This is a genomic window from uncultured Azohydromonas sp. (assembly GCF_937926365.1).
Lineage (GTDB): Bacteria > Pseudomonadota > Gammaproteobacteria > Burkholderiales > Burkholderiaceae_C > Azohydromonas.
Map to the genome: position 1 here is coordinate 1 of NZ_CALAOH010000178.1, position 43,405 is coordinate 43,405.

The 43,405-nt window shown below is 71.3% G+C and carries 40 protein-coding genes; 14 read left to right on the forward strand and 26 right to left on the reverse strand.

The window, feature by feature from the left end; genetic code table 11:
* The 3 genes from Q0741_RS19020 to Q0741_RS19030 all read right to left on the reverse strand — a co-directional run.
* A partial coding sequence (locus tag Q0741_RS19020; protein ID WP_298234803.1) for a hypothetical protein occupies positions 1–186 on the reverse strand: 186 nt, incomplete at its 3' end.
* A 320-nt stretch (positions 187–506) separates the two neighbouring features.
* On the reverse strand, positions 507–803 hold the full coding sequence (locus Q0741_RS19025; protein ID WP_298234765.1) for a hypothetical protein: 297 nt from the start codon (positions 801–803) through the stop codon (positions 507–509).
* A 100-nt stretch (positions 804–903) separates the two neighbouring features.
* Positions 904–3,150: an ATP-binding protein gene (locus Q0741_RS19030; RefSeq protein WP_298234766.1), complete on the reverse strand. Its 2,247-nt coding sequence runs from the start codon at positions 3,148–3,150 to the stop codon at positions 904–906.
* Between the two features lie 246 nt (positions 3,151–3,396).
* Between Q0741_RS19030 and Q0741_RS19035 the strand changes: the two genes are divergently transcribed.
* Complete coding sequence (locus tag Q0741_RS19035) at positions 3,397–3,801, forward strand: VOC family protein (RefSeq protein ID WP_298234767.1); 405 nt, start codon at positions 3,397–3,399, stop codon at positions 3,799–3,801.
* Between the two features lie 31 nt (positions 3,802–3,832).
* On the opposite strand, the gene Q0741_RS19040 is transcribed toward Q0741_RS19035, so the two are convergent.
* On the reverse strand, positions 3,833–4,834 hold the full coding sequence (locus Q0741_RS19040) for a PHB depolymerase family esterase (RefSeq protein WP_298234768.1): 1,002 nt from the start codon (positions 4,832–4,834) through the stop codon (positions 3,833–3,835).
* 185 nt (positions 4,835–5,019) lie between these two features.
* On the opposite strand from Q0741_RS19040, the gene Q0741_RS19045 reads away from it, so the two are divergent.
* Positions 5,020–5,622, forward strand: a complete 603-nt coding sequence (locus tag Q0741_RS19045) for a DedA family protein (RefSeq protein ID WP_298234769.1) — start codon at positions 5,020–5,022, stop codon at positions 5,620–5,622.
* Positions 5,623–5,943: 321 nt separating this feature from the next.
* On the opposite strand, the gene Q0741_RS19050 is transcribed toward Q0741_RS19045, so the two are convergent.
* On the reverse strand, positions 5,944–6,975 hold the full coding sequence (locus tag Q0741_RS19050) for an SDR family oxidoreductase (RefSeq protein ID WP_298234770.1): 1,032 nt from the start codon (positions 6,973–6,975) through the stop codon (positions 5,944–5,946).
* A 118-nt stretch (positions 6,976–7,093) separates the two neighbouring features.
* Positions 7,094–7,969: a c-type cytochrome gene (locus tag Q0741_RS19055; RefSeq protein WP_298234771.1), complete on the reverse strand. Its 876-nt coding sequence runs from the start codon at positions 7,967–7,969 to the stop codon at positions 7,094–7,096.
* 88 nt (positions 7,970–8,057) lie between these two features.
* Here Q0741_RS19055 and Q0741_RS19060 point away from each other — a divergent pair, with 88 nt between their 5' ends.
* The 4 genes from Q0741_RS19060 to Q0741_RS19075 are packed head-to-tail and all read left to right on the forward strand — an operon-like array spanning position 8,058 to position 12,314.
* Positions 8,058–8,459: a c-type cytochrome gene (locus Q0741_RS19060; RefSeq protein ID WP_298234772.1), complete on the forward strand. Its 402-nt coding sequence runs from the start codon at positions 8,058–8,060 to the stop codon at positions 8,457–8,459.
* Positions 8,456–9,424 carry a c-type cytochrome gene (locus Q0741_RS19065; protein WP_298234773.1) on the forward strand — a complete coding sequence of 323 codons (969 nt, stop codon included), beginning with the start codon at positions 8,456–8,458 and terminating at the stop codon, positions 9,422–9,424. The genes Q0741_RS19060 and Q0741_RS19065 overlap by 4 nt, the downstream gene beginning before the upstream one ends.
* 23 nt (positions 9,425–9,447) lie before the next feature.
* On the forward strand, positions 9,448–11,955 hold the full coding sequence (locus Q0741_RS19070) for a cbb3-type cytochrome c oxidase subunit I (RefSeq protein WP_298234802.1): 2,508 nt from the start codon (positions 9,448–9,450) through the stop codon (positions 11,953–11,955).
* Entirely contained in the window at positions 11,955–12,314 is a 360-nt protein-coding gene (locus Q0741_RS19075; RefSeq protein WP_298234774.1) for a hypothetical protein, read from the forward strand. The genes Q0741_RS19070 and Q0741_RS19075 overlap by 1 nt, the downstream gene beginning before the upstream one ends.
* 28 nt (positions 12,315–12,342) lie before the next feature.
* Here Q0741_RS19075 and Q0741_RS19080 read toward each other — a convergent pair whose 3' ends face one another.
* From Q0741_RS19080 to Q0741_RS19100, 5 genes are all read right to left on the reverse strand, one after another.
* Complete coding sequence (locus tag Q0741_RS19080) at positions 12,343–15,462, reverse strand: efflux RND transporter permease subunit (protein ID WP_298234775.1); 3,120 nt, start codon at positions 15,460–15,462, stop codon at positions 12,343–12,345.
* Between the two features lie 13 nt (positions 15,463–15,475).
* The gene (locus Q0741_RS19085; protein WP_298234776.1) at positions 15,476–16,591 is read right to left on the reverse strand and encodes an HlyD family efflux transporter periplasmic adaptor subunit; all 1,116 of its coding nucleotides are present in this window, start codon (positions 16,589–16,591) and stop codon (positions 15,476–15,478) included.
* Positions 16,588–17,142 carry a hypothetical protein gene (locus tag Q0741_RS19090; RefSeq protein WP_298234777.1) on the reverse strand — a complete coding sequence of 185 codons (555 nt, stop codon included), beginning with the start codon at positions 17,140–17,142 and terminating at the stop codon, positions 16,588–16,590. Before Q0741_RS19090 ends, Q0741_RS19085 begins: the two co-directional genes overlap by 4 nt.
* Before the next feature lie 11 nt (positions 17,143–17,153).
* Positions 17,154–18,395: a TolC family protein gene (locus tag Q0741_RS19095; protein ID WP_298234778.1), complete on the reverse strand. Its 1,242-nt coding sequence runs from the start codon at positions 18,393–18,395 to the stop codon at positions 17,154–17,156.
* Between the two features lie 110 nt (positions 18,396–18,505).
* A complete protein-coding gene (locus Q0741_RS19100; RefSeq protein WP_298234779.1) occupies positions 18,506–18,895 on the reverse strand; it encodes a cobalt-zinc-cadmium resistance protein in 390 nt (129 codons plus the stop codon).
* Positions 18,896–19,060: 165 nt separating this feature from the next.
* On the opposite strand from Q0741_RS19100, the gene Q0741_RS19105 reads away from it, so the two are divergent.
* On the forward strand, positions 19,061–20,689 hold the full coding sequence (locus Q0741_RS19105) for an alpha-amylase family protein (protein WP_298234780.1): 1,629 nt from the start codon (positions 19,061–19,063) through the stop codon (positions 20,687–20,689).
* 25 nt (positions 20,690–20,714) lie between these two features.
* On the opposite strand, the gene Q0741_RS28915 is transcribed toward Q0741_RS19105, so the two are convergent.
* From Q0741_RS28915 to Q0741_RS19120, 4 genes are all read right to left on the reverse strand, one after another.
* Positions 20,715–20,903: a hypothetical protein gene (locus Q0741_RS28915; protein ID WP_367184146.1), complete on the reverse strand. Its 189-nt coding sequence runs from the start codon at positions 20,901–20,903 to the stop codon at positions 20,715–20,717.
* 18 nt (positions 20,904–20,921) lie between these two features.
* The gene (locus tag Q0741_RS19110; RefSeq protein WP_298234781.1) at positions 20,922–22,202 is read right to left on the reverse strand and encodes a M28 family metallopeptidase; all 1,281 of its coding nucleotides are present in this window, start codon (positions 22,200–22,202) and stop codon (positions 20,922–20,924) included.
* Between the two features lie 107 nt (positions 22,203–22,309).
* A complete protein-coding gene (locus Q0741_RS19115; protein ID WP_298234782.1) occupies positions 22,310–22,612 on the reverse strand; it encodes a hypothetical protein in 303 nt (100 codons plus the stop codon).
* Between the two features lie 5 nt (positions 22,613–22,617).
* Positions 22,618–23,850 (reverse strand): M43 family zinc metalloprotease, encoded by a 1,233-nt coding sequence (locus Q0741_RS19120; RefSeq protein ID WP_298234783.1) that lies wholly within the window; start codon positions 23,848–23,850, stop codon positions 22,618–22,620.
* A gap of 11 nt (positions 23,851–23,861) precedes the next feature.
* Between Q0741_RS19120 and Q0741_RS19125 the strand changes: the two genes are divergently transcribed.
* Both Q0741_RS19125 and Q0741_RS19130 read left to right on the forward strand, forming a co-directional pair.
* Positions 23,862–24,155: a hypothetical protein gene (locus tag Q0741_RS19125; protein ID WP_298234784.1), complete on the forward strand. Its 294-nt coding sequence runs from the start codon at positions 23,862–23,864 to the stop codon at positions 24,153–24,155.
* Between the two features lie 280 nt (positions 24,156–24,435).
* Positions 24,436–26,064 (forward strand): Na+/H+ antiporter, encoded by a 1,629-nt coding sequence (locus Q0741_RS19130; protein WP_298234785.1) that lies wholly within the window; start codon positions 24,436–24,438, stop codon positions 26,062–26,064.
* A 36-nt stretch (positions 26,065–26,100) separates the two neighbouring features.
* On the opposite strand, the gene Q0741_RS19135 is transcribed toward Q0741_RS19130, so the two are convergent.
* Both Q0741_RS19135 and Q0741_RS19140 read right to left on the reverse strand, forming a co-directional pair.
* Positions 26,101–26,736, reverse strand: coding sequence for an NADPH-dependent FMN reductase (locus Q0741_RS19135; RefSeq protein WP_298234786.1), 636 nt, complete (start codon positions 26,734–26,736; stop codon positions 26,101–26,103).
* Between the two features lie 38 nt (positions 26,737–26,774).
* Positions 26,775–26,939, reverse strand: a complete 165-nt coding sequence (locus Q0741_RS19140) for a hypothetical protein (RefSeq protein WP_298234787.1) — start codon at positions 26,937–26,939, stop codon at positions 26,775–26,777.
* Positions 26,940–27,378: 439 nt separating this feature from the next.
* Here Q0741_RS19140 and gcvA point away from each other — a divergent pair, with 439 nt between their 5' ends.
* Positions 27,379–28,272 (forward strand): transcriptional regulator GcvA, encoded by an 894-nt coding sequence (gene gcvA, locus Q0741_RS19145; RefSeq protein ID WP_298234788.1) that lies wholly within the window; start codon positions 27,379–27,381, stop codon positions 28,270–28,272.
* Here the strand turns inward: gcvA and Q0741_RS19150 are convergent.
* From Q0741_RS19150 to Q0741_RS19180, 7 genes are all read right to left on the reverse strand, one after another.
* Entirely contained in the window at positions 28,259–29,488 is a 1,230-nt protein-coding gene (locus Q0741_RS19150; protein WP_298234789.1) for a CoA transferase, read from the reverse strand. The two genes, gcvA and Q0741_RS19150, sit on opposite strands and share 14 nt — an antisense overlap.
* A gap of 43 nt (positions 29,489–29,531) precedes the next feature.
* Positions 29,532–30,524, reverse strand: a complete 993-nt coding sequence (locus tag Q0741_RS19155; protein WP_298234790.1) for a tripartite tricarboxylate transporter substrate binding protein — start codon at positions 30,522–30,524, stop codon at positions 29,532–29,534.
* 26 nt (positions 30,525–30,550) lie between these two features.
* Entirely contained in the window at positions 30,551–31,354 is an 804-nt protein-coding gene (locus tag Q0741_RS19160; protein WP_298234791.1) for an enoyl-CoA hydratase/isomerase family protein, read from the reverse strand.
* Between the two features lie 11 nt (positions 31,355–31,365).
* The gene (locus Q0741_RS19165; RefSeq protein ID WP_298234792.1) at positions 31,366–32,130 is read right to left on the reverse strand and encodes an SDR family NAD(P)-dependent oxidoreductase; all 765 of its coding nucleotides are present in this window, start codon (positions 32,128–32,130) and stop codon (positions 31,366–31,368) included.
* 2 nt (positions 32,131–32,132) lie between these two features.
* Positions 32,133–33,278, reverse strand: a complete 1,146-nt coding sequence (locus Q0741_RS19170) for a thiolase family protein (RefSeq protein WP_298234793.1) — start codon at positions 33,276–33,278, stop codon at positions 32,133–32,135.
* Between the two features lie 29 nt (positions 33,279–33,307).
* A complete protein-coding gene (locus tag Q0741_RS19175; RefSeq protein ID WP_298234794.1) occupies positions 33,308–33,661 on the reverse strand; it encodes an OB-fold domain-containing protein in 354 nt (117 codons plus the stop codon).
* Between the two features lie 138 nt (positions 33,662–33,799).
* Positions 33,800–34,705 (reverse strand): LysR family transcriptional regulator, encoded by a 906-nt coding sequence (locus Q0741_RS19180; RefSeq protein WP_298234795.1) that lies wholly within the window; start codon positions 34,703–34,705, stop codon positions 33,800–33,802.
* A gap of 123 nt (positions 34,706–34,828) precedes the next feature.
* Here Q0741_RS19180 and Q0741_RS19185 point away from each other — a divergent pair, with 123 nt between their 5' ends.
* Positions 34,829–35,683, forward strand: a complete 855-nt coding sequence (locus tag Q0741_RS19185; RefSeq protein WP_298234796.1) for an oxidoreductase — start codon at positions 34,829–34,831, stop codon at positions 35,681–35,683.
* A gap of 47 nt (positions 35,684–35,730) precedes the next feature.
* Here Q0741_RS19185 and Q0741_RS19190 read toward each other — a convergent pair whose 3' ends face one another.
* Positions 35,731–37,458, reverse strand: coding sequence for a hybrid sensor histidine kinase/response regulator (locus Q0741_RS19190; protein ID WP_298234797.1), 1,728 nt, complete (start codon positions 37,456–37,458; stop codon positions 35,731–35,733).
* Positions 37,459–37,860: 402 nt separating this feature from the next.
* Here Q0741_RS19190 and Q0741_RS19195 point away from each other — a divergent pair, with 402 nt between their 5' ends.
* The 3 genes from Q0741_RS19195 (at position 37,861) to Q0741_RS19205 (ending at position 39,945) form a co-directional block, all read left to right on the forward strand.
* Positions 37,861–38,397, forward strand: coding sequence for a phasin family protein (locus Q0741_RS19195; RefSeq protein ID WP_298234798.1), 537 nt, complete (start codon positions 37,861–37,863; stop codon positions 38,395–38,397).
* 303 nt (positions 38,398–38,700) lie between these two features.
* Positions 38,701–39,159 (forward strand): host attachment protein, encoded by a 459-nt coding sequence (locus tag Q0741_RS19200; RefSeq protein WP_298234799.1) that lies wholly within the window; start codon positions 38,701–38,703, stop codon positions 39,157–39,159.
* Positions 39,160–39,519: 360 nt separating this feature from the next.
* Entirely contained in the window at positions 39,520–39,945 is a 426-nt protein-coding gene (locus Q0741_RS19205; protein ID WP_298234800.1) for a CBS domain-containing protein, read from the forward strand.
* Positions 39,946–40,032: 87 nt separating this feature from the next.
* Here the strand turns inward: Q0741_RS19205 and Q0741_RS19210 are convergent, their stop codons facing one another.
* The gene (locus Q0741_RS19210) at positions 40,033–43,209 is read right to left on the reverse strand and encodes an EAL domain-containing protein (protein ID WP_298234801.1); all 3,177 of its coding nucleotides are present in this window, start codon (positions 43,207–43,209) and stop codon (positions 40,033–40,035) included.
* Positions 43,210–43,405: the final 196 nt, after the last annotated feature.

Below are 43,405 nucleotides of genomic sequence, written 5' to 3' on the forward strand. Positions count from 1 at the left end.
CTGCAGCGCCATCTGGCGCCGCGCATCGCGCAGGTTGTGCGCCGTGGCCACGGTGCATTGCTCGGCCGCTATCAGCGCCGCCATCATGCGGGCGGAATCTTGTTCATCGTCAACGATCAGGACGTGGTTCAACGGTGACCTCCCGGTGTTGTTGTGGACCGCGGCTTCACTCGATTGCAGGCTCACCTGCGTCCAACGGTCTCTTGCCGGACCGGCCTGCCGCCGCGCTGGCAAGCATTTTGCGTCACGGCCCCTGCCTGTCGCCGTGAGCCTCCCAGCTCACGGCACGCCACGAAACCTCAAGGGAGCCGTTCATGAGCACTGCCACGTGCGAAGAAGCCTGGGACCGTTCGAGAAAACGGGCCGAGAGAATCGTCGTCTGGACCTGCATGAGCATGGTGGCGGTGAACCTGCTGCTGGTCATCCTGCTGTGACGCGAAGCCGCGCGTGCGCCACTCGTGGACGCGTGACGCACGGCGAAAAATCGCAATCGCCGTGGGCGCGCTTCAGGGCCCTCTGCGATACACACGCATGACCAGGGCCTCGTCATTGTTGGAGTGGCCATCGCCGACGGGCACCCAGCCGGCATTCACGAGCAGCTCCATCACCTTGACGGCATCCACGAGCCGCGTCGTCCTGACGACGTGCGACACGACGCCCGGCTGGTTCTCCAGCCCGATACAGATGTAGCCTGCATCGGGCGTGACGGGAAGCCGACTCTTCTGCAAGTTCTTCAGTTGACTGCATAACTCGGCAAAGCTCCGCGAGGGCGATCGCTGGAGCGGCGCAGGGCTGTACTGCATGGTTCCGGTCTGTCCTGTATTTGATGCCGCAACCACCGCAAGCTTTGTGCCGGGAAAGGCGAGTCCGTGGCGCCGTCCCGCTGGCGCCGGACTGGCAGCCTCAGGGCGTCGGGTCTGGTGGCTGGCGCGTTGGCTCCGAGGGCTGCAGCAGTGGAACACGCAGCTCGAAGCGCACCTCGCCATCGGCAGCCTCGTAGCGCAACTGCCCGCCGTGGCCGCGCACGATCTGGTCCGCGATGAAAAGCCCCAGTCCCATGCCTGACGGATTGCGCATGTTGCGCACCGACTCGCGCTTGAAGGGATCGAACAGGCTGGCGGCGATCTCCGGCGCGATGGGCTCGCCGGGATTGGTCACGGCGACCACCGCGGCGTCGCCTTCCTGGCGCGCGGCGATGACGATGGGACCACTGCGGCCATGGTGGCGCGCGTTGCTGAGCAGGTTGGAGATGACCTGGGAGAAGCGGCCGGTGTCCACCTCCACCGGCAAGCGCGCCGGCAAGCGGCGCTCGACGACCGTGTCGGGATAGGCCACCACGATTTCCTCGACCAGTTCATTCACCAACGGGACCAGGTCCACCTGGCCGAAGCTCATGCCCAGGCCCAGCCCGCTCTGCAGCCGCGAGATGTCCAGCACGTCGCTGATGAGCCGCTGCATGCGGTTGGTGGAATTGCGCAGCACAGAACTCATGCGCTCGTTCGCGCCCACCCGGTCGATGACCTGCGCGGCCATGCTGATCGACTGCAGCGGGTTGCGCAGGTCGTGCCCCAGCACCGCCCAGAGCTGCGAGCGGGCTCGGTCCATCATCACCACGCGGTCGGCATGGGCCCGGGTGAGGTGGTCCAGCAGCTGGCGGGCGATCTCCAGCTGCGTGTCGTCCCACGGCACGGCCGTGCCGTGCACCGTCTCGCACCACTCCGAGAACGAGCCCCGGGGCGTCAGGCGCGGCCCCAGCGGGCCGTGCGCGATCACCTTGTCCGGCCTGCCACCCCAGCGGATGGTCTGCACCTGTTCCAGGCGCAGGCCGACGAGCCAGCCCTGGTCGGCACGGTCATATCCCAGGGCCAGCACACCGCAGTACGGGGGCGAGGTGCCGTCCGGCGACGAGGGCAGCTCCTCGGCCCGGGTGATGTGCACCAGGTTGCGATCCCGCCGCGCCAGCTCGGCCACCAGGGCCTCTGCCCACCGCAGGTCCACACGGCCGTGGGCGTGCAGCCGCCCGCCGCCCGCGATGATCAACGCATCGCATCCCAGGTTCTTCGCAATGACGCCCGCCTCCGCGGCCAGCACGTCCCTCACCGAGTCGCCCTCGGCGATGCGGGTGGTGAGCTCGGTACGCAGCCAGGCAGCACGCGCCACCAGCGCTTCCCGGGCCCTGGCATCGAGCGTCTGCACCGTGGAGGCCAACAGCTGGGCCAGCACGTCGCACGCGAGCCGCACGGCATAGGGCACCTGCAGCGGCCTCATGTGGTGGCAGGCGATCATTCCCCACAGGCGGCCGCCCACGACGATCGACACGCTCATGGATGCCTGCACGCCCATGTTGCGCAGGTACTCCACGTGGACGGGTGAGACGCTGCGCAGCACGCTGTGGCTCAGATCCAGGGGCCCGGAGGCTGAACCGCCGTCCAAGATCGGCACGGGCCGATAGTTCACGTCGGCAATCAGCCGCAGCGTGTTGAGCACGTACAGCCGGCGCGCCTGGGCCGGGATGTCGCTGGCCGGGTAGCGCCGGCCAAGGTAGGGCTCCAGGTCCTCGCGGCGCGCCTCGGCAACCACGTCACCGCTGTCGTCATGGCGGAAGCGGTAGCCCATGACCCGGTCGAAGCCCGTCATGGCGCGGATCTGCAGCACCGCCTCGTCCAGCAGCCGCTCGACGCTGGGCTGCCGCTTGAGGTGGCTCATGGACCGGTAGGCCTTCTGGGCGAAGGCAGCGCGTTCCTCGGCGCTCTGCTTCCTCAGCTCGAACTCGCACAGCACACACTGGTTATGTGCATGCACCACGACGTCGAAGCACTGGCCGTTGCGCTCCATCGACACCGAGCGCAGCCCCACCTCGTCGTCCACGGCGCTGGCTTCCAGCACCTCGCGCACGAGCTCGTGCACGGCCTCCTGCGCGTCCAGGTCGGTCGGCCGCAGGCGCTCGCCAAAGGCCGGCAACGGCCCCAGCAGCTCGGCCGCGTTGGCGCTGGCGTGGCTGAGCCGGCCCAGCCGGTCCAGCGCCAGCAGCGCCCCGTGGGGCTGGATGGCGCCCGGGATGTGAATGGGCTCGCGGTCGCAGTTGTCCAGCGACACCACAGCGCCGCTTGCCGTGTGCTCGGGAACGGGTTGGCGCGAGGAATGGGGCATCTACTGCCAAGCCTTCTTCGGTGTAGGGTCGCAGGGCGCTGAACGACTGCGGAAGCAGCTTCGATGCCTGGCGACGCAAAGGGATATTGGCGACGTGCTACGGCCCAAGCTGGACAAACCGCTCCGGCACCGGAGCAGTTTGCCAAACAAGCCGGCGGCCTCGCCACCGGGGCTTGGTCACAGGCTCAACCACCATGGGAGCCTCGGACATCTTCCGGGCCGAATGAAGCTTCCGGAAGAAGGGTCATGCAGATCCTGATCAACATCGACGTGGACGACCTGGAGCGGGCCGAGGCCTTCTACCTCGCCGCCTTCGGGCTGAGGCTTGGGCGCCGGTTGGGCCCGGACGTGGTGGAGCTGCTCGGTGCGCCGTCGCCCCTGTACCTGCTGCGCAAGGCGCCCGGCACGGCCCCCTCGCCCCACACGGCGCAGCGGCGCGACTACCGGCGCCACTGGAGCCCCGTGCACCTGGACTTCGCCGTGGACGACATCGAGGCCGCCGTGCGGCGCGTGCTCGCCGCCGGCGCGACGCCGGAGCAGCCCGTCTCCGATTTCGCCTGGGGCCGCCTCGCCACCTTCGCCGACCCTTTCGGACACGGCTTCTGCCTGGTGCAGTTCACCGGCCGGGGCTACGACGCCATCGCCACCTGAAGCGGCAGCGCCGCGCCGCCCCCGACGGGCCTCAGCCGGCCTCGAACTGCGAGCGCACGAAGCGCCAGACCAGCCGCGAGGCATCGGGGCCCACCGGGTCGCTGAAGCGCTGGCGTGCGTCGCCGCCACTCCAGGCGTGGCCCAGCCCCTGTACCTCGCACAGGGTCGCCACGGTACGGCGGCCGCACTTGTAGTCGGTGACCTGCATGGCGTGGCGCTGGCCGCGCCGCACCTCGCGCGGCTTGCACAGCCGCGCGCCGGCAGCCTGCGCCCACAGCTCGGCCGCCGCCGCGGCGTTGCGCGAGGACACCACCGCGTCGGCGCTGCCGTGCAGCACCAGCAGCGGCGGCAGCGGCTCCGCGGCCAGCAGCATCGGCCCCACGGGCACGGGACCGGCGCGGCCCAGGCCCAGCATCGCGCGCACGGCCGTGCCCGAGGAGCGCGCCACGCCCGGCGGTACGCCGGAATGCATGGCGACGGCGCGGAACAGCCCCGGCTGCCGCACGCCCAGCAGCGCCGCCATGCTGGCGCCGGCCGACAGGCCCGCCACGGCCAGCCGTCCGCGGTCCGCGCCGTACAGCAACGCCGCCTGCTCGATGGCGGCCACCAGCGTGGCGGCCTCGGCCAGCGCCTGGCCGCTGCGGGTGTCGTACCAGTTCCAGCAGCCCTGCGGATGGGCGCGGCGGTCCTGCTCGGGATAGAGCACCAGGAAGCCCTCGCGCGCGGCGATGCGGTTCATGCCCGTGCTCAGCGCGAACTCCCGGGCGTCCTGGCCGCAGCCGTGCAGCATCACCAGCATGGGCAGGCGCTGGCGCGGTCGCGCCGCGGCGGGACGGAACAAGCGCCAAGCCCGGAGCCCGGCCGGCCCCAGCGTCATGCCCGGCAGCCAGTCGCCCTGCCCCGGCGGCGGCGCGTTCGCCGCGGCCACGGCCTTGGCCCACTGCCGCGTGGCCTGCTCGCCGGCCTTCGCCAGCGTGCGCACCTGCTTGCGCGCACTGCGCTGCCAGATCGAGACGAGTTTTGAAGAAGGCATTCCGTTCCAGACCGGCGCGTCCAGCGCCATGAGTTCGCAGGCCCGCAGGCTAAGCGCTGCCACCCCGGCGGCGTTGCGAGTTGTTGCCGCAACAGGCCCGCAGCGCACGTGCCTTGCCCTGGGCTGTTCGAGGCGGCCGGCGTGCGTGGCGCGGCGCCCCGGCAACTGCAACGCGGAGGCGGGTCATGGCGGAATGGGTCATCGGTTTCATCAGGGACCACGGCTACCTGGGCATCGCGGCCCTGATGCTGGCCGAGAACCTGTTTCCGCCCCTGCCCTCCGAGCTGATCATGCCCTTCGCCGGCTACCTGGCCGCCACGGGCGACCGCCATCCGCTGCTGGTGCTGCTGGCCGGCGTCGTGGGCTCGGTGGTGGGCGCCTATCCCTGGTATGCCGCGGGACGCCTGCTGGGCTGTGCCCGGCTCAAGCGCCTGGCGGAAAAGCATGGCCGCTGGCTGACGGTGTCGCCCGACGACATCGACCGGGCCGAAGCCTGGTTCAAGCGCCGCGGGCCCATCGTGCTCGTGCTCGGCCGGCTGGTCCCGGCGCTGCGCACCGTCGTGGCGCTGCCCGCCGGGCTCACGGCCATGCCGTTGCTCACCTTCACCGCCTTCACGGCGCTGGGCTCCGGCCTGTGGTGCGCGCTGCTCACGGGCGCGGGCTACCTGCTCGAAGACCAGTACGAGCGCATCTCGTCCTGGATGAACCCGCTGTCCACGGGCATCTTCGTCCTGTGCATCGTCGTTTACGTGACGCGCGTGGTGCGGCAGGGGCACCAGCACGGTTGATGCGGCTTGGAGTCTTGGCCGTGGGCTGGTCGGGTTCGATAAATATTTCGACATCCCCGCGCAGGCGGGGACCCAGGTGGCCCCCAAGCCGCCGCAAGTAGATCGGTTGGAACACCGGAGCTTGGCCCTTGGTTCGCAGCGCCCAGGCTGCGGGCTGACGTGGGGCCGCCTGGATTCCCGCCTTCGCGGGAATGACGAAGTAGAAAGCGGACCGAATCAGCTTGCGGCCAGCGTCCAGCAACTTTTCCCGGACAGCAGTGCGTCTTCGCAGGCATGACGGACTTCTATGGCGCAGACCCGGGACGAAGTGTCCAGGCGCGCTCAGTAGCGCCTGCGCCGCAGCCCCAGCGACCACACCGCCACCAGCCCCAGCGCCGCAGCGGCCAGCGGGGCGCGGTGCGTGGTCATCCACGCCTGCGCGCTGCGGTCCGTGGCCTGGGCATCGAAGCGGCCGTGCGCGCCGTGGTCGCCGGGCACCGGCTGCCACAGGTTGTCGCGCCGCCCCGCTGGCAGGGGCTCGTCACTCTGCTGCCCCTCGACGGCGCGAGCGCCCAGCAGCCGGTCCAGGAAGCCGGGCACCACCTTCGTGCCGAGGATGGCCTGCACCGCGGGCCAGCCCACCCACAGCTCGCGCCGCCTGTGCGTCGCGGCCCAGTACACCGCGCGCGCCGCGATCTCGGGCTGGAAGATCTTGCCCATCGGCCGCGGGCTGCGCGGCATGGTGGTGCGGCCCCAGTCGAACTGCGGCGTGTTGAAGGCCGAGAGCTGCACCATGGTCACGTGCACCCGGCTGCGGTCATGCGCCAACTCGCAGCGCAGCGAGTCGGTGAAGCCGCGCAGCGCCGCCTTGGCGCCGCAGTACGGCGCCTGTAGCGGGATAGAGCGGTAGGCCAGCGCCGACCCCACTTGCACGATGGTGCCGGCGTCGCGCGGCTTCATGCGCCGCAGCGCGGCCCGCGTGCCCCAGACCGCGCCGAGGTAAGTGACGTCCGTGGCACGGCGGAAATCGTCCCCGGACACCTCCAGCAGCGGCGCGAAGATGGTCGCCATCGCGTTGTTGACCCAGACGTCGATGGGGCCCCACTCGCCCTCCACGCGATCGGCCGCGGCCTCCACCTGCCCCTCGTCGCTCACGTCGGTCGGGATGCACAGCGCCTCGCCGCCCAGCCGCTCGACCTCGGCGCGGGCCGCCTGCAGCCCGTCCTCGCCGCGCGCCAGCAGCGCCACGCGCCAGCCGTTGCGGCCGAACTCCTGCGCGATGGCCCGGCCGATGCCGGCCGACGCGCCGGTGACGACCACGACGCGGCGGCGGGAGGGAGAGTCGGTGCGGTCCATGTGGCGTACATCAGCCATGGCGTGAGCCTTCCGGGCAGAGCCCAAAGCAGTCAGGAGCGACGAAAGAGTCAGGGCGCTGCGTCTGCATGCGCGCCCTCGGCAAGAACCAAGCCCGGAACACCCCGGCCGCCAGCGCTCACCGCCCCCGCAGCAGATACCCCGCCATCAGCCGCGCGTGCTCCTCGGTGACCCCCATGTCCGGCATCGCGGTGTGCGGGTCGATGCGCTGGGGCTCGCGAATCCAGCGCACCAGGTTGTCGGCGGTGGCGGGCAGCCCGCCGACCAGGACTTCGCGCCGTGCCAGCCCTTCCAGCGGCGGTCCCACGTGCGTGTCCGGGCCCACGATGCCGGGTATGCGGTGGCAGGCCACGCAGGCGTATTGCGTGAGCGCCAGCTTCGCTTGGTCCTGCGCGTCGCGCGACTGCAGCGGACGCAGGTCGGCGGTGGGCGCGGAGCGGCAATCGGGGCGGCCGTCGCATCGGGCCGCGGCGGCGCACTGCAGCGGCTGCGACCGTTCCATGGCCTGCGCGTAGCCGGCGGGCGAGAGCTCGGCCATGTGGTCCACGAAGGCCACCACCGCCCACAGCTCCTCGTCCGTGAGCCGCAGCTCCCACGCCGGCATGCCGCTCATCTTGATGCCGTGCCGGGTGATCCAGTAGACGTCCTGCGGGCGCCAGCGCCGCGCCGCGTCCGCCAGCGGGCCGGGCAGTGGCTGCAGGCTCAGGCCGATGGGCTCCTGCGCCACGCCCGGGCCGCCGTGGCACTGCACGCAGTGGCTGCGGTAGCACGCGGCGCCCAGCGCCAGCCGCGCCGGCTCGCGCAGCGGCGGCACCTCCACCTTGTCGGCACGCACGCGCACCGAGTAGCGCATGGCCGTTTCCAGCAGCGCGTACACCGGCCCGGTGTGGGAGGTGGTGGCCGAGGTGTCGTACAGGCCCAGGCGCACGAACGCGGCCAGGCCGGCCAGCGCCAGCAGCCCTGCGGCCAGCAACAGCAGCAAGCTTTTCTTCATCAGTGCCAGGACGCTCCGGTGCCGATGCCGCAGCCTCCTGCAAGCCGCGCGCCTTGAGCGGGCACGATTCTTGGTCCCGCCTCGCGCGATGCCTTCCATCACCCGCCACCCGCGCCGCGCCATCACCGCCCTGGCGGTGCTGCTGTGCCTGGGCGCCGCCGGCTGCGGACGCACGGAGGCGGAGATGCCGCGCTTCGCCCGCGTCGAAGGCGGCGACGCCCGGCGCGGGCAGATGCTGCTGGCGCGCTACCAGTGCGGCAGCTGCCACGTGATCCCGGAGGTGCCCTCGGCGGCCGGGCGCAGCGCGCCGACGCTGGCGGGGTTCGGACAGCGCAGCTACATCGCGGGCCAGGTGCCGAACCTGCCGCACAACCTGGTGCGCTGGCTGCAGGACCCGCAGGCCCTGGTGCCCGGCACGCGCATGCCCGACATGGGCGCGAGCGAGGCCGACGCGCGCGACATGGCGGCCTACCTGCTGACGCTGCGATGAGCGCCCCGCCGGCCCCCTCCAGCCCCTCCGTGCTGTCCCCGGCCGGCATGGAGGCCGCGGCGCTGAGCGAGCTGAGCTGGGTGCTGTTCATCGGCGCGGCGGTCATCTTCGTGGGCGTCATGGTCCTGCTGGGCTGGACGCTGCGGCGCGGGCCACGGCGCGCGGTGCCGAACGCGTGGTGGGTGGTGGGCGGCGGCCTCGTGTTCCCGGTCACGGTCCTGAGCGCGCTGCTGCTCTACAGCACCGCGCGCACGGCGGGGCTGGAGCGCACGCTGGCGCAGCCGCCGCTGGTGGTGACGGTCACGGGCCGGCTGTGGTGGTGGGAGGTGCGTTACCGCGATCCGGCCGGCGGCCCGGACGTGGTGCTGGCCAACGAGCTGCGCCTGCCCGTAGGCCGGGCCACGCAACTCGGCCTCACGGCCGACGAGCTGATCCACAGCCTTTGGGTGCCCGAGCTGGGCGGCAAGCGCGACCTGGTACCGGGGCGGGTGAACCACCTCGTGGTCACGCCGCGGCGCGCCGGCGTGTTCCGCGGCCAGTGCGCCGAGTACTGCGGCCTGCAGCACGCGAAGATGGCCCTGCACGTCGTGGCGCTGCCGCAAGCCGAGTTCGAGTCCTGGCTCGCGCGCCAGGCGCGCCCGGCCAGCACCACCCCGCCGGCGCAGCCGGCAGCCGCCGAGGCCACGCTGGCCGCACGGGGCCGCGCAGCCTTCGTCGCGCAGGGCTGCGCCGCCTGCCACAGCGTGCGCGGGCACGCCGAGGGCGCGCCGCGCGGGCCGGACCTCACGCACGTGGGCGGCCGGCTGTACCTGGGCGCCGGCGCGCTGCCCAACGAGGCCGGCGCCTTCAAGCGCTGGCTGGTGGGCGTCCAGGACATCAAGCCCGGCGCGCGCATGCCCGATTACGCCCACCTCGACGCCGCCACGCTGGACGCGCTGGCGGCCTACCTGGAGCAGCTGCGGTGACACCCGAAGGCGACGAGGCCGCCATGCGCCAGCTGCCCAGCAGCCTGCCGCGCCCGCCCGACGAGCTGCCGGCGCTGGAGCGCGTGTGGGAGCTGCCGCGCGGCCGGCGCTCGGTGACGGCGGTCAACAACACCTACATCGGCAAGCTCTACATCGCCACCGCGCTGCTGTTCCTGCTGCTGGCGGGCGTGCTGGCGCTGCTGATGCGCGCGCAACTGGCGGTGCCGGGCAACACGCTGCTCGCGCCGGGCACCTACAACCAGGTCTTCACCATGCACGGCTCGGTGATGATGTTCCTCTTCGCCGTGCCCATCGTCGAAGCCGTCGCGGTGTACCTGCTGCCCAACATGCTGGGCGCGCGCGACCTGCCCTTCCCGCGCCTGTCGGCTTACGCGTACTGGGCCTATGCCTTCGGCGGGCTGGCCTTCTTCTGCACGCTGTTCCTCGGCCTGGCGCCCGATGGCGGCTGGTTCATGTACCCGCCGCTCACCAGCCGGGTCGAATCGCCGGGGCTGAACGCCGATTTCTGGCTGCTGGGCATCGGCTTCATCGAGATCTCGGCCATTGCCGGTGCCGTCGAGCTGATCGTGGGCATCCTGCTGACGCGCGCGCCGGGCATGACGCTGGTGCGCATGCCGGTGTACGCCTGGGCGATGCTGATCGTGGGCCTGATGATCGTGTTCGCCTTCCCGGCCGTGATCGCCTGCACCGCGCTGCTGGAGATGGAGCGCGCTTTCGACTGGCCCTTCTTCGACGCCGGGCGCGGCGGCGACCCGCTGCTGTGGCAGCACCTGTTCTGGTTCTTCGGGCACCCGGACGTCTACATCATCTTCCTGCCCGCGGCGGGCATGGTCTCGGTGATGCTGCCCGCGCTGGCGGGCACGCCGCTGGTGGGGCATCGCGCCGTGATCGCGGCGCTGCTGGCCACGGGCTTCTTCAGCTTCGCGCTGTGGGCGCACCACATGTTCACCGCCGGGCTGGGCTCGCTGAGCCTGAGCTTCGTCTCGGCGGCGAGCATGGCGGTGGCCATCCCGGCGGGCATCCAGGTCTTCGCCTGGCTGGGCACGCTGTGGCGCGGACGCGTGCGCTGGAACACGCCCACGCTCTTCCTGCTGGGCTTCCTGGTCACCTTCACGATGGGCGGGCTCACCGGCGTGATGGTGGCGGCGCTGCCCTTCGACTGGCAGGCGCATGACAGCTACTTCATCGTCGCGCACCTGCACTACGTGCTCATCGGCGGCATGGTGATGCCGGTGCTGGCGGCGCTGTACTACTGGATGCCGTTGCTGGGCGGGAATCAACTCAGCGAGCGGCTGGGGCGCTGGGTGTTCGCGCTGGTGTTCGGTGGTTTCCATCTCACCTTCTTCCCCATGCACCTGGCCGGGCTGCTGGGCATGCCGCGGCGCGTCTACACCTACGAGACCGGGCTGGGCTGGGATGGGCCCAACCTGCTGTCCACCGCCGGCACGCTGGTGCTGACGCTGGGTTTCCTGTTGCTGCTGCTGGACGTGGTGCGCACGCTGCGCCAGCCGCGGCGCGCGCAGCAGAACCCGTGGAACGCGCCCACGCTGGAGTGGGTGCCCTCGGCCAACTACGGCATGCGCAGCATCCCGCAGGTGGAGAGCAGCCACCCGCTGTGGCAGCGGCCCAGCCTGGCCGAGGAGGCTCAAGCCGGGCGCCACTGGCTGCCGGGCACGGCCACCGGACGGCGCGAGACGCTTTTCACCACGCCGCTGCGTGCCGATCCGCACCACCTGATCGTGCTGCCCGGGCCGAGCTGGCTGCCGGTGCTGGGCGCGCTGGGCACGGCGGCCTTCTTCCTGCTGCTGACGGTGAAGTGGTTCGTTCCGGCAACGGCGGGCGGCCTGCTGGCTGTGGGCTGCGTGCTGGCCTGGCTGTGGCAGACCGACTGCCTGCCTGCCGACCGCGACGCGCAGGTGGCCGACGGCGTGCGGCTGCCCGTGGGCGACCGGCTCGGCTGGTCGCATTCCTGGTGGGCCACGGTGGTGGTGCTGGTGGTGGATTTCATGGTGCTGGCCTCCATGGCCTTCGCCCACGTGCACCTGGCGATGCTCGCGCCCGAGTGCCCGCCGCCCGGCGCGGCGCTGCCCTCGCTGGGCCGGGTGGCGCTGGCGGCCGGCGGCTTCGTGCTCGGCGGCGCGCTGTTCGCCTGGACCGGGCACGGGCTGGGTGCGCGCGCACCCGGGCGCTGGCGGCTGCTGCCGCTGCTGGCCGCCACCGGGGCGACGGTCGGCGCCTTCGCGCTGCTGCTGGGGGCCTTCGTGGACACGGGGCTGGCGCCCACGGCCCACGGCTGGGGCGCCACCATCGCCGGGCTGCTGAGCTACCTGGGCTTTCACGTGGTGCTGCTGCTCGTGGCGGCGGCCTACCTGGCGGCGCGCCTGTGGCATGGGCTGCTCACGCCGCGCCAGCGCGCCACTTGGGACAACACCGCGCTGCTGTGGTGGGGCGCCTGCGCGCAGGGCGTGATCACGGCGCTGCTGCCGCATGCCGTCGCGGCCCTGATGTGATGAAGAGCGTCGGCCGCCGCTTCCCCTTCTTCGCCGGCACCTGGGCCGGCAGCGCGCCGCTGCTGCTGTGGGCGCTGCATTTCGCCTTTTGCTACGGGGCCGTGGCGGTGGGCTGCACGGCGATCCTGCACGGCGGCGCGTGGCTCACGGCGGAGCAACTGCGGTTGCTGATGGGCGGCGCCACGGTGCTGGCGCTGGCGCTGGGCGCGCTGCTGCTGTGGCGTGCCTTCGCCGCCGGCCGGCAGGTGGGCGGCCGCCTGCTGCCGCGGGTGCGGCTGCTCGGCGCGCTGCTGGCACTGGTGGGCATGGCCTGGACCGGGCTGCCGCTGGCGATGCTGCCGGCGTGCGGGGCGGGGTGAGGGCAGCGTCGCCCCAGGCTGTGCAAGCTCAAAGCGCCTCGCCCCCTTCCTCCCGCGTCAGCCGCTCCGCATCCTCCCGCCCGAACAGCCAGAACATCGCCGGCGTCAGGAAGGTGTCGAGCAGGGTCGAGCTGACGAGGCCGGCGAAGATCACCACCGCCACCGGGTGCAGCACCTCCGTGCCCGGCTGCTCGGCTTCGAACAGCAGCGGCGCCAGCGCGAAGGCCGTCACCAGCGCCGTCATCAGCACCGGCGCCAGCCGCTCCAGCGAACCGCGCACGATCATCGCGTGGCTGAAGCTCTCGCCCTCCAGCCGCATCAGGTTCAGGTAGTGGCTGACCTTCAGGATGCCGTTGCGCACCGAGATGCCCGCCAGCGTGATGAAGCCCACCAGCGCCGCCACCGACAGCGGCTGCCCCGCCAGCCACAGCCCGAACACCGCGCCCACCAGCGCCAGCGGGATGTTGGCCATCACCAGGAGCGACAGCCGCGCGGAACGGTAGCGGCTGAAGAGCACGGCAAACATCAGCGCCAGCGACACCAGCGACAACAACCCCACCAGCCGCGACGCCTCCTCCTGCGCCTGGAACTGGCCGCCCAGCGTCACGAAATAGCCTTCCGGCAACCGGGTGTCGGCCAGCACGCGGCGCATGTCGGCCACGATCTCCGACAGCGGCCGCCCCTGCGCGTTGGCCGACAGCACGATGCGCCGCCGCCCGTCGTCGCGGCTGATCTGGTTGGGGCCGTCGCCGTCCTCGATGGACGCGATCCGCGACAGCGGCACGCGCCCCGTGGGCGTCTCGATCAGGATGTCCTGCACCCCCCGCGCCGAGCGCGCCTCCTCCGGCAGCTTCACCACCAGCGCGAAGCGCCGGCCGCCCTCGACGATCTGCGTGACCTTCTCGCCCTCCACCAGGCTCTGCAGCACGCTGAGCACCTGCGGCGCCGGCACGCCGTAGCGGGCCGCCGCGGCGTAGTCCACGCGCACCTTGATCTGCGGCGCCAGCACCTGCTTCTCCACCTCCAGGTCGGCCACGCCGGGAATGGCGGCCAGCCGGGCGCGCAGCGTGTCGGCCTGGGCGCGCAGGGTGTCCAGGTCCTCGCCGTAGAGCTTGATGGCGATCTGCGAGCGCACGCCCGAGAGCATGTGGTCGATGCGGTGCGAGATGGGCTGGCCGATGGAGACGGCCGCGGGCAGGTTCACCAGGCGCGCGCGGATGTCGGCCGCAATGTCTCCCATCGGGCGCGTGAGCTCGTGCGTGGGCTTGAGCCCCACGTCCAGCTCGCTCACGTGCACGCCCTCCGCGTGCTCGTCCAGCTCCGCCCGGCCGCTGCGCCGCCCGACGTGCGTGACCTCGGGCACCTTCATCACCAGCGCCTCGGCCTGCCGCGCCAGGGCCGCCGACTCCGACAGCGTCACGCCGGGGTTGAGCCGCAGCCCCACCAGCAGCGTGCCCTCGTTGAAGGGCGGCAGGAAGGTCGTGGGGAAGAAGGGAACCGCCACCAGCGCCGCCAGCACCGCCGCGCCACCGGCGGCCAGCGCCGCCTTCGGCCGCAGCAGCACCCGCTGCAGCGCGGCGGCATAGCGCCGCTTGAGCCCCGCCAGCAGCCGCGTGTCGCCGTGCGCCAGCGACTTCATGCGCGGCAGCAGGTAGAAGGACAGCACCGGCGTCACCGTCACCGAGACCACGAGGCTGGCCAGCGTCGAGGCGATGAAGGCGATGCCCAGCGGGATGAACAGCCGTCCCTCCATGCCCGGCAGCGCGAACAGCGGCACGAACACCAGCACGATGATCACGGTGGCGTAAAGGATCGCCGAGCGCACCTCCATCGTGGCGCGCGCCACCAGCTCGATCGGGTGCAGGTGGTGGCCGGGATGCCGGGCCCGGTCCTCCTTGAGCCGGCGCAGCACGTTCTCCACGCCCACCACCGCGTCATCGACCAGCCCGCCGATGGCGATGGCCAGGCCGCCCAGCGTCATCGTGTTGATGGACAGCCCGAACCAGCGGAAGACCAGCGCCGTGACGAAGATCGACACGGGGATCGCGGTCAGCGCGATGACGGTGGGCCGCAGCGTGCCGAGGAAGAAGTACAGGATCAGCGCCACGAACACCGACGCGGCGATGAGCTTGGCCTGCAGGTTGTTGATGGACGCCTCGATGAAGCTGGCCTGGCGGAAGGTCACCCGGGGCGCGTCCATGCCCGCGGGCAGCGAGGCCTTCAGGCCGTCGAGGGCGCTCTCCACCGCGCGCGTGACGCCGATGGTGTCGGCCGTGGGCTGCTTCTGGATGCCCAGGATCACGGCCGGCCGGCCTTCGAAGCCGGCATCGCCGCGCTTGGGCGCGGGTGTGAAGCCCACCTGGGCGACCTGGCGCAGCAGGATGGGCTGCCCGTCCCGCGCCGTGAGCGCAAGGTTGCGCAGGTCCTCCAGCAGCGAGCTGCGGCCCAGGTGGCGGATGAGGTATTCGCGCCCGTTGAGCTCCAGGAAGCCGCCCGAGGTGTTGGACGAATAGCCCTTGAGCGCGGTTTCGAGCTGCTCGTGCGTGATGCCGAGCTCGGCCATGCGCCGCGTATCCGGCTGCACCTGGAACTGCCGCACCTCGCCGCCGATGGGGATGACCTGCGCCACGCCGGGAATGGCCATCAGGCGCGGGCGCAGCACCCAGTCGGCGTACTCGCGCACGGCCATCGGCGAGATGCGGGCCGTGTCCACCGGCACGGCGACCTGCAGGATCTCGCCCATGATCGAGCTGATGAGCCCCATGCGCGGCACGACGCCCTCGGCCAGCCCTTCCTCCAGCGCCGCCAGGCGCTCGGACACCATCTGCCGCGCGCGGTAGATCTCGGTGCCCCAGTCGAAGGTGACGTAAACGAAGGACAGGCCCGCGGAGGAGACCGAGCGCACCGTCTCCACGCCGGGCAGCCCGTTCATCGCCGTCTCCAGCGGGAAGGTGATGAGCTGCTCCACCTCCTCGGCGGCCATGCCGCCGGCCTCGGTCATGACGGTGACCGTGGGCTTGTCGAGGTCCGGGAAGACGTCCACCGGCGTGCGCGACAGCGTCCACGCGCCGTAGGCCATGAGCACGAGGCTGGCAATGAGCACCAGCAGCCGGTTGGACAGGCTGCCGGCCAGTAGCCACTTGAACATGCGGGGTGCTCCTTCAGCGGACCTGGTTGACCAGGGCCGCGCCCGAGGTGACCACGCGCTCGCCGGGCCGCAGGCCCGAGGTGACGGCGGCGTGCACGCCATCCAGCGGCTCGACCGTGACCACGCGCGGCTCGAAGCGCTCCGGCGCCGTCTTGACCCAGACGATGGTCTGGTTCGACGGGCTCTTCATCAGCGCGGCCAGCGGCACGGCGACGCCCTGGACCTTGGCCCGCGTCCGCACGAAGACCTGCACCGGCTGGCCCACGGCCAGCCTCGACAGCGCCGGCCCCTGGGCCGCGAAGCTCAGCGGCAGGGCCTGCTCGCGCAGCACCCGCGCGGCGCCCAGGAAGCGCAGCGGCACGCGCTCGCCGCCCACGGCCAGCGTGGCGCCGGCCACGTCGCCGGCCACCGCGGCGTCGTAGGCCAGGGCCTCCACGCGCAGCCGCGAGGGATCGACGATCTCGACGACCAGCTCGCGCGCATCCACCACCTGGCCCGCGACCACGTGGGCCGAGGCGATCACGCCGGCCACGGGCGCCACCAGGGCCTCCCGCGCTGCGAGCCCGCCGCCCAGCACCCGGGCGCGCGCGTCCAGGCTGGCGACCTCGGCTTCCAGCGCCTCGATCTCGCGGCGCGGCACGGTGTCCGACAGCGCCTGCAGCCGCGCCAGGCGCTTGTCGGCCAGGACGCGCGCGGCCTGGACCTCGGCCAGCTGCGCGGCCTGCCCGGAACGCTCCAGCGGCGAGGCCGACGGCGCCACGAAAGCCAGCACCTCGCCCTTGCGCACGGCCTGTCCCACCGAGGGCAACCCGCGCGGGCCAGCCTCGATGCGGCCCGCGATGGAGGCCTGCACCTTGCCGCCGGCGTTGGGGTCCATCACCACGGTGCCGGCCAGCTCCAGCGTGCGGGCCAGCTCGCCGGCCTGCACGCGCATCGTGCGCACCGAGAGCTGGTATTGCGCCGGCTTGGGCAGGAACACGCTGCCGTCGGGCCGGCGGCTGGGGCCGTTGGCGTTGGCCGCCGGTGCCGGGTCGCCATGGTCGTGCCCATGCTCGTCCGCGGCGCGGACGGAGAGCGCGCTGCCGATCAGCGCGGCCAGCAGCAGCGTGGCAATCAGCCGGGCGCTCATGCGGCACCTCCCGTGCGGGCGCGGCGCGCAACGCGCCGGACGATCCAGACAGCGGCGGCCAGGCTGGCCGCCAGGGCAGCCACCCAGGGCGCGAGGCGGCGCCAGGCCGGAACTGGCGCCTCGTCGGCGTGCTCGGCCTCGTGCACGTCGATCTCCGCCATCAGCAGGTCGTCCTGGTCGCCGGCCCAGACCGTGGCCATGACCGGGACGACGCCGGGCTTGAGCGGTTCGGCCAGCGTGGCCTCGTAGGCGCCCTCGTGCGCTTCGACGTCCAGCTTGGCGCCGCCGATCTCCAGCTCGATGCGCGCGCCCGTGACCGGCGCGTTGTCCTCGAAGCGGTCCAGATAGAGCGCCACGTGCGTGCCGTTGACGATGCCCACCAGCTCGAAGGTCTCAGAAACCGCCGCGAAGCGCGGCAGCGCGGCGCCAGCCTCCTGGGCCGGCGCGCCGTGATCGTGGTCGTGGTCATGGCCGTGCTCGTCGGCGGCCAGCGCCGACGCCAGCACCGCCAGGCCGAGCCCCAGGCCGGCCAGCAATTTCTTCAGGTTCATGTGCTTTTCCCTTACTCGGGCAACAGGCCCAGGGCCTGGCGCAGCTGCGAGACGGCAGCGGCCAGATCGATGCGGGCGCGGGCGGCCAGGCGCTCGGCCTCCACGGCCTCCAGCTCGACGCGCAGCCGCGCCGGCAGGTCGCTCTCGCCGGCGCGGAAGGACTTCTCGATGAACCCCCGCAGCTCGGCCGCGAGCCGGGCGCGGCGCTCGGCGGCATCGGTCGAAGCGCCGAGCGCCTGCACCCGCGCGCGGGCCGCGCGCACCTCGGCCGCCACGCGGTCCTGCTCCAGCGCCAGCGCGGCCTGGGCTTCGAGCTCTTCGGCGCCCGCCGCGGCCACGCGCGCGGCGCTGTCGCCCTGGGTACCCAGGGGCACGCGCAGGCCGACGATGAGGCTCTGGCTCGATGGCTGGGCCCGCTCGGCGCGCTCGCGCACGGTCCCCAGCACCAACTCGGGATGCGCGCGGTTCTGCGCCGCCGCGAGCCGCCGCTGCCGGGCCGCGGACTCCGCCCGCGCCGCCAGCTCGCCCAGCGCCGGATGAAGGGCCTCGGACTCCAGCGTCGGCGGCATCGGTTCCGGAGCAGGCGTGTCGCCCGGGACGGTTTCCGCACCGACGAGGGCCGCCCAGCGCTGCGCGGCCTGGGCCAGATCCACCTCGGCCTGGGACACGGCCGCGTCAGCTGCGGCCACCGCCAGTTCGGCCTGGTGGGCGTCGGCCCGGGCCAGTTCGCCCGCGGCCACACGCCGGGCCACGTCCGCGCTGAGCTGCAGGGCGTTGCCGCGGCGCTGCTGCGCCAGCTCGCGTTCCAGCCGGGCGCGCTGGTGCGCCCAGTAGGCCTCGCGCACCTGCTCGGCCACGCGCCAGCGGGCGGCGTGGATGCGTGCCTGCGCCAGCGTGGCCTCCGCCGATGCCACGGCCTGGGTGCCGGAGCGCTCTCCGGGCAGCCACAGCGGCACGGCCACGGTGGCTTCCACTTCGCGGGCGCCCTCGTTGCGGTGCGGCCGGTCGCTGCGGGCATTGATCTCCAGGGCTGGCGGCTGCGGCGACCAGCGCCGGGCCGCCTGGGAGGCGGCAGCCACGGCGGCCTGTCGCAACGCGGCGGCGCGTGCCTCGGGCTGGCGTGCCCAGGCCGCCTCGAAGCCTTGCCGGATGTCGTGGTGGAACGCGGCCGTTGGCTGCGCGTGTACGGGCAGGCAGGCGGCCATCCAGGCCAGCGCCAGCCCGCTGGGGATGCCCCAGCGTCGTTGTCTCATGGGTCCTCTCGTCGCGATGGCGGGCGCAGCGGCCCGCGGAATGCGATGCCGACGAGGGGCGGCGCACCGCGTCTGGTGCGCTCGATGAAGAAACCGCCCCGCCGGCCCGGTCAGGCGACGAGGGGCAGGGGTGGCCTGAGCAGCGTGTCCGGCGAGCGGTCCGGGACCGCGGCCTGGTAGCGAGGGAAGGCGCCGGTGCCGATCCAGGGCGGCGCCTGGGCATCGACGGTGGCGAGGAAGGCGGCGCCCAAGCCGTGGCACACGCCGCAGTCGGCATCGGCGCCCAGGCTGCCCAGGCCGGCCTTCTTGTCGGCGCCCTCGGCCTTGGCGGACTTGCCCGCGTCGTGGCCGGCCTCGGCGCCGTGGTGCTCATGCTGGTGGTGCCCGAAATGCCGCGTGGCAGCGCCCGCCGCCTCGTGCCCGCACAGGCTCGCCGCCGCGGCCCAGGACCACTGGAGCGGCAGGACGAACATCAGGACGATGAGCAGGAAACGGCGCATGAGGGGCGGGAGTCTAGCAATGCGGGGTGCGCGGGCCGGGCTTGGTGGGGATTGGGTGCGGGGGCAACGGAGGGGTGCGGGGCTGGCTCTCATGTCCGGCCAGCCATGTGCCCCAGGACCCCCACTTGCCACGCGCGTTGCGCCCCCCCCTCCCCTCCGCCGACCATGGCCCGCCACTGGTACAAGAACGCCGCCATCTACTGCCTGGACGTGCGCACCTTCGCCGATGGCAACGGCGACGGCATCGGCGACTTCGCCGGGCTGAGCGCGCGGCTGGACCACCTCTACGGGCTCAACGTCAGCTGCGTCTGGCTGCAGCCCTTCTTCCCGTCGCCGATGCGCGACAACGGCTACGACATCACGGACCACTACGGCATCGATCCGCGCCTGGGCACCCTGGGCGACTTCGTCGAGTTCGCGCGGCTGGCGCGGGAGCGCGGCATCCGCGTGCTGGTGGACCTGGTGGTCAACCACACCTCCACCGACCACCCATGGTTCCAGGCCGCGCGCAGCGACCGCCAGTCCCCGCTGCGCGACTGGTACGTCTGGCGCGACGACAAGCCCGAGGACGCCGAGGAGGACGTGGTCTTCCCGGGCACGCAGCGCACGACCTGGACCTGGGACGAGGCCGCGCAGGCCTACTACTTCCACCGCTTCTACAGCCACCAGGCCGAGCTCAACATCGCCAACCCCGCGGTGCGGCGCGAGATCGAGAAGATCACCGGCTTCTGGCTGCAGCTGGGCGTGAGCGGCTTCCGCGTCGATGCCCTGCCCTTCCTGCTGGAGCTCAAGGGCCTGCCGCAGGCCGAGCAGGAGATGGCCTACCACTACCTCAGCGAGCTGCGCCAGCACGTGCAGCTGCTGCGCGGCGACGCCTGCCTGCTGGCCGAGGCCAACATCACGCCCGACGAGGTGCCGGCTTACTTCGGCGACGGCGACCGCATCCACATGTCCTTCAACTTCTGGGTCAACCAGCACCTGTTCCTGGCACTGGCGCGCGGCGACGCGACGCCGCTGCGCCAGGCCTGGGCCGAGCTGCCGGCGCTGCCGCCCTGGTGCCAGTGGGCCAACCTGCTGCGCAGCCACGACGAGCTGGACCTGGGCCGGCTCTCCGAAGACGAGCGCCACGAGGTGTTCGAAGCCTTCGGCCCCGATCCGTCCATGCAGCTCTACGACCGCGGGCTGCGCCGGCGGCTGGCGCCCATGCTGGGCAACGACCGGCGCCGCCTGCTGCTGGCGCACAGCCTGCTGCTGACCATGCCCGGCGCGCCGGTGCTGCGCTACGGCGACGAGATCGGCATGGGCGAGGACCTGTCGCTGGCCGAGCGCGCCAGCGTGCGCACGCCGATGCAGTGGAGCGACGCGCCCAACGGCGGCTTCTCCAGCGCGCCGGCCGAGCGGCTGCCGCTGCCGGTGATCAGCGGCGGCGACTTCGGTTTCGAGCGCGTCAACGTCGAGGCGCAGCGCGGCGACCCGGAGTCGCTGCTCAACCGCGTGGAGCGCATGCTGCGCATCCGGCGCGAGTGCGATGCCTTCGGCGAAGGCGCCTGCCGCTTCCTGGACATCGGCCCGCCGGCGCTGCTGGCGCAGCGCTGCGAGGGCTTCGGCTACGTGTTGTTCACGCTGCACAACCTGGGCTCGCAGCCGCTGGAGCTGTCGCTGCCGCTGGAGGGCGCCCGCGGGGAGATCCATGACCTGCTGGCCGGCCGACCACTGGAAGGTTCCTCGGCCGGCGAGGGCGAGTGCCGGCTGAAGCTGGGGCCCTGGGGCTACCAGTGGCTGCGCTGCGGGTGATGCCGTTTCGGCAGTACCGCCGCGCTCAAACCGCCGCAGCCGCCGCCTGCGCGCTGGGCGCCATCGCCACCCACGCCCTCGGCACTCGCCGCGACGCTTGTCGGAACGCGGTGATGACGCCGCCCAGGCCCTCGTAGCCGGTCAGCGACGGGCCCCACGATGAGCCGTTCCAGCACTTGTGATACAGCGCGCCGTCCGTGCCCGTGACGAACACGTCCAGCCGGTTCGCGCCTCACGCCACCACCGGCGACGACGCCGGGCGGGCCGTGGCGGCCTGCGTCTGAGCCTGGGCCTGCACCCGCCGCGCCACGACGGCCACGTTGGTCTGCACGATCTGGCGCGCCAAGCCGGCGTGGATCTTGTCGAGCGTGTCGCCCGCCGTGTGGACGTCGTGGTTGGCGCTGTCGGCGCCCTCGATGGTCAGCAGCGCCGGCAGCCCGGCGTCGATGAAGGGCACGTGGTCGCTGTTGAAGGGATTCAGCGAGGTCTGCACCTGCAGCGCGGTGTGGTCGCGCGCCGCGGCGGCCAGCTCGTCCATCAGCGCCTGCGACACCGCGGCGCCTTCGAGCAGCACGGTGGGCGCGGCGGTGTTGAGCGTGGCGATCATGTCCATGTTGATCACGGCATCCACCCGCGCCCGCTCGGCCGCCGGCAGCGCCGCCACGTACTGCCTGCTGCCGTGCAAGCCCTGCTCCTCGCCACCGAACAGGACGATGCGCAGGTCGTGCGCCGCGGCGGCCGGCCCCAGCACGCGCGCGATCTCCAGCGCGCCGGCCACGCCGCTGGCGTTGTCGTCCGCACCGGGCGCCGCCGCGCCGGCCCCGCCGGAGAGGTTGACCGAGTCCAGGTGCGCCGTGACCAGCACCAGCCGCCGGCCGCTGCCTGTGCCCGCCTTGTCGGCCACGACGTTGAAGCTGCGCTGCGCGCCCACCGCGATGGGCGTCTTCACCGCGGTGAAGCCCCTGCTTTCCAGCTGCGCGCGGCACCAGTCGGCCGCGGCGCTGAAGTCGGCACTGAAGGAATGCCGGGTGCGGAACCCGGTCAGGGCGGAGAGCGTGCGCATCAGCTCCGCCTCCGAGACCTCGGCCACGAACGGCGCCAGCGCCGGATCGGGTTCGCGCCGCTGGCCCGCCTCCAGCGTGCGCAGCACCACCGCGTCCTCGGGCAGCGGGCAGAAGGAGAAGCAGGCGTCCTCGTGCGCCCGCAGCGCGCGGACCTCGGCCGGCGTGAGGTCCACCGCCAGGTAGCGGCCCTTGTTGATCAGGACGCGGGCGGCAGGGAACTCGTCGATGAAGGCGTTGCCCACCTGCACCACGAGATACAGCTTCCCGCGCGCCTGCTGCGGCGGGCCGGCGTGGCGCAGCAGCCCGGCGGGCAGCCCCTCGGCCTCGCCACCGGGGCGCCAGTACAGGGTCTCGTCGTTGAAGCGGCACCAACGGATGCCGCCATCGCTCTCGGCTCGCTTGCGAGCCTGCGCGTCCGCCCCCGCGGGGACGACAGCCAGGGGTGTCATGAGAGGTCCTCCAGACGGTTGAATGAATCGGTCCCGTCCGGGCGAGTGCGCGGGACCCTGCCGGGCAGCGGGGCCCCGCGGACTTCAGGGCGGACGGGCGCCGCGCATCAGACCTGGCGCACCTTGAGCAGCTCCGGCCGGGCCTCGACGACCTCGATCACGCGGCCGTCGCCCAGCTGGTAGCGGTTCATGCCCAGGGCCGTGAGGCCCGAGGTCGCCGAGCGCGGCCGGTCATCCGGGCCAGGCGCGCCCATGGCTACCTGGCCCGGCACGCTGAAGTCCAGCGACTCCCGCCCGCGCCGGCTGGGCGGGAAGGCGAAGTCCTGTGGCCGGTAGACCTGGACGCCGCCGGCCTCGTCCTCCTCGAAGGAGTGCAGCCAGCTGCCGCCCAGGGCCAGGGCGTCACCCATGCCGTTCATGAGCGGTACGCGGCGGAGCCGCCGCCGTATTCATGCTGGAACGGCAGCGGCGTGGGCATCGCCTCCACCGACACGGGCTCCTCGCGCGGTACCCGCCGTGAAGGCTGCCGGAACGCGGTGATGACACCGCCCAGGCCCTCGTAGCCGGTCAGCGACGGGCCCCAAGATGAGCCGTTCCACCACTTGTGATACAGCGCGCTGTCCGTGCCCGTGACGAACACGTCCAGCCGGTTCGCGCCCCAGGCCACCACCGGCGAGGAGCTGGGCCGGATCGACGCGGCCAGGATCGGACTGATGGTGGCCCGCGGCCCGTCCAGGCAGGCCTGCATGCGCGCCACCTGGCCGGCCGAGAACATGAACATCGCCTCGTCGTCGACGTAGTTCATGAACATGTCGCCGTTCGGGCCGTTGTTGCACGAGAAGCGCGGGAAGGTCGGCTTGCCCGTGTTGGCGCCGCCCTGGTTCGGCGTGTCGGCGACGTTGTCGGTGCCGTTGCAGCCGGTGCCGTCGTCACCCCAGATGTGGTTGAGGTTGAGCCAGTGGCCGATCTCGTGCGTGGCGGTGCGTCCAAGGTGGAACGGCGGCGCGGCCGTGCCGGTGGTGCCGAAGGCCGTGTGCGTGATCACCACGCCGTCGGTGGCCGGCGGGCCGCCGGGAAACTGCGCGTAGCCCAGCAGCCCGCCACCGAGCTGGCACACCCACATGTTGAGATAACGGTCGGACGGCCAGGCATCCAGCCCACCGGTGGCCTGCGACTTCACCGCGTCGTTGTGGGAGAACGAGCTCACCGTCGTCTGCCGCCGCCGGATGCCGGTGGTGGGCGCGCCGTCCGGGTCCACCGTGGCGAGGAAGAACTCGATGCGCGCGTCCGTGGCCAGCGGCAGGAACGGCGCCGGCGTGTTGTTCACGTCCGGGTTGGTGCGCCGGAAGTCGCGGTTGAGCACGTCGATCTGGCTGGTGATCTGCGCATCGGAGATGTTTTGCTGCGGGGTGTTCCACACCACGTTCACCACCACCGGGATGCGCGTCACGCCGGGCCGCTGCGCCGCGGCCGAAGGGTCCAGCTCGTACTGGCGCGCCATGTTCTCGATCGCGCTGCGCGCCCGCGCGTACTCCGGCGACGTGGCCAGCAGCCGCCGGTGCACGTCCATCGTGCCGCACCTGCGCGCGCGGCGTGGGGCCGCCGCCGTCCCCGCCGCCACCACCACCGCCGGCGGGGGGCAGGTCACCGTCGCCGTTCATGCTGCCGCTGGGCATGCCGCTGCCGTCGTCCTCGCCTTCCGCCTCGGCGCCCATCGAGCCGCCGGGCATCTGGTCGCGCCGCGAGCCGCGGCTGCGCGGCATGACACGCGGGCCGCCCTGGGACAACACTTCCGTGATGCCCGGCATGTCGTCGTTGCGCGTCGAATCGTCGCCCTGGGTGGCATCGGCCTGCATCTCGTCGCAGCCGCAACCATTGCTCGAACCCATCATCGACGCGTCCTTGGCCTTCTTCCCTCGCATGGCGTCCTCCTTCCGGACATCAACTACATGAAGCTGGCGCCCGTGCTTGGCAGGCTGACAGCCACCAAGCAGCCAGGGTATGGCCGGCCGGCCGGCCGGCCGCGCGACGAAGTGACGATGGGCACTGGAAAATGCGGCCCGAGCGGAGCATGGTCGCGACCATGGCCGGGGGGCGCAAAAGGGGTTGGGAGTCCAGGCCCATGCCGGCATCAGGGAATGCGCGTTGCCAGCTGGAGAGCGAATTCCCATCGCAGGTCCGCCCACGCGGTCCGGCCACGGGACCCGTCGCCCTGAAGTCGGAGGAAGCACGCTTGGGAGCCGTCACCACCATGTTGTTCATGCTGCTGGCCGTCGCCGCCAGCAGCTTTGCCGCGCGCGCCACCGGCTGGCCGGCGCCGCTGGTACAGATCGCCCTGGGCGCGGCCGTGGGCTTCTCGCCGCTGCCCTCGGTCGTGCTCGACCCCGAGGTCTTTTTCCTGCTGTTCCTGCCGCCATTGCTGTTCCTGGACGGCTGGCGCATCCCTAAAGATGAACTGTTCCGCGACGCCGCCACGGTGCTGAGGCTGGCGCTGGGGCTGGTGCTGTTCACGGTGCTGGGCATGGGGCTGTTCATCCACTGGCTGGTGCCCGCGATGCCGCTGCCGGTGGCCTTCGCGCTGGCCGCGGTGATCTCGCCGACCGACCCGATCGCGGTCTCATCGGTCGCGTCGCGCACCCCGATTCCGAAGCGGGTGATGCACGTGCTCGAAGGCGAGGCGCTGCTGAACGACGCCTCGGGCCTGGTCTGCATGCGCTTTGCCGTGGCCGCGGCGCTGACGGGCGCGTTCTCGCTGCCGCAGGCGCTGCTGAGCTTCCTGTGGCTGGGCCTGGGCGGAGCCGCCATCGGCACGGCCCTGGCGTGGCTGGTGTCCAGCGCCCAGCGGTGGTCGATCGGCCGGTTCGGCGACGCCGGCGGCAACGAGATCCTGGTCACGCTGCTGCTGCCCTTTGGCGCCTACCTGCTGGCCGAGCACGCGCACTGCTCGGGCGTCCTGGCCGCCGCCGCGGCGGGCATCACGATGAGCTTCACCGGCGACGAGCACTGGCACGGCCGTAACCGCATCCAGCGCACCGCAGTGTGGGACACGGTGCAGGCCATGGCCAACGGCAGCATCTTCGTGCTGCTGGGCGAGCAGCTGCCGGCCATCGTCTCGGCGGCCGGTGAGTCGGTGACGAGCGCCGAGCACCAGTCGCCGGCGTGGCTGGCGGTCTACGTGGTGGCGATCGTGGCCGGCCTGGCCGCGCTGCGCTTTGCCTGGGTCTGGGTCTCGCTCAGGACCCAGGCCTGGCACGCGCAGCGCCGTGGAGAGCCGGGGCCGATGGTCAATTGGCGGCTGGTGATGGTGGTGTCGCTCGCGGGCGTGCGTGGCGCCGTCACCCTGGCCGGCGTGCTGACGCTGCCCCTGGCCCTGTCCGACGGCACGCCGTTTCCGGCCCGCGACCTGGCGATCTCGCTGGCCGCCGGGGTGATCCTGCTGTCGTTGCTGGTGGCGACCTTCTCGCTGCCGCACCTGCTGCGGGGGCTGCAACTGCCGGCCGAGCCCTCGGAGCGCGTGGCCGAGGACGAGGTACGCAGGGTGGCGGCGCAAGCCGCCATCCGCGCGCTGGAGTCGGCACGGCAGGACATGGCCGCCGGCGTGCCGGACCCCAGCCTCTGCACCGAGGCCGCGGCCCGCCTGGAAATGACCTACCGGCTGCGCATCGACAAGCTCGCCAGCGCCCCGGACGACGCCGAAGCGCTTGCCAGTGCAGACAGGATCGAGCGGCAGCTGCGGCTCGTGGCGCTGCGCGCCGAGCGCGACGCCATCATTCGCCACGGCCGCGAGCTGGGGCTGGCGGAGCTGGCGCAGCAAAGGCTGCTGCGCGAGATCGACCTGGTGGAGGCGCGGTACGGCGCGTGAGGCCCGCGCGGCGGGGATGCCGGGCGGGCGCTCTCGTCAGCGAATGCGCGAGAGGTCGTGCCGGCGCTCGACCGAGTCGTCCACCAGTGGTTGCCCATGCAGCTTGGCCAGCGTGATGGCCAGCGTCGCGCCGAGGCCCTCGACGCTGGCCTGCTGCTTGGCGTTGAGCATGCTGCCGTCCGGCGCGAAGGCCTCGTGCGCCTTGGGCACCGCGATCTGGTCCGGCAGCACGATCGAGCCGATGCTGGAGAGGATGGTGCGCAGGTGCGGCAAGGCCCGCAGCCCGCCGAAGCCGCCCGGCGAGGCGCTCATCAGCACGACCACCTTGTTCTTGTAGGGCGCCAGGCCGTCCTGGCCGTTGACGGGGCGGGACACCCAGTCGATGACGTTCTTCAGCAACGGCGCGATGGAGCCGTTGTACTCGGGCGAGGCGATGAGGAAACCCTGGTGGCCGAGCATCAGCTCCCGCAGCCGCAGGGCGTTTTCCGGGATCCCTTGGCCGGCTTCGAGGTCGCCGTCGTAGATGGGTATGGGGAAGTCGCCGAGGTCCACCTGCGTCACCTCGGCGCCGGCGCGGCGCGCCCCCAGGGCGGCCACCGACAGCACCATCTTGTTGAGCGACTGGCTGCGGGCGCTGCCCGCGAAGGCGAGGATCCTGGGCTTCTGGTCCATGGGAAGCGCCGCCACCTGTTCGACTGCCGATGCGGGTGTCATGACACTGTGGCGGGCTGCTGCACGCCCATCTGCTGCTTTTTCGGAATCGCGGTTGCCGCCGCACCCAGTTGCCGGTACGGGCCGAAGCGCTGCCGCACCGCCTGCTGGCCGGGCAGCGGCAGTTGCACGGCGTTGGCGCCGGCGCTGCCTTGATCGGGCATGGTGTTCTCCTCGTGAAGTCCGGCCGGGCGAGACACACGCCCGGTAAGTACCGGCGGCAAGCGCCGTACCACGCGGCCTTTCCCGGCACCACCCATCGGGCAAAGTCGGGCTGTTCGATGGGGCGGCGCTGGCGCCGCTGCCGCGGGAGGTGTCCGCGGGGTCGGGCCTGCTGTCCTTGCTGACCTCTGCGTGGCCCCGGGTGAGGTTTCGCCAGTGGACGGCGTGGAAAAGGTTGCCCGCCCCGCGGACGGGCCGGGCTTCCAACACGGGCCCTCCCGAGGCAGGGCCGGCGGCGCCGCTGCCCGGCGAGGGTGGCGCGTCACGACAGTGGAGCAATGGAGCTGCCTGCTCCCGAAGGCCGGCGGTGGCACGGACCGGCCGCGCCCGTACGGACACCCTCGATTGAAATTTGCTCAATCCAGCCCTACGGTCACGGCCATGGACCGACTCCCCCCGCTCAACGCCGTGCGCGCATTCGAGGCCGCCGCACGCCACATGAGCATCACGCTGGCCGCCGAGGAGCTGCACGTGACGCCCGGCGCCGTCAGCCGCCAGATCAAGACGCTGGAAGACACCCTGGGCGTGCAGCTGTTCACCCGCGGCCATCGTGAAATCTCGCTGACGCGCCAGGGCCAGGACTACCACCGCGCGGCGACGCGGGCGATCGAGGTGCTGCGCGAGGCCACGCGCAAACTCCAGCGCAGGCGCCAGCGCAAGCAGCTCAAGATCCGCGCCTACACCACCTTCGCCATGCGCTGGCTGATCCCGCGGCTCTCGGGCTTCCATGCCGCGCATCCGGACATCGAGGTGCTGCTCAAGGCTTCGCTCGAGCCGGTGGACTTCCGCAAGGAGAACATCGACGGCGCGATCCGCCTGGGCGACGGCCACTGGCCCGGCAGCCAGACCTACCGCCTGGTGGACAACGTGCTGGTGCCCGTGGCCAGCCCGGCGCTGCTCAAGTCGGGCCCCAGGCTCAAGCGTCCGGCCGACCTGGCGCACCACGCGCTGCTGCACAGCATCGCCCGGCCCGACGACTGGGGCTACTGGCTGGAGGCGGCCGGTGCGGGCGAGCAGGTCGATGCCCGCGCCGGCATGACCTACGAAAGCTCCGCCATGAGCTACGCCGCGGCCGTCGAGGGCCAGGGCGTGGCCATCGCGCAGCGCTTCCTGGTGGAGAAGGATTTGCAGGAAGGCCGCCTCGTCATGCCCTTCAAGAAGGTCGTGGACATGGGCGACTACACCTATTACCTGCTCACGCCCGCGCACCGCGAGGAGACGGCCAGCATGCGCACGTTCCGGTTGTGGCTGCTGGAGCAGTTCAAGGTGGCGTGAGCGCGTCGCCCGCCGCCGCGCCCGCGCAGTGCACCGCGCGGGACGCCTGCAGCGCCGCGATGTCGTCGTCGCTGAATCCGCACTCCCGCAGCACCTGCCGCGTGTGCTGCCCGCACGCGGGCGCGGCCCGATGCGCACGCGCATTGGCCTGCGCGCTGTTGACCGGAAAACCGGGCATGCGCACGGTGCCGTGCCGGGCATGCGGCACCTCGGCCAGCATGCCGTTGGCCACCACCTGGGGGTGGGCCACCACGTCCTCGTAGGTCGCCACGCGCGCGCACAGGATGTCGGCCACGCCCAGCCGCGCCAGCCACTCGTCGGTGCCGCGGGTCCTGAACACCTCGGTCAGCAGCGGCACCAGGGCCCGCCGGTTGGCCACACGCTGCGGCGAGGTGGCGAAGCGCGCATCGCCGGCCAGGTGCGGCAGGCCCAGCAGCTCGCACAGCCGGGCCCAGCGCTCGGGCATGTAGGCCGCCACCATCACCCAGCCATCGCGGGTCTGGAAGGCCTGGTTCGGCGCCGAGTACGGCGCGGCGCTGCCCACGCGCTCCGGCAGCACGCCGTCCGCCAGCCAGCTCGTGAGCGAGGACTGCTGCAGCGCCAGCGCCGAGTTCAGCAGGTTCACGTCCAGGTGGCCGCCCTGCCCGTCGCGCGTGCGCTGCGCCAGCTTGGCCAGCACGGCCATGGCCGCGACATAGCCCGTCATCACGTCCACCACGGGCGCCTGCACCTTGCACGGCTCGGCGCCTTCCAGCCCGATCAGGCCCATCAGCCCGGAATCGGCCTGGATGATGCCGTCCACGCCCGCGTTGCCGGCACAAGGACCGGACTGCCCGTAGGCGGAGATGGAGCAGTAGACCAGGCGCGGGTGCGCCTGCATCAGCGCCTCGGCGCCCAGCCCCAGGCGCGCCATCACGCCGGGGCGCATGCTCTCCACCATGACATCCGCCCCGGCGATGAGCCGCCGCGCCACTGCCAGGCCCTGCGCGCTCTTCAGGTCGAGCGACACGCCCAGCTTGTTGCGGTTGAAACCGTGGAACAGTGCGGCGTCCTCGCCGATCCAGCCCGGCCCCAGGCCGCGGCCCAGTTCGCCGCCCGGGGGCTCGATCTTGACCACCCGCGCGCCCATGTCGGCCAGCAGCATGGTGCAGGTGGGGCCGGCGCCGATCTGCGTGAAGTCGATGACGGTCAGCCCGTCCAGCGCGTTGCGCAGCATGTTCACTCTCCCGAAGCGTTGACGGCCCGTGGCGCGCGGCGCCTCACGGCGCCACCTTGATGTGGTTGTCGGTGATGACGCGCTCCCAGCGCTTGAGCTCGCTGGCCATGTAGGCCTTGAGCTCGGCGGGCGACGAGGTCTGCTTCTCGAAGCCCTGCTGCGCGAGCTGCTTGGCCACGGCCGGGTCGTTCAGCGCCTGGACCATCACCTCGTTGAGCCGGGCGACCACCTCCGGCGGCGTCCTGGCCGGCGCCAGCAGGCTGTACCAGAGGCTGGCGTCGTAGTTCTTCAGGCCGGCATCGCCGAAGGTGGGCAGCTCCGGCGCCAGCGGCGTGCGCTTCTGGCCCGCGATGCCCAGCGCGCGCACCTTGCCGCCCTGGATGTGCGGCGCCACGGAGGCGTAGGTGGCGAACGAGACCTGCACCTGCCCGGCGATCAGGTCCGTGACCGACAGGCCCGTGCCACGGTAGGGCACGTGCAGCATCTCGGTCTTGTTGAGCTTGGCGAACACCTCGCCGGCCAGGTGCTGCGGCGTGCCGTTGCCCGGGCTGCTGTAGCTCAGCTTGCCGGGGTTGGCGCGGGAGTAGGCGATGAACTCCTGCAGCGTCTTGTAAGGCTCGCCGGGATGGCTCACCAGCACGATGGGCACCGAGGCCATGAGGCCCACGGGCTCGAAATCGCGCTCGATGCGAAACGGCACCTTGATGCCCAGGAAGGGATTCATCGTCACCTGGCTGGAGGCGATGACCAGGGTGTGGCCGTCGGCCTCGGCGCGCGCCACCAGCTCCGCGCCCAGGTTGCCGCCGGCACCGGGCTTGTTCTCGATCACGATGGTCTGCCCCAGCAGCTGGCCCATCTTCGGCGCCACGGCACGCGCCAGGATGTCGTTGCCCCCGCCTGGCGAGAAGGGCACGACCAGGGTGATCGGCTTGTGCTTGGGAAAGGCCGCCTGCCCCAGGGCCGGCAGGGCGAGCGCGGCGGCGGCGCAGGCCACGGCAGCGGCGACCACGGTGCGGCGACGGGTTTGGATGTCCATGCTTGTCTCCTTCATGTCGTTGGGTTTCAGCGGCCGGTGTAGAGCGGCGGCCGCTTCTCGGCAAAGGCCCTGCGGCCTTCGAGCCGGTCCGCCGTGTCGCGCAGCACGCCCCAGGTCAGCTCGGTGAGCTGCTGCGCATCGGCGTCGCTGAGGTGCGGCGTCTGGCGCGACAGGCGCTTGATGGCCTGTACCGCCAGCGGTGCGTTGGCGGCAATGGCTTGCGCCAGCGCCAGGGCGCGATCGCGCAGCGCCCCGGGTTGCACCACCTCGCTGACCAGGCCGATGCGCCACGCCTCCTCCGCGCCGATGCGCTCGCCCGTGAGCGCCATCTGCAGCGCATGCGCCGCAGGGACGGCGCGCAGCAGGCGGTGCAGGCCGGACACGGCCGGAATGGACCCCACCCTGGCCTCCGGCAGCCCGAAGCTGGCGTCGCTGGAGGCCAGGCGCAGGTCGCACTGCAGCGCGATCTCCAGCCCCGCTCCCAGGCAGTGGCCGTTCACGGCGGCGATCACCGGTTTCCACAGGCCCAGGTCCGCCAGGTCCATGAGCCGGATGTACAGGCCCAGGTCCGCGGCGCGCTCCGAGTTCTGGAACAGCGCTTCCGGGTAGGTGGCGGGCGAGGACGACGTGCCCTTGAGGTCCGCCCCGGCGCAGAAGGCTTTATGGCCCTCCCCCGTGAGCACGGCCACGCGCAGGTCGTCGCGGTCGCGCACCTCCGCCAGGTGCGCGCGCAGCTCGCGCAGCGCTTCGACGCTCAGGGCATTCAGCGCCTCGGGCCGGGCGATGCCCAACACCGCCACGGGGCCGATGGTCTCGAATCGAACGTTCATGCCGGCTCCCATCACACGCTGGGCGAGGACAGGCTGCGGCCGCCGCACACGTACAGCGTCTGGCCCGTGACGTAGGACGCGGCCGGGTCCAGGAAGAAGGCCACGGCGTTGGCGATGTCCTGCGCCGTGCCGATGCGCTGCACCGGCACCGAGGCCTGCAGCCGCGACTGCACCTCCGGCGCGAAGTTGCGGAACAGCGGCGTGTCCACGATGCCCGGCGCCACCGCGTTCACCGTGACGCCCTTGGCCGCGAACTCGATGGCCAGCGAGCGCGTGAGGCTGACCACGCCGCCCTTGGCCGCCGAGTAGTTGGCCTGCCCGAAGCCGCCCAGCCAGGCGCGCGAGGAGATGTTGACGATGCGCCCGAAACCGCGCTCCACCATGCCCGGCAGCACGGCGCGGCAGCACAGGAACTGCGAGCGCAGGTTGGTGTCGATCACCAGGTCCCAGTCCTCGTCGCGCATCTTCAGCAAGCGCATGTCGCGCACCGCGCCGGCGTTGTTGACCAGGTGGTCGATGCGCCCGGCCTGGGCGATGACCTCGGCCATGGCGGCGTTGACCGCGGCCGAGTCGGTCAGGTCCGCCGTGGCGCCCAGAACCTTCAAATCCTGCGCGGCGAGCGAGGCGACCGCTTCCTCCAGCGCCGCGGTGTCCCGGTCCAGCAGCGCGACGGTCAGCCCGTCCTGCGCCAGGCGCTGCGCGATGCCCAGGCCGATGCCGCGGGCGGCACCGGTGACGACGGCCACCTGGCCGGCTTCGAATCGGGTGCTGCCCATGTTCAGACTCCCAGCAGATGCACGGAGGACGCGGCGTGGTCCACGCCGGCGATGCCGCCGCCGGTGCACTGCGTCAGGCCGATCCTGGCGCCCGGCACCTGCCGCGCACCGGCACGCCCCTGCAGCTGCCACAGGATTTCCACCATCTGCGCCACGCCCGTGGCCCCCAGCGGATGCCCCTTGGCCAGCAGCCCGCCGCTGGGGTTCACCGGCACCCGGCCGCCCAGCGCCGTGGCGCCGGAGTGCAGCAGCGCCACTGCGTCGCCGTGCCGGGCCAGCCCCAGGGCCTCGTAGTACAGCAGCTCGGCGATGGTGAAGGCGTCGTGCAGCTCCACCACGTTCACGTCGCCGGGGCTCACGCCGGCCTGCTCGTAGGCCTGGCGCGCGGCGCGGGCGGTGATCTCGGCGTCCAGGATGTCGTCGCGCGCCTCCTCGCGCAGGCCCGACACCACGGCCGAGGACAACACCTTCACCGCCTTGCGCGCGCCGCGGCGGCGCGTGCCCAGCACCACCGCCGCGGCGCCGTCCACCTGCGAGGGGCAGCACTGCAGCAGCGTCAGCGGGTCGGCGATCATGCGCGAGGCCAGCACCTCCTCCAGCGTGGTTTCGCTGCGCTGCTGGGCATACTCGTTGAGCGCGCCGTGGCGGCGGTTCTTCACCGCGACGGCGGCGAGGTCCGCGGGCGTGGTGCCGCGCTCGTGCAGGAAGCGCGTGCCGCGCATGGCGTACACGGCGGGCAGCACCATGCCGGCCTTGGCGTAAAGCTCGGTCTTGTGGTCGTTGCGCTGCAGCGGGATGGTGCCGCCGCCCAGCGCGGTGAGCTGCTCGATGCCCAGCACCAGCACGGTGTCATACTGTTGCGCGAGCAACGCATGGCGCGCCAGGTGCACGCCGGTGGCGCCGCTGGCGCAGGCGTTCTCGACGTTGTAGACCGGGATGCCCTTGAACCCCAGGTCGCGCACGATCAGCTGGCCCAGGATCATGCCGCCCAGCACGTTGGCGCAGTACACGGCCTGGATCTCGCCGCGGGCCACGCCCGCGTCGTCCAGCGCCTTCAGGATGGCCTGCTGCGCCAGCTCGGGCGCCAGCACGCCGGGATGCTTGCCGAAGCGCGTCATCGCGCCGCCGTGGATGTAGATGTCCTGCATGTTGGTTTCCTTGCGTCTTGGTCCAGGCCTCAGGCCAACACGGCTTCGAACACGTAGCCGAAGCGTTCATCCGGCCTGGCGGCGTAGCGGTCGCCGATGGCCGGGCGCGGCTGGCCGCACAGGCGGCCGAAAAGCCGCACCGGGCCTGGCAGATCCACGTAGCCCAGCGCGTAAGGCGCCTCGCCGCTCTTGGGGCTCGGGTGGATGACGGTGAAGCTGTAGACCTCGCCCACGCCGGCCAGCGGCACGATCTCGTGTCGTTGTGCCAGCGGCGAATCGGCACTCAGCGCAGGAAACACCAGCTCGCCGGAATCGAGGTCACGGGAAGCCAGCAACGCGGGCTCGGGCGCGTTGCGCCACAGGGGATAAGAGGGCTCGGACACGTTGTCTCCTTGAGAGATCGGAACTTGCTGCGACTGCAGTGCTGCAAGTTTTCGTGCACGAGAGGGGCGCCGACAAACGAGATTTGCGGCGTGCTTGCTTGAGAAAATTGCAAGCGAAGAGAAGCGTTGGTGCTTCGCTCAGCGGCTGCTGGCCGCCGCCTGCAGCCGCTCCGCCACGAAGTCGATGAACAGCCGGGCCCGCGGCGGCAGGTGCGCGCGCTGCGCGTAGTAGACGTACAGCCCGAAGCGCTCGGTGGTGTGGCGCGCCAGCAGCCGCACCAGCCGGCCCTGCGTCACCAGCGGCGCGGCCAGGTAGCTGGGCAGTTGCCCGATGCCGATGCCGGCCAGCACGGCGGCCACTTCGGCGTCCACGTCGTTGGTCTCGAACTGCGCGGGCAGCTCGGTGTGGACGGTGCCGCCGGCCTCCTGGTACTCCCAGGGCGCGCGCTTGCCGGTGCTGACGTAACGAAAACCCGTGCAGCGGTGGCGGGCCAGGTCTTCCCAGGTGCGCGGGCGCCCGTGGCGCTCGACGTAGGCCGGTGCGGCGCAAATCCAGTGCTGGATGTCCATCAGGCGCCGCACCACCACGTTGCGCTCCACGCCGGCGCCCATGCGAAAGCCCACGTCGATCTGCGCGGCGGTGATGTCGGTGTGGCGGTCCTCCAACTCCAGGTCCACGCGCAGCGCCGGGTGCTGCTCCATGAAGGGAGCGATCAGAGGCAGCACCAGGTGCTGGCCCACCGAGCGCGGCGCCGTCACGCGCAGCGTGCCGCCAACCTCGCCGCGCGCCGAGCGCGTGCCCTCCATGGCGCTGCGGATCACGGACAGCGCCGGCGTGACCTGGGCCAGCAGCCGCGCGCCCTCCTCGGTGAGCTGCAGCTGGCGCGTCGTGCGGTGCAGCAGCCGCACCCCGAGCCGGCTTTCCAGTGCCGCCACGAGCTTGCTGGTGGCCTGCGGCGCCACGCCCAGCTCAACGGCCGCGCGCCTGAAGCTGCCCAGCTCCACCACGCGGGCAAAGGTCGAGAGCGCCTTCAGGTCATCCATGGCATTGGCAACTTTGGGTTGTTGATCAGTTGCCGATTGTTGATCTAGTGGGAACCAGTGTGGTTGCCTAGATTTGCGTCCGTGCACTTCAACCAACGCACACCCCTCACGAAAGGAAACGCCATGTCCACCTCGCCCAACAAGGTCTGGTTCATCACCGGTGCATCGCGCGGCTTCGGCCTGCAAGTGGCGCGCGACGCGCTGCGGCGCGGCGACGCCGTGGTCGCCACCGCCCGCAAGCCCGAGGCCGTCACGGCCGCGCTGGGCGAGCACGAGCGGCTGCTGGCCGTGGCGCTGGACGTCACCGACGAGGCGCAGGCCGTGGCCGCAGCGGAAGCGGCGGTGGCACGGTTCGGGCGCATCGACGTACTGCTCAACAACGCCGGCTACGGCCTGCTGGGAGCCGTCGAGGAATCCAGCGCGCAGGAAGTCGAGCGCCTGTTCGCCACCAACGTGTTCGGGCTGCTGAACGTGACGCGCGCGGTGCTGCCGCACATGCGCCGCGCGGGCCGGGGGCACGTCATCAACATCTCTTCCATCGGCGGCTACGGCGCCTACATGGGCTGGGGCGTGTACGGCGCCACCAAGTTCGCCGTGGAGGGGCTGACCGAAGCGCTGGCCCAGGAGCTGGCGCCGCTGGGCCTGCATGCCACGGTGGTGGAGCCAGGTTTCTTCCGCACCGGCTTCCTGGACGACGCCTCGCTGGTGCGCACGCGGCGCGAGATCGGCGACTACGCCGCCACCGTCGGCAGCATGCGCGGCGCCATGGCCTCGGCGAACCACCAGCAGCCGGGCGATCCGAAGAAGCTGTCGTTGGCCCTGCTCGGGCTGGCCGACGCCAGTGAACCGCCGGTGCGGCTGCCCCTGGGCTCGGACACCGTGGCACGCATCGGCGAGAAACACCGCCTCGTCGAGGCCGAGCTGCAGGCGTGGCGGGACGTGGCGCTTTCGACCGACCACGACGACGTGGCGCGCTGATGGGGCGCGAAACCGCTACGCCCGTGGTGTGCCGGCTGTGACCGCTGTCAGCCTTCCGCCACTTCAACAAAGGGCAGCGTCACGCTGAAGGTGCTGCCCTGCCCCAGCGCGCTCTGAAGCGCAAGCTGCCCACCCATCATGCAAACCAGGTGCCGCACGATGGACAGCCCCAGCCCCGTGCCGCCGAAGCGCCGCGTGGTCGAGGAATCAGCCTGGGTGAAGGCGTCGAAGATGTGGGCCTGCGCCTCTGGGGTGATGCCGATGCCGGTATCCACGACGTCGAAGCGCAAGCTCACCTGGCGGCCATCGCGCCCGTTGAGCCGCGCGCTCAAGGTGACGGTGCCGGCCGGCGTGAACTTCACGGCGTTGCCGGCCAGGTTGATGAGGATCTGCTTGAGCCGCAAGGGATCGCCCATCACGCGCGCGGGCAGCTCGGGGGCGACGTCGAGCCGCAGCGCCAGGCCCTTGGCATCCGCCTGAGGCTGCACCAACGCGCGCACCGCATCGAGCACCTGCGCGGGAGCGAACAGAAGGGTTTCGAGCTGCATCTCGCCCGCCTCGATGCGCGAGAGGTCCAGCACGTCGTTGGTCAGCGCCAGCAGTTGCTCGCTGGCTTGGTGGATGTGTTTGACGAAGCGGAACACGTCCTGCGGAAGCTCCCGCTGTATGAGCAACTCGCTCAGCCCGATCACGGCGTTGAGCGGGGTGCGGATCTCGTGGCTCATGTTGGCCAGGAAGGTGCTCTTGGCCCGGTTGGCGGACTCCGCCTCGGTCACCCGGGCGGCCAGCTCGGCATTGAGCCGCGTGCGCTCGGCCAGCAGCCGTTCGCGGTCCACGCCGATGCGCGCACGCTCCTCGGAGATGGCGCGCTGGCGCTGCGTCGAGCGGTGGATCGCCACCGCCGCCACGCCGACCACCACCAGTACCGTCGCACCCAGCCCGGAGACCAGCATCACGTACCGGTACCAGCCGGCCAGGTAATCGGCCGTGGCCAGTCCCACGAGCACGTAAAAGGGGTAGCCCTGCAGCCGGCGGTAGGCGTTGATGCGCTCGATGCCGTCCAGCGCCGTCGGCGCGATGTAGTCCCCCTCATCGGGCGACACCTTCAGCGCGTCCAGCAACTGCTGGGACACCTGGCGGCTGCCGATGGCGTCCATCGCCGGCGGATGGCGCTGCACCAGCGCCAGATCCGCCGTACGCAGCGTGGCCGCGCCGTGGGGGCCCAGGGCCGTGGCCGACAACATCTTCCCGAAGGAGGACACCGGCAAATGGGCCGATACCAGCCCGGCAAAGCTGCCATCCGGCGCTTCCAGGCGCCGAGCCAGGACGATGGCCGGCTGCTGCCCTTGCCAGATCTCCACGGGGCCGGCCACCAGCAGCTGCGGCGGCTCGTCACGGGCCTGCTGCAACAGGTCGCGGTCGGCAAGCCAATCCGGCCGCCCCATGCCCAGCCCGCTGCTGAAGCGCACCACGCCGTCGGCGCTGGCCAGCTGCAGTCCCTCCATCTCCTTCACCATGGACTCTTCGCGCGCCAGGAAGCGGCTGAACTTCTGAACGTCAAGGGACCCGCTGGCTACCTGCTCGCGGTACTGCAAGGCCACGGACTGCAGCACGATGTCCGCCTTGTCGAAGACGGCATCGAAATGCCCATCCAACAGGCTCGCGACGTTGCGGGCGCCTATGAGCGCGCGCTCGCGGTAGCGCTGCTCCTCGTGCCCCAGCGCCACCAGCACCAGGGCCGCCACCAGCACCGCGATGACGACCGTGAACAGCACATACGGCAGCCAGGAAGAGGAGGCCGACCGGCCATTGGCAGGCAGCCGGCTGGCGCCAACGGCGCCTGGACTCGGCGGCGGCGAGTGTTCCGTGACGTCGGGATTCGGCAATGGGGGCATCAGCAGTCTGCAGGCGCGGCCAACGCGCAGGAAATAAGCCAATTTGCACCGCCAACGCAAGGCAGTCGGCTTCAACACGCTGCGGAGCCTTGTGATCGCTGCCGCCGGAACTCCGGCCGCAGCGGTCTGTCGAGGGCGTCAGCCTAGCAGGCAGGAGAAAGAATTTGTTGCGACGCAGCAAAAATGCTTGGAACCCGCTCTGCCATCCCTATACTGGTTCATGCTGCAGTGCAGCAAAAAGATTTGCCGTCCCGCTGTCCAACTCTTCCACAGGAGCCTGAGATGCAGACCGCTGAACAACTGATCGCTACCCAGAGGGCCCATGCCGAGACGGCCTTCGCGCTGGCCAACATGGCTTTTGACGGCGCGGAGAAGGTCGTCAAGTTGAACCTCCAGACCGCCAAGTCGGCACTGGACGAAGCCGCAGCCCGGGCCCAGGCCGTGCTGTCGGTACAGGATGCGCAGGCGCTCCTGGCCATCCAGAGCGAGCTGCTGCAGCCGCTGGCCGAGAAGACTGCGGCTTACGGCCGTCAGGTGTACGAGATCGCTTCGGCCACCAACGCCGACGTGAGCAAGGTTCTCGAAGCTCAATTGGCCGATTTGCAGCAGCGCTTCCTGGCTGCCGTGGACACCGCCTTCCAGAACGCACCGGCGGGCAGCGAGAACGCCGTGGCCCTGGTGAAGGCCAACCTTGCCGCGGCCAGCAGTGCCTACGAAAGCCTGCACAAGGTGGCCACGCAGGCTGTGGAAGCTGCCCGGGGCGACTCCGGCACCGCGAACGCCAAGGCCGCGGACGATGCACAGGAGCAGCCCGCCTGAGCCAACCCGCCCGCAGCCGGCGCCACGCGGGCTGCTGGGCGCGGCGATCGGGTCGGACCTCGGTCGCCGTCGTTAGAAGAAATCTCCGCGATACCGCGGTCCAGTACACCTTCCGCCCGGCGTCCGCCGGGCATTCTTTTGGCCGCGAGGGTACTGCCGCGGCGGCATTCAAGGCTGCGGTCCAAGGGACCGCGCTTCAAGAACGTCTGCGGGCGGGCACGTTAATGCCCATCGAGGCCACGGCTCGGAGCATCCTATGCGTCGAGAGCTCAGCCCTGAGCGGCACCGAGGACCTGCGACGCCATGAAGCCCGACCTGATCGTGATTGCCAATGCCAGCGAAGCGCGACTGCTGAGCCGTGAGGGCGCGACCGCTGCCCTGGTGATGGTGGACAGCGTGCACCGCCCCGAGCGCGGCGCCGCGGCGGGTACGCCCATACGCGTGCAGCAGGAGCCTGGCGAGCCGCTCGACCCTCGGCGCCGGCGGATGCGGGAATTCGCGATGGTCGTCGCCCAGCGTATCGAGGACGAGCTGGCCGACGGCCACTACGCCGCGCCGGCGCTGTTCGCCGCCTGCCCCTTCCTGGGCGAACTCATGCGCCAACTCCCGCGGCGGACGAAGGAAGCGATGCGCACGGTGATCGACGCCGACATCTCGGACCTCGACGAGGCCGAGGCGGCGCAGCGCATCGAGTTGGAGCTGCGCGCCGCGGCGCAGGACACCGGACGTGGCGGGAAAAGCCGGCGATGGCGCGCCGGATAAGGCGGCACGAAACTGGAGCGCCCTGCCCGCCCGGGCCGGGTCGCTGCAACAGGCTCGGCGCGAGAGCATCACTTTGATACGCCTTGGTACGCGCGGACGTGTATGAACGTTCCCATGAGCAGGCCCACGACTCCGCGCGGCGCTGAATCTTCAACGGCTCGCAACCGCAACTGCGCTACCCGTGGCGAGCGCGTCCGGCAACGGCGCCGCTGCGGCAGGGGGGGTCCCTGCCGCAGCCGGGAATGTCATGCCTGTCAGGTACGAGGCGGCCTGCATGCCGGCTCGGGGCAGGAAGCGATCCCTGCGCACTGGTGCGCAGGCTTTTGAAATCAGACCGATATGACACAGGTTGCACAGGCCATGACCCGCGGAGTGCGCACACTTGCGCCGGACGACACGCTGACCAAGGCGGCCAAGCTCATGGAGGAGATTGACAGCGGCGTCGTCCCCGTCTGCGATGGACAGCATCTGATCGGGTTGGTGACCGACCGGGACATCGTGGTGCGCGCCATCGCCCATGGGCGCTCGGCGGACACCACGATGCTGCGCGAGGTGATGAGCCCCAACCCGTACTGGTGCTATGACGACCAGCCGTTGGACGAAGTCCTCGACCAGATGCGCGACGCCCAGGTGAGACGCATGCCGGTGCTGGACCGCAACAAGCAATTGGTGGGCATCCTGACGCTGGGCGACGTGGCGGTACGGGCCCAGGACATCGTGGCTGCCGGCTCCGCTCTGGAGGAGATTTCCGAGCCCGTGGTCCAGCACCTGGCCGGCCGGCCCTGACCGAGGCGGACTGAAGCTTCGACGAGCCAAAAGCGAAACAGGTTCGCGCCAGCTACGTCGCCCCCTTGGGCTTGTCACCCGGGGGCGTTATCCCTCTGACGCACGATGGCCCCCCAGTGGCAGGGAGTTCACCGCGGCGGCCAAGGACAGCGTACGGCCGGACTTCACCATGTGTGCGAAGTCGCCGGCAGGCACCGGTTTGCTGAACAGGTACCCCTGCAACTCGTCGCATTGCTGCTGCCTGAGGTACTGTGCCTGCGCCTCGGTTTCCACGCCTTCGGCAACCACGCGCAGGTCCAGGTTGTGGGCCAGGCCGATCACGGCCTTGCAGATGGCGGCATCGTCGGGGTCGGTGGTGATGTCGTTGACGAACGAACGGTCGATCTTCAGGTAATCGAGCGGAAAACGCTTGAGGTAGCTCAGCGAGGAGTAGCCCGTGCCGAAGTCGTCGAGCGAGACGCCGACGCCCAGCGCCTTGAGCCTGCCCACCGTGGCGGCGGCGGTTTCGACATCGTGCATCACCGCGCTTTCCGTGATCTCCAGCCCCAGCATCCGGGGCGCCAAGGCGTTGGCCTGCAGCGCCTGCTCGACCTGGCGGAGCAGGCTGGACTGGTGAAACTGGCGAGCCGAGAGGTTGACGGCCACGGGTGGCACATGCAGACCATCGTCGAGCCAAGCGCGCAGTTGCCGGCACACCTCTGCCAGCACCCAGTCGCCCAGGGGCTCGATGAGGCCGGTGTCCTCGGCCAACGGGATGAAATGTGCTGGCGACACCATGCCGCGCTGCGGATGGCACCATCGCACCAGGGCCTCGGCACCGGTCAGCTCGCCGGTGTGCAGACTGACCTTCGGCTGGTAATGCACCAGCAGCTCACCGCGATCGATCGCACGGCGCAGGTCCGATTCCATAGCCAGCCTCGCCGCGACATGCACGTTCATCTCGGGCGCAAAGAAGCGGTATCGGTTGCCCCCTTGGGACTTGGCATGCTGCATGGCGGTGCTCGCATGGCGCCGCACGAGCGCGATGTCGTCGCTGTCGTCAGGGAACAGGCTGATACCGACCGATGCCGAGGGCCGGATCTCCAGGCCGTCGAGATTCTGGGGCCGGCTCATCGCCGCGATGAGCTTGGAGACGATGTCCGCGACATCCGAGGCGCTGTGCACGTCCTTGAGCAGCACGGCGAATTCGTCCCCACCCAGCCGCGCGACCGTGTCGGCTTCACGCACCGAGGCACCGAGGGCCTGGGCCACGGTGCACAGCAATTGGTCTCCGGCACCCTGCCCTAGTGCGTCGTTGACCAACTTGAAGCGGTCCAGGTTGACGTGCAGCAGGGCGAGCTTGCTGCCGTGGCGTCGCGCATCGGCCACCGACTGGTGCAGCCGCGCCTCCAGCGTGAAACGGTTGGCCAGTCCCGTGAGCTGATCGAAGGCAGCGTGGCGTGCGAGCTCGCGCTCGAAGTGCTTGCGCTCCTCGGTTTCGCGCAGACTCGCGATGCCAAAAGCCAGATCTTCAGCCAATTCCTGCAGGACCTTGATTTCCTGGTTGTCGAAGGCATCGACCTCGGCCGCGTAGATGCACAAGGCCCCCAGTACCTCACCCTTGGCCAGCAGAGGCAGCGCGATGCACGAAGCCAGGCCACGGGCCAGTGCCGCGTCGCGCCAGGGTGCCAGCGCGGGTTCCGCCACGATGTCCCTGACGACCACGGCTCGCGACTGGCGCACCGCCATGCCACCAACGCCCTGCCGCCCGGTGTCGTCACCCCAGCTCAGGTTCAGGCCGTTGACGTAGGCACCATCGACGCCGGCATGCGCTACCGGCTTGAGGCTGTGCCCGGCATCGGCGCATGCCCGGCCCACCCAGGCCAGACGGTAGCCGCCGATGTCCACCACGTGCTGGCAGATATCCTGTACCAGCGCGGCCTCGCTGCTGGCCCGCACCAGGGTGGCGTTGGCTTGCGACAGCACGCGCAAGGCCCGGTTGAGGCGCCGCAGCTCCTGGGCCTGAGCGAGGTCGCTGGCCTGGCCTTCTTGCAGTGCGTCGGCCATGCGGTTCAACGAGGCGGCAAGGCTTCCAAACTCCGTGCCCTCGGCCACCTCCAGCCGTGCCGTGAAATCACTTCCGGCCACCCTGCTCGCAAATGCCATGCAAGCGCGCAGCGTCTGGTCGATGTCGCGGCGGGCGGTTTCGGCCACCTCGCGCGCGGCCTGGAGCTGCAGCAGCGCCACACGGCGCCGCCGCAGCAGTCGGTGTATCCATAGCATCAGCGCCGCGATCAGCCCATCCGTCACCAGCACGCCGGCGCCGACGAAGCGCGCCATCTCGTGCCAGTTGCGCAACATGAGGTTTTCCGTCGCCGTGATGAGCACCGCCAGCGGGAAGCCGGCCACGGCATGCGCGGCCGCCATGCGCGGCGGTGCGTCCGCAGGGTTTGCGACCCGGGGCACGGTGGTGTACACGGTCGCGCTGGAGCGGCCCTGGGACAAGGCTCCGGCCAGTGAGCGCATCACGGGCGCGTCACGGTAGGAACGGCTCAGCGCCTGGGGCTGCGCCGGGTATCGCACCAGCGGCGTGCCGTCACGGCGCAGCAACACGATGACGCTGTCTCTATCGCTGTCGCTGAAATTGATCGAGCGGTAGAACTGCTCGAAGTAGGCCAAATCGATGCCGGCCACGGCCAAGCCGGTCCACTGGCCGGAAGGCAGGTGCAGCTTGCGCGAGACGAAGACGGTCCACTGCCCGGTAACCCGGTTCCTTGCCGGCGTGGAGACGTAGACATCCAACGCCGGGTCCGCCACATGGGCCTGGAAGTAGTCCCGGTCAGTCAGGTCGAGCTCGACCGGCGGGAAGCTCCGGCTGCCGTTGAGGGGCCGTCCGTCGAGTGCCACGATGGCCACGCCGTCGAGCACTTCCACCTCGGCCACACGTTCGCGCAGGAAGGCGTGAGTGGCCCGCGCGCCCAGGGCCAGCGATAGCGGCTGACCACTGTCCGAGACACCGGTTTCGAGCCGGTCCACGACGCGCCTGAGCACGAAGTCAACCGTGTGCAGCGTCTGTCCCGCATGCTCGGCCGCCGTGGCGGAGAAGTTGGCCAGGTACAGCCGCCAAGTCTCCAGGCTCTCTTGACGCGCCCGCCACAGCATCAAAGCCGCCGAGGCCGTGAGCAACAGGATCACGATGGCACCCGCGAGCAACACCCCAGTCTCGCGCAGGGACGGACTGGCCGTGAGCGTGGCAACGTCACGCGATTGGCAATCGATGGGCATCGGAAGGTCAGCAGTGGACGAACGACAAGCGCGGAGTACCCGAGTCCTATCGTGCCACGCGCCAATCAGGGTCGGGACTGCTCGCCACGGCCGTTCACACAACTAAATCTGACCCTACCGGGCCGGCGGCTCTCCGAGGGGGCTGCAACAAGTCATGCCTTTGAGACCGGGGCGGCACGCCAACTAAATCTGGCCC

What these genes read in the sequence shown, in the direction of transcription:
- Q0741_RS19055 (WP_298234771.1), bottom strand. Translation starts at nt 7,969, where the DNA reads ATGAAGAAAAGCTTGCTGCTGTTGCTGGCCGCAGGGCTGCTGGCGCTG.
- Q0741_RS19155 (WP_298234790.1), bottom strand. Translation starts at nt 30,524, where the DNA reads ATGGACATCCAAACCCGTCGCCGCACCGTGGTCGCCGCTGCCGTGGCC.
- Q0741_RS19080 (WP_298234775.1), bottom strand. Translation starts at nt 15,462, where the DNA reads ATGTTCAAGTGGCTACTGGCCGGCAGCCTGTCCAACCGGCTGCTGGTG.
- Q0741_RS19060 (WP_298234772.1), top strand. Translation starts at nt 8,058, where the DNA reads ATGCCTTCCATCACCCGCCACCCGCGCCGCGCCATCACCGCCCTGGCG.
- Q0741_RS19170 (WP_298234793.1), bottom strand. Translation starts at nt 33,278, where the DNA reads ATGCAGGACATCTACATCCACGGCGGCGCGATGACGCGCTTCGGCAAG.
- Q0741_RS19035 (WP_298234767.1), top strand. Translation starts at nt 3,397, where the DNA reads ATGCAGATCCTGATCAACATCGACGTGGACGACCTGGAGCGGGCCGAG.
- Q0741_RS19095 (WP_298234778.1), bottom strand. Translation starts at nt 18,395, where the DNA reads ATGAGACAACGACGCTGGGGCATCCCCAGCGGGCTGGCGCTGGCCTGG.
- Q0741_RS19110 (WP_298234781.1), bottom strand. Translation starts at nt 22,202, where the DNA reads ATGACACCCCTGGCTGTCGTCCCCGCGGGGGCGGACGCGCAGGCTCGC.
- Q0741_RS19165 (WP_298234792.1), bottom strand. Translation starts at nt 32,130, where the DNA reads ATGGGCAGCACCCGATTCGAAGCCGGCCAGGTGGCCGTCGTCACCGGT.
- Q0741_RS19195 (WP_298234798.1), top strand. Translation starts at nt 37,861, where the DNA reads ATGCAGACCGCTGAACAACTGATCGCTACCCAGAGGGCCCATGCCGAG.
- Q0741_RS19150 (WP_298234789.1), bottom strand. Translation starts at nt 29,488, where the DNA reads ATGCTGCGCAACGCGCTGGACGGGCTGACCGTCATCGACTTCACGCAG.
- Q0741_RS19185 (WP_298234796.1), top strand. Translation starts at nt 34,829, where the DNA reads ATGTCCACCTCGCCCAACAAGGTCTGGTTCATCACCGGTGCATCGCGC.
- Q0741_RS19205 (WP_298234800.1), top strand. Translation starts at nt 39,520, where the DNA reads ATGACCCGCGGAGTGCGCACACTTGCGCCGGACGACACGCTGACCAAG.
- Q0741_RS19045 (WP_298234769.1), top strand. Translation starts at nt 5,020, where the DNA reads ATGGCGGAATGGGTCATCGGTTTCATCAGGGACCACGGCTACCTGGGC.
- Q0741_RS19200 (WP_298234799.1), top strand. Translation starts at nt 38,701, where the DNA reads ATGAAGCCCGACCTGATCGTGATTGCCAATGCCAGCGAAGCGCGACTG.
- Q0741_RS19070 (WP_298234802.1), top strand. Translation starts at nt 9,448, where the DNA reads ATGCGCCAGCTGCCCAGCAGCCTGCCGCGCCCGCCCGACGAGCTGCCG.
- Q0741_RS19085 (WP_298234776.1), bottom strand. Translation starts at nt 16,591, where the DNA reads ATGAGCGCCCGGCTGATTGCCACGCTGCTGCTGGCCGCGCTGATCGGC.
- Q0741_RS19125 (WP_298234784.1), top strand. Translation starts at nt 23,862, where the DNA reads ATGCTGCCGCTGGGCATGCCGCTGCCGTCGTCCTCGCCTTCCGCCTCG.
- Q0741_RS19160 (WP_298234791.1), bottom strand. Translation starts at nt 31,354, where the DNA reads ATGAACGTTCGATTCGAGACCATCGGCCCCGTGGCGGTGTTGGGCATC.
- Q0741_RS19115 (WP_298234782.1), bottom strand. Translation starts at nt 22,612, where the DNA reads ATGGGTGACGCCCTGGCCCTGGGCGGCAGCTGGCTGCACTCCTTCGAG.
- Q0741_RS19180 (WP_298234795.1), bottom strand. Translation starts at nt 34,705, where the DNA reads ATGGATGACCTGAAGGCGCTCTCGACCTTTGCCCGCGTGGTGGAGCTG.
- Q0741_RS19075 (WP_298234774.1), top strand. Translation starts at nt 11,955, where the DNA reads ATGAAGAGCGTCGGCCGCCGCTTCCCCTTCTTCGCCGGCACCTGGGCC.
- Q0741_RS19105 (WP_298234780.1), top strand. Translation starts at nt 19,061, where the DNA reads ATGGCCCGCCACTGGTACAAGAACGCCGCCATCTACTGCCTGGACGTG.
- Q0741_RS19100 (WP_298234779.1), bottom strand. Translation starts at nt 18,895, where the DNA reads ATGCGCCGTTTCCTGCTCATCGTCCTGATGTTCGTCCTGCCGCTCCAG.
- Q0741_RS19025 (WP_298234765.1), bottom strand. Translation starts at nt 803, where the DNA reads ATGCAGTACAGCCCTGCGCCGCTCCAGCGATCGCCCTCGCGGAGCTTT.
- gcvA (WP_298234788.1), top strand. Translation starts at nt 27,379, where the DNA reads ATGGACCGACTCCCCCCGCTCAACGCCGTGCGCGCATTCGAGGCCGCC.
- Q0741_RS19040 (WP_298234768.1), bottom strand. Translation starts at nt 4,834, where the DNA reads ATGCCTTCTTCAAAACTCGTCTCGATCTGGCAGCGCAGTGCGCGCAAG.
- Q0741_RS19210 (WP_298234801.1), bottom strand. Translation starts at nt 43,209, where the DNA reads ATGCCCATCGATTGCCAATCGCGTGACGTTGCCACGCTCACGGCCAGT.
- Q0741_RS19140 (WP_298234787.1), bottom strand. Translation starts at nt 26,939, where the DNA reads ATGCCCGATCAAGGCAGCGCCGGCGCCAACGCCGTGCAACTGCCGCTG.
- Q0741_RS19030 (WP_298234766.1), bottom strand. Translation starts at nt 3,150, where the DNA reads ATGCCCCATTCCTCGCGCCAACCCGTTCCCGAGCACACGGCAAGCGGC.
- Q0741_RS19135 (WP_298234786.1), bottom strand. Translation starts at nt 26,736, where the DNA reads ATGGACCAGAAGCCCAGGATCCTCGCCTTCGCGGGCAGCGCCCGCAGC.
- Q0741_RS19050 (WP_298234770.1), bottom strand. Translation starts at nt 6,975, where the DNA reads ATGGCTGATGTACGCCACATGGACCGCACCGACTCTCCCTCCCGCCGC.
- Q0741_RS19090 (WP_298234777.1), bottom strand. Translation starts at nt 17,142, where the DNA reads ATGAACCTGAAGAAATTGCTGGCCGGCCTGGGGCTCGGCCTGGCGGTG.
- Q0741_RS19065 (WP_298234773.1), top strand. Translation starts at nt 8,456, where the DNA reads ATGAGCGCCCCGCCGGCCCCCTCCAGCCCCTCCGTGCTGTCCCCGGCC.